Source organism: Verrucomicrobiia bacterium, assembly GCA_035765895.1.
GTDB lineage: Bacteria > Verrucomicrobiota > Verrucomicrobiia > Limisphaerales > DSYF01 > DSYF01.
Genome location: DASTWL010000073.1, coordinates 1 through 57,671, shown reverse-complemented (window position 1 = coordinate 57,671; position 57,671 = coordinate 1). Strand labels below are relative to the sequence as shown.

Below are 57,671 nucleotides of genomic sequence, written 5' to 3'. Positions count from 1 at the left end.
TTTCGGGACGTTTACCAATGCCCTGAGCCGCGGCATCTACGTCGCCAAACTGGATGGCACCACGGGTGCGCTTTCCGCACCCGAACTCGCAGCGGCCGTGCCGAATCCCAACTTCCTGGCCGTCTCACCCAATGGCCACTGGCTTTACGCGGCCACGCGGGCGGAGTCCACGAATGGCGCGGTCAGCGTGTTCGCGGTGGACCAGCACACGGGCCGGCTTACGTTGCGCGAGCAGGAATCTTCGGGCGGCGTGGGGCCGTGTCATGTGAGCGTGGATGCCGCCGGCCGGGTTGTGCTGGTGGCGAACTACAACAGCGGAAGCCTCAAATCCTTTCATGTCGCGGCGGACGGGCGATTGCGCGCGGGCACCGTGGTGCAGCATCACGGGCACAGCGTGAACGAGCGGCGACAGGCGGGGCCGCATGTGCATGCGGCGGTGACGGCGCCGGGTGGACAGTTCGTCCTCGCGTGCGATCTGGGAACGGATGAGGTGCGCGTTTACGGCATCAATGCGGCCGATGGCGCATTGACACCCAACGAACCGGCCTTCGCCGCCGTGCCGCCCGGTTCCGGTCCGCGGCACATCGCGTTCAGTCCAGACGGCAAAACCGCCTACGTCATCAACGAAATGGCCTGCACCGTGACGGTCTTTGCGTGGCAGGCGGCCACGGGAACGCTGGCACTGCGCCAGACCCTTTCCCTGCTGCCGCCCGGGGTGAAACATGCGGATGCGTTTACGGGCGCGGAAATCATCGTTCGTCCGGACGGCCGGTTTATTTACGCATCAGTGCGGGGATTGAACCGGATAGCGGTGCTGCGCGTGGCGCCGGCAGACGGGCGGCTGAGTTGGGAGACGGATGTGGACAGCGGCGGCGAGGTGCCGCGCGGCATGGGGCTCGATCCCTCCGGCCGGTGGCTGATTGTGGCGAACCAGAAATCGGCAACGGTCACGGTCTTCCGCGTTGCTGCAACTTCGGGACACCTTGAGCCGACACAGCAGGTGCGTTCCGTCGGGGCACCGGTCGATGTCAAATTTGTTCCGGCGATGTGATTCAGGCCGCGCCGGGCGAGGATTGTTCCCGGCCGGATGATTTGCCGTTGAGCTGCCATTGAATCAGCGCGAACAGCGGTCCGAACAGCAGGGGCTTTTGGAAAAAGCCCGTGGCTCCGGCGAGCGCCGCACGTTCGGAGAGGTCCTTGTCCTGGCAGCCGGTAAAAAGGATCACCGGGATGGGCCGCGGTTCGGCGCGTTGCAGCCATTCCATGAGGCGGAATCCGTCCCAGGTCATGGTTGGATCCGGCGGGAATTCGAGATCGAGCAGAATCAGGTCGGGGCGTTGGATGCGCGTGGCGGCGAGGGCGGACGGGCCGTCCTCGGCCGTGATGACGTCGTAACCTTCGGCGCGCAATTTCATTTCGGTGGTCTTGCGCACGACGGCGTCGTCATCCACCACCAGGATGCGGCGCGTGCCGGGCTGCGCGTGGGTTGAAGTTGTCGTGGTGCCACCGGCTCCGGCCAAAGTGCGGACGGCACTGGTGGTCGGAAGCGGCTTCCAACGGTTGCCGCTGACAAGATTGAGTTTGAGTTTCATAACGTCTTCCGCGTTGTTTCCAACCAGGCACGGCAAGTTACAACGCTCCCGTTGCCGTTCAATCCGGACAAACTTGAGTTTTTGGGGTCCGCTGCATTCGCGCCATTCACCCGGGGCATTTCCGGCGCGACTTGCATGTCCCCGGGGACGTGAAGAAGTGCCCGTCGCCGCACGCGCTCTTCGCGTCACCGTGGGGCATCCAGCCATTGGGCACTGCGGGAAATTCCGCCATCCTTCGCCGTCTCCCCAGCCCCTCATCCGGCCTCCGGCCACCTTTTTCATGAACCGGAGCGCCGGTCTTCAGACCGGCTTTGGACGTTCAAATTCCAGTGCCCGCCCGGTTCACGATTCCATCCAACCAACCCGGCCTTTCGTTTGGTTAAAGCCGACGTGGCCGTCGGCGCTCCGGGGGCGTGGCCACGCTCGCGATGCGATGGTGGGAGATTCCGCAATCCTGATTTTTGCGCCTTGCGCTTCTGAACTGGCGGAGCGCGGCCGTCCCCAGCCGCAGCACTCCCGAACACCGACGACCGTCCCGGAAAATCTGGATGATCTTTCTGCCTGCGACCCGTTGCGGCTGACGCTTCGCGCCCCGCGCGCTCCCATTCAGGCGGAGCGCCGGTTTCCAGACCGGCTTTGGAGGTTCAAATTACAAGATGCGCCCGGATTGTCATTTTATCCAACCAACCCGGCTGTTCGTTTGGTTAAAGCCGACGAGGACGTCGGCGCTCCGGGGACGAGGGACTGAGTTAAGTGGTAAGCCTGCAGGTTTGGTTACCGCGTCAGCGCCGGGCTTCCTGGGAGGGGGTGTTACGATAGAGCCGCCATTCGAAGGGGCCAAGGTGAAGTTGCGGAAACGAGTCGTCGGGCTTGTCCGCCTGACCGGCGATTTTTACGGGCGCATAATCTCTTTCGGCCGGCGCCTGGACCGTTGCGGTGACCGGACGGTTGGAGAAGTTGATCACCACGATGAATTGCTCGCGGCCGTCGGCGCGTTCAAAGGTGACCACGCTGGTCTCGGCGGAATTGCGGAGCCAGACCACGCGGTCGTTTTGAAACGCGGCATGGCTCCGGCGCAACTGGATGAGGCCGCGGTAAATGTCGCGCAAGGGCGGACGCTCCTTGGGCCGCCAGAAGATGGGCATCTTTTCAAACAAGGCCGGGTCGCCCGATTCGGTGGCGTCGCCGACTTCCATGCCGTTGTAGAGCAGGGGGACGCCGTCCAGCGTGAGCATGAGCACTTCGGCCGCCAGCGCGCCGCGGATGCCAAAGCGGGCCACGGCACGGGCTTCGTCGTGGTTGTCCGAGATGCGCAAGTGCAGCGCACCCGGGGGAAATTCGCGGCGGTCCTGTTCCCAGCAGGCCTCAAATTGCGACGCGGGCGCGCCCTCGATCAACACGCGGTTGAGCGTGGCGTGCAACGGCCAGGAATAATCGGCGTCGAAGGCCTTGAGCAGGAGTTCCGGCTTGCTGGCCTCGGCGAGCAGCATGATGTCGGGCTTCACCTGTTCGAGCGCGGTGCGCGCCTGTTCCCAAAAGTCCGTCGGCACCATGTAGGCCACGTCGCAGCGAAAACCATCGACGCCAAAGTCCCGCACCCAATAGGTGAGCATGCGGATCATGTATTGCCGCAGTTCGGGGCTGGCGTAGTTCAGGCCCGCCACGTCGCTCCATTCCGGCACCGGCGGCAGAATGTGGCCCTGGGCGTCCTGCTTGTAAAAGTCCCGGTGCTGCATCATCACGCTGTCCCACGCGGTGTGGTTGGCGACGAGATCCAGGATGACCTTCAGCTTGCGCCGGTGCGCTTCGGTGACCAGGCGGCGGAAGTCATTCGTGGTGCCGTAGTCGGGGTTGATGGCGTAGTAATCCTTCACCGCGTAGGGGCTGCCCAGCGTGCCTTTGCGTTGCTGTTCGCCAATTGGGTGAATGGGCATCAACCAGAGGACGTTGACGCCCAGGTCGCGCAGTTCATCGAGCCGCGCCGTGATGCCGTTGAAATCGCCGGTGGCCGAAAAGTTGCGCGGAAAAATTTCATACACGACGCCGCTGCGCAGCCAGGCGGGGGCCGGTCGGGCGGCCGGCTGCGCGAGGTTGTTCTGGCCGAGGGCGGCGATGGCCAGCAGCAACGCGGCCAGCCCAAGCGACATTTTGCGAATCATGGAATTGACGTTCACCGGTTATGGGGGAAGCGCGGCCATTAAACGGCAGCCCGCGGCGCACGGCTACCGCATCTTTGTGCGGCAGGGCGCCGGGCGGTGGCGGAACGTTGAGGCATGACCCAAATCACAAGACGTCCCGGAGCGGCGGCCTCAAGGCGGCGTGGTGGTGCGTTCCTGGAGCCAGGTCAGGTCGGACGAACTGCCGTCCTTGCGCATGCCGACCACGGGATTGTGGAGGACGCCGCTGTCGGTCCAGCGTTTGATTTCGGCGTGACCGTCGGCGAACGAAAGGCCGCCGGCGTTGTTGTGATAGGAAGCGGGAATGTCGCGCCATTGGGACGGCGTTTGCGGTCGCACCAGAAACCAGCCGTCGTTGATCGTTTCCGGATTTTCATCAATGGTCACCCAGATTTCCGATGGTTTGCGGAGGTTGGCTTGCTTGCGAAAGATGGTGTAGCTGACTCCGTCGAGCAGCCCTTCGGTGTTGAGCGGATTCATCCAGGCGTTCATGGACATGCTGCGGAGCGTGGGCTGGCCGCTGGTGCCGAGCTTGCGGTCGGCGGGGCATTTGTAAACTTCCAGCTTGTTCAGAAACGGGTAGAGCAGGCCCTTGCGAATCAGGTCCGGATTGGTGTCGGCCACGTTGCCAAGCACCCAGTTGGCCTTGGTGCCGCCCGGCTGGGCCGCGGGATCATTCGGGTCTGTCACCAGCACCTGCTGGCCGCCGGTCGAAACAATCTTGTCATCGTTGTCGCCGGAATACATGAACCAGCCGAGTTGGAGTTGTTTCAGGTTGTTGATGCAGCTGATGCCCTGCGCCTTGGCTTTGGCGCGGCCGAGGGCGGGCAGCAGCATGGCCGCCAGGATGGCGATGATGGCAATGACCACCAGGAGTTCGATGAGGGTAAAGCCGCCCCGCGGGGCGGACCGGAGTTGTTTCGCAGAATGCATATCAATTGGCAGCGGGCTCGGCTTGCCGACGCAACGTTGGGAGCAGCGGGTCTGATGCCGGCAATTAAGGTGCTGGATGATGCGACCCTAACACTCGCAACGATGCGCTGCCACCGCATGTTTGTGTGGTCGCCGGGCGCGGCGGGCGGTCACCGCACAAACGTGCGGTGGACGGTTGCGGCGGGCAATCCTAGTGTGCGCAGGTAACCCAAAGTCACCGCGCCGGTCACGTGCAGCCACCAACACCGGCAGGCGTTGATTCTTTGGTGCAGCGCAAAACTATGAAACTCACATTGACCCTGTTCGCAGCGGCCGCCGTCGTCGTTGCCTGCGTGCCCAACTCCGAGGCCCAGTCCTATTACGTGGCGGGAGATTATCAGACGCCCGCGTGGGATCCCGGTGCCAATCCAATGTCCGACAACGGGGATGGTTCCTATGTTCTGAGCATTTACGGCCACACGCCGGGCGCGGCGCATGAATGGAAAATCACGCCGGGTTCGTGGTCCTCGAGCTGGCCCGGCAGCAACGTCCGCTCTCTCTACGACACCAACGGCAATTTCACCTTCCGCTGGTTCCCGGGCGTGCGCAACGATGGCTGGAATCCCCAGAGCGACCGCGTCGGCTATGAGGACCCGGGCCATGGCTGGGACGTGATGGGCTCGTTCAACGGCTGGACGACGCCGGTGGTGACGCTGACGAATCAGGGCGCCGGCCTTTACGAGGGCGCCTACGTGGTTCCGACGGCGGGCAGCTATGATTTCAAGTTCCGGAAGGCCGGGGACTGGAATGTTGCGATCGGTCCGGGATTCGGCAAGGACGGCAATCTGTCCGTCACGACCACGAATGACAATCAACTGGTGACCTTCCGGCTGGATTTGCCGCACGGCCGCTGGCTGGCGGGCGACCCGGCTCCGGCGCCGACGAACCACGTGTTCTTCAGCGTGAACATGGAGGTGCCCATCGCCATCTTCAACGTCAGCCCGTCCGATCCCAGCAGCTTCGACCCCAGCAGTGACGAAGTGCACGTGAAGGGCACCTTCAACGGCTGGACGGTGACGCCGTCGAATCAACTGTTCCGCGTGGGCACCTCGTCCGTGTTCACCAACACGTTTGACATCGTCGGCTACCAGGGCAGCAAGGCGCAATACAAGTATTGGGCCACGTTTCCGGGGGATGAATCGCCTGCGTTCATTTGCGGCAACGCACGGGAGTTGACGCTCACGAACATGGACATGGCGGCGCCCGCGGATTACTGGGCGGACCGCACGTTGAACGATCCGACCAACCAGATCACGTTGAGCGTGGACATGTCCGTGCAGACGGCGCTCGGGCGGTTTACGCCCGGCTACGACCACGTCTATGCGCGCGGCCAGTTCAACAATTACGATCTGTCGCTGGAGCTGACCAACAATCAGGCGGCCAACACCAACATTTACAGTGGCGTGGTCAATTTGTGGTGGCCGCTGGGCGGCTGCCAGAAGTTCAAGTTCTGGAACAGCAGCGCAACCGCGCCCAACAGCGGCTGGGAAAGCCCGCTCAGCACCGGCGGCAATGACCGCCAGTTCACCGTGACGAGTCCGACGCAGACCCTTGCGGTGCTGTTCTACAACGACGTCGAACCGTGCGACATCATCGACCAGACCAACTTCGTCACCTTTTCCATCGACATGAAGGGGGCGGTGGCCACGGACGCGACGACCTACGACGGTTCGCAGACCATCTACCTGAATGGTGATTTCCTCGGCTGGTGGGGCTGGGGCAACACCAACGGCGTGGCCACAAACTACCTCATGAGCCGGGTGAGCAATTCGGACACCTACACCCTCACGTTGCCGGTTCCGGCGGGGAACAATCTCCGCCTGCAATACAAGTATTCCATGAACGGGGCCGACAACGAGGCCGCGCCAACGAAGGATCACGTGCGTTACATCCGGACGTTGCCCGGGCAGAACAGCTACACGCTGCCGCTGGACAGTTGGACGGGCACGGACCCCGTCCGGATCGCCAACCTGGCCGAACCGATGTTTGGATATTTGCGCATCAGTCCGCAGGCGCCGGGCAAGATCATCATCGACTGGCTGGGGCTCAAATGCGTCGGGCTGCAAAGCACGACGAATCTGGCGACGTGGCTGGATTACCCGGCGTCGGCCGGCACCAGTTCGACCAACTGGCCGCTCTCGGGCGACCAGATGTTCTTCCGCCTGGTGAAGCCGATGGCGACGCCTTGAAGTGGTGGCCGCTTCCTTCGGCGCCGGAGAAAACCTCCGGCGCCGATCCGTTTCCGGGAGGGGTCGCACGTTGGCGGGCCTTGGAGCGGTTTGACAAATTCTGAAGCTGTAATGGCAGCAGAAACCCCTCACCCCGTCCCTCTCCCCATCCGATGGGGAGAGGGTGGCCGCAGGCCGGGTGAGGGGTCGGCGAATATCCCGTCGGCTACGACATTATTTGAAGCGCGCTAGCCGCGCAGGTATTTGACCACCGCCTCGGTGCGCGAGTGGACGTGGAGCTTTTCGTAAACCGTCCGCACGTAGCTCCGCACCGTGTCGATGCTGATGTTCATGCGGTCGGCGATTTCCTTGTAGGCGTAACCCTTGGCCAGTTGATCCAGAAACTCCCGTTCGCCGGCGGTCAGCCGGGCCATGGTGGATTCCGTTGTGGCCGGCTGGTTGAAAAACATGACGACGCGCCGCGCCAGTTGCGGCGACATCGGCGAACCGCCGTCGTGGACGTCGCGAATGGCATCGAGCAGGCGTTCGGAGGCGGTGCGCTTGAGCAGGTAACCGCTCGCGCCCGCCTTCAACGAGTTGAACAACGAATCGCTGTCTTCATAAACCGTCAGCATGAGAAACTGGACCTGGGGCAGGGCGCCCTTGAGCTGGCGAACGCATTCCACGCCGTTCATCCCCGGCAGATTGATGTCCATCAACACCACATCCGGCCGGTGTTGGGGGATTTCCTTCACGGCGGTTTCGGCGTTCGCGTAGTCGCCCACCAATCGAAACGCGGGTTCCCGGCGGATCAACGCCGCGAGGCTGGTGCGGATGCCTTCATCATCATCCACGAGGGCCACCTTGATGGGATCGCGGTTGGGGTGGGGTGGATTGGTGGCCATGGTTTCAAACGGGCTTGGGTGGGAAGTTGACAGTGAGGCGGACCTTGGTGCCCTGGCGGTGGACGCTTTCAATCGTGAGCTGTCCGCCAATCGTCTCGGCCCGGCGGCGCATGTTGCCCAGGCCATTGCGCTTGTTCGCCGCAGGCTCCGCCTCTGAATCAAATCCGCCGCCGTCGTCCTCGACGGAAAGGGCCAGGGACGTTTCCGTAGCCTGGGCACGCACCAGAACCTCCCGGGCGTGCGCGTGTTTGAGCGCGTTGGTCAGGGCTTCCTTGACGATCAAAAAAATGTTGTGCCGCACGTCCGGCGGCAGCGCGCGATCCGGCAAATCATCCGGCAAATCCAGCCGGCACCGGGCGGTGTCCCCCTCAAACAGTTCCTTGGCGAAGTGCGCGACGTATTCGACGAGACTCTGCAGGGTGTCGCTGCGCGGCCGTAGCGCCCACACGATTTCTTCCAGCGCGCGCACGGTTTCCGTTGCGGTCTGGGAGAGCTTGGCGGCGCGGCCCTCGATGGCCTCGGGATCCTGCTTGTGCTCCTTGAGCGAGTCGCTGAGCAGGGACAACCGGGTGAGCGACGAGCCCAGTTCGTCGTGTAAATCCTGCGCGATGCGCGCCCGTTCGCGTTCGACGGCCCGTTCGCGTTCGGCCAGCCGCAGGCGGCGCTGGAACTTGCGCTTCTCGACCACCCGCACGGTGACCACGACGGCCGCCAGCAACGCCACCGCCGCCAGGGTGTTGAACCACCAGGTCGCCAGAAACGCACGATGACAAAGTCGCGGAACGAGGTGGCAATGGCCATGTCGCTGAAGATCCAGCCGTTGCCGCCGCCGTCCTGGCACAGGTGGATTTGGTCAAACGAGGCCCGTGCCTTGAAGCGCGTGGTCAGCGCGGCGGGCTGGCTGTCCTCGCTCGCCCCATGCGACAGGTCGGGATCCAGCCACACGGTGATCAAGTCGTCCCCGCCGGGAACATATTGCACCTTGAAGATGATGGTGCGCTCGTGATTCTGGCGCGGGAGTTCGTAAGGTTTGAACGTGCCCAGGCCGGCCGCCTCGGGATGGGCCGAGTTCAAATTGAATTCGCCGGGCCGTTTGTTGAGCGGGCCGGTTTCGGACGCGTTGAACGCCGAGTAGCCCCAGGCTTCGGGGGCGTTGCCCACGCCGAGGCGGGGGTCTTCGTTTTCATACAACTGGAACCCGGCGTAGTATTCCTCCGAAGCCACGTCGGAAAGCGGGTCCACATGAAACTTGAAGAACAGCGCGTCGTTGGCCGTGTCGTCCCGTTTGACCGCCCCGCCCAGAATGTCTTCGCCGACCGCCGTCTTGTGGATGACGCGGGATTCCCGGTCGCTCCAGAGAATGACGGCGCGCGCCGAAATCGGCGTGAGGCATAACAGGAGCCCCAGCAGCACCCAGGGGCCGGCCGGACAGAGCCGAAGGCGGCCTGTCGCGGAAGGCGCTGCGTGGTGGAACATGGCGCAATTATGCGGCCGGCAGGTGACCGACTCAAGCGTGCGCCGCCGGCGCGACAAAGTTGCTGCCACCAGTTGCCAAGCCGCGCTTCGTGCTCTATCAGTAGCAGGCAATTTTATGGCCGCGGCCCCCATCGTTTCCATTCGCAATCTGTCGAAGGTTTATGCCCAGGGCGAAATCCAGGTGACGGCGCTGGACAACATCTCGCTCGACATCGCGGGCGGCGAATTCCTGACCTTGATGGGGCCCTCGGGCTCCGGCAAATCCACGTTGCTGCACATCATCGCGGGCATTGACCGGCCGACCAGCGGCCAGTGTGCGGTCCAGGGCGTGGAGGTGACGCGGCTGGATGAATCGCAACTGGCGGACTGGCGCAACCAGAATGTCGGCTTCATTTTCCAAACGTTCAATTTGATCCCCGTGCTGACGGCGTTTGAAAATGTCGAGCTGCCGCTGCTCCTGACGCGGCTCGGACGCCGCGAACGCCGGCAACGTGTGGAAACGGCCCTTGGCCTCGTCGGGCTGGGCGACCGGATGCACCATCTGCCGAAGCAGCTTTCGGGCGGCCAGGAGCAGCGCGTCGCCATTGCGCGGGCGCTGGTCACCGATCCAAGCCTCGTGGTCGCCGACGAGCCCACGGGCAATCTTGATTCGCATTCGGCCCACGATGTCCTCGAAGTGCTCCGGTCGCTGAGCCGCGACGCGGGCAAAACGGTCATCATGGTGACGCACGATCCCAAGGCGGCCGCCTTCGGATCGCGCAGCATCCATCTCGAGAAGGGTGAATTGTTGAACGGCGACGGCACCCCGTCCGCGCGGGTATGAACTTCCAGACGTTCATCATCAAGAACGCGCTGCGCAACAAGCGCCGGGCGCTGCTTTCCGTCCTGAGCGTCGCCGTCAGCCTCTTCCTGCTCGTGACGCTGCTGGTGGCCCTGCGCGAGCTGACGTTGCCGGTGGAAGGGGCGGGGGCCGAATTGCGCGTGGCCGTCCGCAACAAAATCTCCATCGCCAACCTGCTGCCGGCGCGGCAGCGGCCGGTCATCGAACGTATTCCCGGTGTGGAAGCCGTCACGCCGTTCACCTGGTTCGGCGGGAAATACAAGAACGAGGAGAACATGACCTTTGCGCAGTTCGCGATGGACCCCACGAAGCTGCGCTCGGTTTTTGGCGAGGCGAAAATGAATCCCGAGGCGTATGCGGCGTTTGAGAAGGAGCGCGACGGCTGCGTCATCGGCCGCATCTCCGCCGACAAATACCATCTCAAGGTGGGCGACAAGATCACGCTCGAAAGCACGGTGTATCCGGTGACGCTCGACTTCAAAATCGTCGGGATCTACGCAGGCACGCCGGACGACCGGAACATGCTGTTTCGCCAGGATTATTTGAATGAGGCCACGGGCGACACGGGCGAGGTCGGCATGTGGTGGCTGAAGGTCAAATCGGCCGAGGACATGCCGCGCGTCCTTGCCGCCATCAACAAGGCGTTTGAGAACACGTCGGCCGAGGTGCGGGCCGAGACGGAACGCGCCTTCCAGCTCAGCTTCATTTCCATGTGGGGCAACATCAAACTGCTGGTCACGCTGATTTCGAGCGCCGTGGTGTTCACGTTGCTGCTGGTTTCAGCCAGCACGATGAGCATGGCCATTCGGGAACGGTTTCGCGAGCTGGCCATCCTGAAGGCGCTGGGCTACCGGCGGCGGGAATTGTTCGCGTTCATTCTCGCGGAAAGTTTCGGGCTGGCCATGGCGGGCGCGGTGATCGGCGTGGGCGGCGCGTATTGTCTTTACACGTTTGGCGACGTGTCGAAGCTGACCAACGGCCTTTTCCCGTATTTCGAGGTGACCGCACGCATCGTGGGGACGGGCGCGGCGGTGGCGGCGGCATTGGGCGTGGTGTCCAGCATCATGCCCGGTCTGGCCGTCGCCCGCATGAGTGTCGCGGAAGGTTTGAAAACGCTCGATTGACCCATGCACCTTTCCGCTGCCGCATTTCTCTTCCTGTTCATTGGTGTGGGCCTGGTCGGCTATCTGGCCTGGTTGGCCTACGCCGTCGTCATGTCGCCCATTCCGCTGCCTTACAACTTCAAGAGCGTGCTGGTGCGCTGGCGCGCCACGGCGGCCACCGTGCTGGGCGTGGCCCTGGTGGTGGCGGTGTTCCTGCTCATGCAGGCCATGGCGGCCGGTCTGGAAAAATCGAGCATGAACACCGGCGACCCCCACAACGTGATGATCGTGCGGAAAGGCTCCACTGCCGAATCGAGCAGCCAGGTGTCGCGCGAACAGTTGAAGATCATCCAGTATTGGCCGGAGGTGGAACGGGACGCGCAGGGCCGGCCCATCGTGTCCGCCGATCTGGCCGTGATCATCAGCCTGCCGCGCCGGGACGCCCCGGGCGAAGCGAACGTCACCATGCGCGGCATCACGTCCCAGGGCATTCAACTGCGGCCGCAGGTCAAACTGGTCGCGGGCCGCTGGTTCAACCCCGGCCATCGCGAAGCGGTCGCCAGCGTGAAGATGGCGCGGCGCTTCGCGCATTGTGACATCGGCCAGACCTTCAAGACCGGTGGCACCGAGCTGACGGTGGTGGGCTGGTTCGACGGCGGCGACACGGCCTTCGACTCGGAATTGTGGATGGACGCGGACGAGGCGCGCTCCGTGTTCGACCGCGAGAATTATTCCAGCGTCCTGGCGCGCGTGGCGAACACCAACGCCGCGGTGGCGCTGATGCGGCGGATTGAATCGGACAAGCGCATGCCGCTGCGCGCCGAACTCGAAACGAAATATTACGCGGCGCAAACCGCCACCGCGGGACCGATCAAAATGCTGGGCACGCTGCTGGCCACCGCCATGTCCATCGGCGCCGTCTTTGCGGCGATGAACACGATGTATGCTAGCGTCGGCGCGCGAACCCGTGAGATTGGCACGTTGCGCGTGCTCGGCTTCCGCCGGCGGACCATCCTGGCGAGCTTCAATCTCGAAGGGGCGATTCTGGCCGGCCTGGGCGGCGTGCTCGGCTGTCTTGCGGCGCTGCTGGCGCAGTGGTTGTGTGTGGCGTTTGGCGTCCGCTTCGGCACGCTCAGTTTCAATACCTTCAGCGAGGTCATCTTCCAGTTTCAGGTGACCCCGCCGTTGCTGGTGCAGGGGATGATTTTTGCCGTCAGCGTCGGAATCGTGGGCAGTTTTCTGCCGGCGCTGCGGGCCGCGCGGCTCCCGGTGATCGCCGCGCTCAAGTCAGTTTGAACGCGCCCGGCTTGCGGAACTCGTCCGCTTGGGCATTGTTTGGGGGTCGCTCATGAACATGGAACCGTTGGACCAACTCAAAATCGACCGCGACCAGAAACTGCGTCCGCGGCGGCCCGTGTGGGTGATTTTCTTCGTGGTGTTCGCCGTGACCGGCGCGGCCCTGTTTTTTGCCTGGCCCCGGGTCTCGGACAGCCGCCGGGTCATGAAAACCACGGAAACCACCGACGTGCTGGCCAGCGCCACGACGGATGCCGCAACCGTCCCGGCCGCGACAACGAACATGGCCAATACCACCATGGCGCCGGCTGGGGACGTTGTCCTCACGGTGAGCGGCTACATCATCAACCGCGAGCGGATCGAGCTCAGCCCGCGGTTCATGGGCGTGGTGAAATGGATCGGCGTCAAGAAGGGGGACGCAGTCACCAACGGACAGGTTGTGGTGCTCTTGGACGACACCGAATTCAAGGCGCGGTTGCAGGAGGCGGCCGGGCAGGTCAGCAGCGCGCAGGCCGGGCTGGCCAAGGCGGAACTCGATTACGAGCGCATCAGCAAACTGGCCAAAACGGACATCGAATCCCGGCAGTCGCTCGACGATGCGCGCATTGCAGTGGATTCCGCCAAGGCCACGCTGGCCATGGCCGAAGGCGCGCGCGACGTGGCCCGGGCGTATGTGGGCTGGTGCACCATCCGTTCGCCCATCAACGGCGTCATTCTCGAAAAGCTGGTGGACCCGAATGAACTCGTCACGCCGCAAAGCTTTGGCGGCACGCGCGGGCCCAGCACGGCGCTGATCGCCCTGGCCGATCCGAAGGATTTGCAGGTGGAAATCGACATGAACGAAGCCGACCTGGCCAAAATCTCGTTGAACCAAAAGTGCCGCGTCAGTCCGGAGGCCTATCCGGACCGGGTCTATGACGGCGTCGTGGCGGAGATTGCGCCGGAAGCCAACCGGGCCAAGGGCACGTTGCAAATCAAGGTGCAAATCCTGAATCCGGACAACTACCTCACGCCCGAGCTGAGCGCGAAGGTGGATTTTTTGAAGAAATGAGTGAGGCGTTGTAATGCAATTGGTCCAGCCGATCTTGTCACCGAATTATCCCAGTTATCTTGGATTGTCCCAATTTTCCGAGGGTGACACCACGCAGTATTATCTTTAAGGACAGATTGGCGGAGGGGTAATTGTGTTTTCCATCGACTTCGTGAGGGAGAACAGAACATGAATAATTCTGGAATACTAAAACGCCGTTCGTCTCTCACGTTCAAGGTGCAGGTCGCCTTGTCAGTGTCTATGTTTGCGGTTATGAGCATTTTTGCAATTTTGGACGCATTGGTGGCTCCTAGCTCACATTCTGGTTTGGTCGATTGGATTTCATACTTATATCTGAGATTGCTTGAACCTACGATAATACTAATTCAAGCGTTTGGAATGGACGATGGTGTAAGCTATTTGGGGCATAAACTTTTTGCGATACTCCTAAATCCGCTCCTCGTATTCTGTATTATTGGTGTCATCGGCAACGCGATTACTTTCATCAAGAAGAAAACCGAAGGTTGAGCTTTTTATGAAAACAACAACCGAAGAGCTTTCAAAAAACATGTTGCGGTTTCCCAATGTCAACGATTCGCTTCGCATGCCAACTTATGGCAATTGAATGGAAGATTTTGGGCTGGTCATTTGAAAATCGAAATAACAACCCGAAGTCCCATCCCGGTGAGCGCGGCTGAATTGGCGTCTAACGCTCATTCACCTACGGCGCGTCCACTTCAAAGCCCAGTTCGCGCAGGCGCTGGAGTTTGTAAACGAGCGTGCGCTCGGTGAAAACGCCCCCTCAATGCTGCACGGAGACGGCCTTTGCATGCTCGTTGAATAAAAGGGATTAGCCGTTCTGCATTCAGACCGATCAGACGTGAAAGGTGTTGACGGTTTGTTGGGGGCGCACGATAACCGTGCATATAGCCCATAGCGCCATGGGACATTCCAGCCAGGTGGAGAATTGCCGGTGGCCCTACGAATTCGATGACAGGTTGGAACCAGACATTTACACTTGGATCTGACGGAACCATGACGATTCAAAAGCTGGGGCGAAGTGTGACACGGACGATAGAGAATCAAATCTCCACCCACTAGAGCGTTATGAAAACCTTGAAGAAGGCGAATATGCTGATTGTTCTCTGGCTTGGAGGGCAAGCAAGCTTTGGGGGCACGCCAGCGGGCCAAGTAGTTGGCTGGGGAGTTAATGTGTCTGGGGAGGTGACCGGCAGTGCATCATACCCAGCCTCCAACGGGGTGGTCTTTGTCACAGACAACCCCTTCGCAACTGGCGTGGTGAGGATTGCTGGCCAAGAATTGAACAATGTTGTGTCAGTAGCTGCAGGGATGTCACACAGCGTGGCGTTATTAAGTGATGGCTCGGTCATTGGCTGGGGCGGCAACATCATCCAAGAGGCAGTTGGATATACAACACCGTTTCCGCATAGAGCAGCCGGTCCCGTGAAAATCGGAGGCCAGGTGTTAACAGACGTGACTGCCATCTCGGCGGGGTGGCAATTCAATTTGGCCCTCAAGCGTGATGGAACGGTAGTGGGTTGGGGGGATAATAAAAATGGACAGATAAATGTTCCTGTTGGATTGAGTAATCTAACGGCGATTGCCGCGGGAGAATCTCATGGCTTGGCGCTCAAAAAGGATGGCACGATCACGAGTTTCGGCAGCCGGGAGAATTCTCCGGCGGGGTTGAGTAATGTTGTCGCGATTGCCGCATCTCGGAGTTCGTTTGGGCGCGATTTGGCGCTCAAAAATGACGGCACAGTCGTCGAATGGCGATCTAATGGTGAAATGACCACGCCGATGGCGGCAACAAATATCGTGGCCGTTTCTGCGGGATATAACCACAATCTTGCACTCAAGAAAGACGGCACCGTCTTCGGCTGGGGATTTAATCGCGAGGGCCAAGCGACAGGCGTTGCGACTACAAATGAGACCCACAGTGCAAGTGGCATTGTGGCCATCGACGGTCAAGTTTTAAGCAACATAGTTGCCGTTGCTGCAGGTAATGGCTATGGCCTCGCTTTGAAGACCAACGGCACCGTCGTTGCATGGGGATGCATGAATAACGGACTTCACCCTGTGTCTGTTCCGGAAGGCCTGAGCAACGTTGTCGCCATAGCTGCGGGCGACAACTTCTGTCTGGCCATCACCACCAACCGCGCCGTTGCCGAACACTTCCGCCAATGAATCCGCCTCGCAGGGCTTTTGCCAGGATTCTGGTTGGTGGCAGGCGGGGCTTGTGGTCTGGCGTTTCCAAAACGGAGCTTCCGAAGCAGAACATCACGATGGGGGAGTTGGGGCCGTTGGGCAGTGACGGCCTGCTCTGGCGGGTGCTGCCCAACGGGGCGACCAAGGAGATTACTCCGACGGTGGCGGGCGTGGACTTTTACACGTTCCTTCCCAGGCACACGAAGTATGTGCTGACGAACATCTGTCACGCGCCGGTGCCGGCGGACCGGCAACGGACGACCGTGGGCGTGGGTGAGGAGGTGGACCTCAGCTTTCCAACCCTGCCCGCGGACATACCCGTGGCGTGGCGCACGACGGCGGGCGGGTTGTCGGCGACGAACGGCACGGGGATTACCTTCACGGCGCCGAGCAACGGCGTCCCCACCGCCACGGTTACTGCGACAGTGAAGGGGCAGGAATGCCCGATTGATTTCAGCGTGCTGGAGCCAGGCGGAGTGGATCATGCAGATGTGATTGAACGATACCGCTACGAAATTGGAGATGCGGGTGCTGGGATGCACTTGCGCCCCTACATTGGGCCGACGAATGTGTCGTTCTACCGTGTTCAAATAATGGAAGTCGGGCAGCCTGCCACAAATGCTTGGGGTTATTTCATTGCACATCCGCCCGGCGCTCACAATTACGAAGCGGGGGCGGATCATTTCGACATTCAATTGGAATACGACAATCACTGGACACCTGATTCTTACGATAGAGCAAGCTCGGCCGTGTTCGCGCAGACATGGGCGAACGGCGGGTTTACCTGGCACATTCCAGGCAAGTGGAAGATTGGCAATGGTCACACAAATGACCTCGCAAACTCTTGGGATCAGGTTTTTACGCTTTCAGAGGATGGAACCGTGAAGGTGTCAAAATTCGGCCATACGGTGACGCGTCACGTCAACGAGAACTTTGGTGTGGTGAACCCCTGATGAATGAGTATGAAAGCGCTTCACATGATTATATTGGGAATTTCACTTGCGTTATTTCAACGGAGCCTTTGGGCTGCTTTACCGCGTGGTCAAGTAGTTGGCTGGGGGCATAACATTAGCGGCCAAGCAACCGGGGTTCCGTCTCGTGAAACTTCTTTTGCCACGGGCAGAGTGACAATTGCCGGCCAGCTTTTGGATAATGCCGTGGCCATTGCCGCCGGAAGAAGTCACGGCCTTGCAATCAGAGACAACGGCGCGGTGGCAGGTTGGGGTGGGAACAGTAGCGCAGAGGCCGTGGGTTTTGAGACGGAATATCCATACAGAACTAACGGGTATGTAAGGATTGCCGGCCAGGTTTTGAGCAATGTTGTCTCCATTTCCGCAGGATGTAATTTCAGCCTTGCAGTCAAAGGTGACGGCACGGTCGTTGCATGGGGAAATGGGCCGGGAGAGAGAATTGGGAGCCAAGCCAAAGTTCCAGTTGGATTGAGCAATGTCGTCGCTGTTGCTGCTGGATTTGATTATAGTATGGCCCTCAAAAAAGACGGCACAGTATTGGGTTGGGGTGCACGGAATGTGCCGCACGGCCTTAGTAACATTGTTGCTATCGCTGCCGGGCGAGAAGCCTATGCGCCCGGTTTGGCGCTAAAAGAAAACGGAGAAGTTATAGAATGGACTACCAGCGAAGAGAGTATCCCCTTCACCCTCCGCAATATAGTCGCCATCGCGGCCGGCTCGAACCATGGTCTCGCTCTAAAATCTGACGGAACCGTCTTCGGGTGGGGAGGCAATCGTTTTGGCCAAGCCACGGGCGTGCCCGCCACGAGTTATCCGAACTCTGCGCACGGTGCGGTTGTCATTGATGGTCTTCCCTTGACTAATGTAATTGCAATCGCCGCGGGGCATGAATTCAGTCTCGCGCTCAAACGCGATGGGAAAGTAGTCGCTTGGGGATGCAATGATTTCCATACAACAGATGTGCCTCCCGGCCTGAGCGATGTCGTCGCCATTGCGGCCGGGGATGATTTCTGTCTGGCCATCACCACCAACCGTGTGGTTGCCGAAGGCTTCCAGCAATGAATCCGGCTCGGATAAACGCAATTGGGGCGCAATGAGCGCATAATCACGTTTGATATTCCAACGGTTCTGCCTACGGCGCGTCCACTTCAAAGCCCAGTTCGCGCAGGCGTTGGAGTTTGTAAACGAGTGTGCGGCGGCTGATGCCAAGCGCCTTGGCGGCTTCAGTGCGGTTGAAGTTGTGCTGTTTCAACGCGTCCACCATGGCTTCGTGTTCGATTTCCTCCAAGCGGCGGGCTTCGGCCGGTTCCACTTGCGGTGCCGGTTTCGCCGTCGCGGTTTGCACGCGAGTAGGCAGATGTTCGGGCAGCACCATTTCGCCACGGCTCAGCAGGGCGGCCCGTTCCATGGCGTTGCGGAGTTCGCGCACATTGCCCGGCCAGGCGTATCGGGCGAGGCAATCCAGCACGGCGGGTGACAGCCGGGCTTTGCCCTGGGAAAATTCGTTGATGAACAGCGTGGCCAGCGGCAGCACGTCTTCGGGACGTTCGCGCAAGGGCGGGAGGTTAAACTCAACCACGTTCAGGCGGTAGAAGAGGTCCTCGCGGAACCGGCCGGCTTTCACCTCGTCTTCGAGCTTGCGGTTGGTGGAGGCAAGAATGCGCGTGTTGGTGCGCAACTCGGCGTTGGAGCCGATGCGTTGGAAGCTGCCGTTTTGGGTCACGCGCAGCAGCTTGGCTTGCAGAGCAGGGGACATCTCGGCGATTTCGTCGAGAAAGATGGTGCCGCCGTCCGCCTGTTCAAAGCGGCCAATGCGCTGCCCGACGGCGCCGGTGAACGCGCCCTTTTCGTGGCCGAACAATTCCGCTTCCAGGAGCGTTTCGGGAATCGCGGCGCAGTTCACCTTCACAATCGGACTTGCGGCGCGCGGGCTCCAGGCGTGGATGACGTCGGCCACGACTTCTTTGCCGACGCCGCTTTCGCCGGTGATCATGACCCGGCTTTCGGAGGCGGCAATGAGCGAGACGTCCCGGAACAGCGACAGCATCTGCGGGCTGGCCGCGACGACGTGCGGGGGCAGCTCGCGTTGCGCATCGATGCGCACGGCCTGATCCCGCGCCAGCCCGGTTGCCTGCTGGACGGAGCGGAGCAGTTCATCGAGATCGATGGGCTTGCTGAGATAGTTCAGCGCGCCATCGCGCATGGCGAGCACGGCGTCGCGAATGTCGGCGTAGGCGGTGACGAGCAGCACGGGCAGGCGGGCGAATTCCTGGCGCGCCTGCCGCAGCGTTTCCAGGCCGGAAATGCCCGGCATGCGCACGTCCGAAATCATCATCGCAAAGGATTCGCTGCGGAGTGCGGCGAGCGCCTGCTCGCCCGAGGCGGCGACGCTGGTTGCAAAGCCCTGACTTTTCAGAAAGGAGTCGAGCAGGCTGCGCTGGCCCGGGTCATCATCCACAATGAGGATGCGCGGGCGTTTGGCGGCATTGTGATTGGCGGCGGCCATGGTCATGGTTTAACCACAAAACGACGTGAAAGACACGCCCAGATTGCGACCGGCGTCAGTCCGGGCGCAGCTCACCCGCCGCTGAAAACGTCAGGGCTGCGGAGCGCCGGTTTTCCAACCGGCTTTGGAATCATCGCATTCCAGAGCACGCCCGGCCTGTATTGTATTTCTGCCCGGCCAGCGCAGCTGTCCATTCCGGTTAGCGCGTTTCCCTCATTTATTTAGAGCGGTTTAAACAATGTCGTAGCCGTCGGGTTATTCGCCGGCCCCTCACCCGGCCTTCGGCCACCCTCTCCCCATCGGATGGGGAGAGGGACGGGGTGAGGGGCTGCTGCCGTCAGGACGGCTACAGTATTTATGAAACTGCTATAGCGGAGCCCGTCTCGGCTGCGAGTCAGGGCACGGTCCCGGTGCATGGAGATGCCCGGCGGCGAGACGCCGCCACCGCTCCCGGGTAGTGTCCAGACGCGCCCGTCAGCCCGCCAGACGCACATGGGTCAGGCGGAAAATGGCCCCCTTGGGTTCGTTGGGCAGGCAGCGGATTTCCCAGCCGTGCGCAGTGACAATCTGCTGCACCACGGCCAGCCCGAGGCCGGTGCCTTCGGGGTGCATGGTGACGTAGGGGCGGAAGATTTCCGTGCGCAGTTCGGGCGGCACGCCGGGGCCGTTGTCGCGGATGTCGATCTGCACCTCGTCCGGCCCCGTCTTTTCGGCCGTGACACGGATTTCGCCGCCGCGCTCGACCGCTTGAATGGCGTTGATGATCAGGTTGAAGACGGCCTGGCGGAGCAGTTGTTCATCGGCCTCGATGGTGGGCAGGTCGGCGGCCGGTTCCAGCCTGATGGCCTTGTCCTCCAGATCAGAGCCCAGCGCGCGGGCCACTTCGCCCACCACGGAGCCCAGCTTGACCGCGGTGCGGCGGACTTCGCGCGGGCGGGAATAGTTGATGAATTCATTCAACTGCGCCGTGACGCGGTCGGCCTCGTCGATGATGTTGCGCGACTTTTCGCGCACGGCGGAGGAGGCGTCCTGCTGGCGGGAGATGATCTGGGCGAGGCCGCGGATGATGTTGAGCGGATTGCGGGTTTCGTGCGCGAGGCCGGCGGCGGCCAGGTTCATTTCCTTGAGGCGGGCGTTGAGTTCGGACGCGCGGACGAGGCGGACTTCCAGATCCGAGGTGCGGGCCAGGTTGCGCCAGGCCACGCCGAAGCCGAGCACGGCAATGCCGGCGAAGGCGCTGATGATGATGCGCAGCCACATGTCCTGCTGAATGGTGGCGGTCACCGGCTGCGTGGAGAGCACCATGGCAAAGCTGTGCACGCCCTTCTTTTCGATGGCGGACTTGTATTCCTCCTCGCTCATCCAGAAGGGCCGGCCGAATTGCGGGCGCCAGTCGCGGCCGCGCCGGCGGTCGCGCTCGGGTGGCGGGGCGGTTTCCGGGCCGGGCCGTTCCGGGCCGCCGGCGAGGTGCGGTTCATTGGTTTCGCCGGGCGGCGGTTCGGGCGGCCGGCCGGGCGGGCGATTGGTCGGCGGCGCGGGAAACTCGCCGCGGGGAATGACGATGGTCGGCCGGGAACTTTCGATGTCCGCAGTCACGTTGGTGCCGAGATCAACGAGGTTCATCAGCGTGACGGTGCCGGATTCCCAATGTTCGCCCGTGTGCACGAGCCCCTTCAATTCGAGGTCGATGGGTGTGCCGGCCGAGGCGACCACGTCGCCGCGCGCGTTGAAGAGCGAGACGCCGTTCAACTCATCGGGCTTGATGAGGGCGTCCAGGGCGGATTCGAGACGATCCTGGGAAATGATGCCGAAATGCCGCTGCGACCGCAGCACGAGTCCGACCGTGCTGGAAATGTCCTTGGCACGGTTGATCAGCGCGACCCGGGCGTTGCGTTGCACGCGGCGGTGTTCCGCGATCTGCCACGCAATGACGAGCACCCAGACGGCGAGCAGGACGAGATAAACCGGGCGGGTGCGGTGGCTCATGCGGGTGGGGGCAACACGGGGCTCATGGCGCCGGGGTTATTTCTTGCCTTTCGTGTCATCGACGGCGGGCAGTTGATCGAGGTAGCGGTCCAGATCCTCCTCGCTGAACGCCTTGCCGGGCACCTGGCTCTTGCCCCGTTCGTTCGCCGTCATGTTCGCGAGTTCCGAGGGATACTTCACGATGTGCGGGGTCATGAAAATCATGAGTTCGGTCTTGCCGTTGCTGGTGACCTTGTGCCGGAACAGCAGGCCGAGCAGGGGAATGTCGCCCAGCAGCGGCACCTTCTCCTCCGAACTGAGCTTCTTGCTCTGCATCAGGCCGCCGATGACCACGGTCTGGCCGTCGGGCACCACGACCACCGTGTCGGCGGAACGCGAGTTGATGACGGGCGCGCTGACGGGGCTGGCGTTGTTGGTGCTGCCGGAGGAGATTTGCACCCACTGCGAACGGTCCGCGAGTTCCGAGGTCTGCGGCGCGACGATCATTTCCACCAGGTTGTCCGAGGTGATGAACGGCGTGACGTTCAGGATGATGCCGACGTTCTGGTAGGACACGGAATTGATCTGGTTGCCGAAGTTGTCGAACCGCGTGTTGGTGATCAACGGCACCTGCTGGCCGAGGCTGATGGTGGCGGGCTGGTTGTTGCGCGCCAGAATCGAGGGACGCGACAGGATCTCGGTCTTGCCGGCCTTGGCCAGCGCGGCGAGCGTGATTTGCAGATCCTGCCCGAGCATGGTGTAAAGGCCGCCAGTCGTGGCGAGGTCGAACGCGCTGGACGCCGTGCCCGTGCCGTTGAAGGCGCTGACCTTGCTGCCGCTGATGGTGTGGGTGTAGGTGCCATCCACGCCAATGTCGGTGTCCTTGCTGTAGGTGGCCTCGAGGAAGACACATTTGATGAGCACCTGTGGCGTGGGCCGGTCCAGGTCCTGGACGACCTCCTTGACATACTTGGCGGTTTCGTCGTCGGTGACCACAAACACGCGGCGCGTTTCGGGGTCAACCGACACCGTGGCGGTGCCCATCTGCGTGCTCGAAGGGTAGCTCGACGACGTGGAGGAGTTGCCGGAGCGGTTGTTGTTTCGGTTGAAATTGTTGCCGAAGACCCCCTGGGCGGCGAGCCGGTCGGTCGCCGTGCCCAGGCCCGCGGCCACAGCCAGCGCCAGGGTCGTGCGGCGCAAAGCCGCCAGGCCTGTCTCGTGTTTGATGTGTTTCATGAGCTTCCTAAATTGGATCTTCAGTTGCCGAAGGAACGAACGCCGCTCGAACTGGTGCCGAAGCCGGAGTTGTTGTTGTTCCGGTTGTTGTTCTGGTTCTGCTGCTGGGCGCGCGTGTTCAACTGCGTGCCCGCCTGGCCCGTCGTGTTGCGGGAGCGTGAGGACGTGGTGCTCTGGCCGCTGAACAGATCCTCCAGCGTTTGCTGCACCGTGGTCGGATCCGTGTTCTGCACTTCATAAACGAACACCTTCTTTTTCTGGGCCGGATCCGAGTCAAGCTGCGTGAGCATTTTGGCGATTTGCTCCATCGTGTCGTGGGCGGCCGTGACCACCACGGAGCGCGTGCGCGCGTCGGGCACCGCGGTCACCTTGCTTTGCTTTTTCAGGCGGTCGCTCTGCGAGCTTGCATTGTCGTTGTTGTTCCCGCCGAACGGCCCGCGGAAGAAGCCGCGGAAGCCAGCCTGCTGGTTCTGGGTGTTGCTGGAATCGGGGAAGAGGCTCGTCAGCAGGTCGGCCGTCTCCTGCGGGTCGGCATTTTTCAGCCGGAACACCCGGATCTCCGTCACGTCTTCGACATTGGTGTCCACGGAAGCCACGAGCTGTTCGATGGTGGGCATCAAATCATCCGGCGCGCTCACGACGAGCGAGTTGCTGCGGTCGTCCGAAGTGGCCACCACTTTCGACGCACCGGGCCGGCCGCTGCTGTTGGCGGTGTTGTTGTCGCCGCCGCCTTGCGGGCCAAACGGGCCGAAGCGGAACTGGCCGCGGCCGCCGCGGCCGCTATTGCTGCTCGTGTCCGAGCTGGCAAACACCTCCTTGATCATGTCGGCCACGGTCTTGGCGTCGGCGTATTTGAGCGGGAACACCCGGACGGAAGACAGGCTGGAAACCGTGGTGTCCAGGGCTTTGATGATTTCGGCAAGCCGGTGGATGTTCTGCTGCGTGTCGGTGATGACGAGCGCGTTGCCGCCTTCGTTGGCGGTCATGGTCGTTTGCGTTGGCATCAACGGCTGCAAATCCTTGGCCAGCTGCACGGCGTTGATGAAGCGCACCGGAATGATCTGCGTCACGATCTGCTGGTCCTTCGGGATGTTGGCCGGCTCGTAACCCGTCTTGACCGGGATGTCGCGCTTCTTGGCTTCGGCCTGGGTCACAATGGTGAGGGTGCGGCCGTCGCGGAGCACGGCGTAACCTTCGTTGGCGAGCACCTTGTTCAGCAGGTCAACCGCCTCGTCCTTGGTGAGCGGCTGGTTGCTCCACACGTCCACTTTGCCGTGGATGTCCGTTTCGGGAACGATGATGAACCCGGCGGCGTCGCTCAAATAATTGAGCACCATGTCGAGGGGCGCGCCGCGGAAGTTCAGGCGCAGGCCGCGTTCGCCATCCTTGACCACCTTGTCCGGCGGCGTGTTGTATTCCGGCAGCGTGTTCGCGTCCGTGGTGGACGTGCCGTTGGTGCCCCGCATCGGGGCGACGAAACGGGGCGGTGTGGTGCCTTCCTTGGAAAATGTTTCCGGCGGCGTGGGATTGGCGTTGTCCTCGTTGCTGACCGGCGGTTGCACCTCGTCGGTCGGCAGGTTGGTGAGCACGGTGTTCACCGCCTGAATCATTTCGGCGGGGTCGGGCGCCAGGGTCTCTTCCGCGGGAGGCGGGGTGGGCGGCGTGGTTTCCGGCTCTTCCGCCGGCTGGGCCGCGGCGTTCAGCGCAAGCGCGAGCGCGCCGGTCAATACAAGCTGGTTCAGGCTAAAGTCTTTCATAAATCATTCCTTTTCTCTTCTTTCCATCAGTCGTTTTAAAACATCGCTCATGGCGCCGCTGGGCGGGCCGCCGCCGTCGGAGTTGCTGCTGCTGCTGCTGCTGCTGCTGACGGTGGTTGAACTGCTGCCGTTGTGAGTTGGTTGGCTTTCACCGGAGCGGGAGCTGGCGTAGGAACCACTGGTCGCCGAGACAAACCACGCGCCGCCGTCCTCGCGCCGCAGGCTCGAACCCACGCGCAGAGCCAGCTCGGCGCCATTCTCATCGAAGCGGACGCCGGAATAAATGATCTCTTTCACCTTGAATCCCGCAATCGAGTCGCCGGCCCGGAGCACCTTGTGGTAATCCGGCTGGGTGCCATCGAAGAAGGCCAGCCAGCCCTTGCTGGAATCCATGGTGCCGACCAGCGTAAAGGCATCCACGCGCACCGTGCGCTGCAACGAGCCGCTGCGCGTGGAGGTGATCCGCTGGCCGGAGCGGTTGCCGTTGAAAATGTTGTGCTCGGCAATGACGCGGAACGCGGCGAAGTCCGTCCGGCTTGTGGTCGAGACGGGGGCGGAAGCGTGCGGCGCGGGCGCGGTCCGCTCGGGAACCCGCATCGCGTCGCCGTTGGTCTCGGCGTGAGCCGCCGAAGCAGCAATGGCGTTCGTGGCGGTCGCGTTGGTGGCCGGACCATCTGGTTGGGCGCGCAACGAAAGACTCCCGCCGACCGCCAGGGTGGCCAGAACGATCCATACGCCCCTTGCCTTACCGCTTTGCTTCATCACCAGAAGTTCGCATACGTCGGGTCGGAGTGCATTCCGGGCGGGCGTGGCACGGACCGGCGCGGGGCGCAACGACCCATGGCCGGACCAGCGGGCCAGCCAGCCTTCCAGCGCGGCGAAAACGTGCATCATGCGGAGGTTTCCCTTCGGTTTCATCGGGCGGATTTCAAAAGTTGCAGGCCGCTGATTTGCAGGCCCAGGGTGATTTGCCGTCCGTCGGTGTCCCGCGTGGCCAGATCGGCGCTGTCCACCTTCACGCCCAACGGATCGTGTTCGATTTCGTAAAGGAAGCGCGTGATGGCATTGAGGTCGCCGGCAATGTCGGCGCGGCATTCGAGGGTCATGTAATCTTCGTCGGCCCGTTTCCATTGCGGCCGGATGCCGCTGACGCTGACGCCGCTGGCATCCGCCCAACGATTGAAGGCGCGCATGACCACGCTCTCCGCCGCGGCGGTGTCGGCCGGCAGGGCGTTGGTGCGCATGTTGTCCCAGCGTGCGAGGAGCGAATCGCCGCGTTTCAGCAGCATTTCACCGTCGCCCACCTTCTTCTGCAAATCAGCCAGACGCACGGAGCGGGCTTTCCAGGCGTTCCACAACGGCGCACGCACCAGCCGGTCGCCGAGAAAGATGCCGACCACGATGGCGGCGACGAGCAGCAGGACGTGTTGACGGTTCTTGGGATCAAAGTTCATGGTGCGCCTTCGCTCCATTCGAAGTTGAAGGTGAATTCCGTGGGGGAAACTCCGCGGGTTTGTTCGGTGTGCACGTTGGCCACATTCCGGGCGGCGCCGAGCTTGTCGGTGACATGAATCAATGCGCTCTGGCTGCGGGCCGTGCCGGTGCAGGTGACCTTCAACAGCTCGCCGGGCTTGTTCGGGTCGCGCATCTCAATCTGCTTGGCGGAAACCGTGCCGTCCTCGGGGAAGCATTCGGTCAGCCGCTTCAGAATTGTCAGCTCACGGTAGGAATCGTCATACCACGGCCGGAACTCACGGATGTTGGCCTGCGTGTCTTCGAGCAGGTAAACCCGCTTCTGAATGGCGCTCCAGCGGTGGCCCCAATACCACAGCAGCACCTGCTGGCCGAAGAACAACAGCAGCACCAGCGCGGCCACGGCGCCGGCGCCGGCGCCCACGGTGACCAGCTTGGGCGAGGAATACTTCGAACTCAACTGCTGCCATGCGCTGATCTTGGGCGGCAGAAATTCCAGCGTCGCCGGGCTGCCCGCCAGACGGCGCACGGCCAGCGCCAGAGCCGGGGAGACCGGTGTGTTTGGCGGCACCTTGACTGAAAAATCGTCCGGCGCATGCACGCGGACCTGCTCCACGGCGATCCCTTGCGCCGCCAGCCGCGGACCGATCACTTCGGCCAGCTCGTCGGCGTCGTCGTTCCGGCCCAGCACCCGGACGCGTTTCACGGCGTCGCGCAGCTCGGGCGCCAACTGGCCCAGGGTGATGCGCAATTCACGCAGCACGTGGTCGGTTTGCAGTTCGCGTTCGCCGCCGGCCGGTTCAAACGCACCTTCGATGGTGCGCAGCAGGGCGATCCCGCCGCCCGCGGTGAGTTGCAGGCGGATGTTGCCTTCGCCCGGCAGCAACGTGAGCACGCCGTCCGCGCCCGCGGCATCGGCCGGTTGCAACGCCGTGATGCCGATGGAAAAACTGGCGGACCGCAACTGGGCCGCGGCCAGCACGGTTTCGAGCCGGGTCAGGTGACTGCGCGGCACGCCCATCAGGGTCGCCCAGCCTTCGCCGGCCGCCGTGCGGCAGCGCGAGGTGGCGGTCAGCAACGCGTCCTGGCCATAGGGAAAACCACGCTCGGCTTCGACCTGCAGGAAGCTGGCGAGATCCTCCTCCGGCAGCGCGGGCAGTTTGACGGAGAGCGTCAGGGCCCAGTTCAGGGGAAAGCAGACGGTGCACCAGCGCTCGCGAATGCCGTGTTCGTCGAGCACCTTGCGGATTTCCCGGCCGACCAGTTCGGGCGCGTTGGTCAGCGGATCGAGCGTGAGGGTTGCCGCAAAGGATTTGCGCAGTTCGACGCTCCCGTTCGTGCGGTGCACTTCGACGCCCTCAAGCCGGCTGCCGTCGAAGGACAGGCCGAGCAGCGTGCTGCCCGGCTGGCGTCGCCGCGGATCCAGCGCCGCGAGGTTGAAATTGAAGGAGGACTTCATGGGTTGTTTTTCGCGATTTCCAAATCTTCCCGTGCGGTTTTGCCCAAGGCCCAGCCCAGGTGCGTCAGGTCCTGCCGGTAGGCGATGCGGGGGGCACCGTCGCTGTCGTCAAAGACATACTTCACGCGGCGGTAACCCCGGCCGTAGTGACCGACGGCGGCAATGTCGGCGGTGAACTGATAACTGTGCGTGGTGACATACGGCCCGGCCTGGCGGGCCGCTTCGCTGCCGATCACGTCCACCAGCCAGGCGATGGATTGCAGGCTGGTGGCGTTGCCGAGCCGGTAGGCGACCACGGTGGAGGCGTATTGAACGCCGATGCCGGGAATGCATTGCAGCACCGCCTCGCTGGCGGTGTTGATGTTCACCAACCCCTCGACGTAGCCCGTCGTGTTCGTGGTGGCAATCAACTGGTCGGCCACCTGGTCAAATTCATTCCGGCTCATCCGGCTGGCGAGGTAGAACTCGACCAGGTTGCCGTATTGCGCGGTGCCGCCCGGGCCGCCGGGCGCCCCGCCGCCACCCAGCTGGGCCAGAATCTGGTTGGCGCGGCTGGAGCCAAGGGCGTTTTGAAGCACAGTCGCGAGCGCCTGCTGATCGTTCACGTTGGTGTGCGCGTTCACGGGCTCACGGCTCCAGACGGTGACGTATTCGAGCAGGCCCGGAGTCAGCAACCCGTTGCGATCGTCGTTTGGCGGCGAGACGTCGCCGTCATTTTCGTTCGGATCGAGGGCGCCGTTCAGGTTGGCGTCGTTGCCGAACAGCGTTTCCATGTCCATGCCGTAAACGAGCCGCAGCTCGTCGATGGATTCAAACGGCGCGTTCTTGCAATGATACGGCGGGTTGAGGCGCTGATAGATGTCGTCCTCGGCGCCGCCGTCGGACACGGTGCTGTCGGCGTCGCGCCAGTCGATGATGGCCGCGGCCAGTTCGGGGGTCATGCGGGGAAGCTCCTCCAGCATTGCGGCGGTGACGTTGTTCAGGTTGAGTTTGGACGCCTCGTCCACCAGGCCGAACGAAGGTTCATCCGTGGCCGTCTGCTCGTCGCTGCGGCCGATGAACCAGAACCGCGCATCGCCCACGGCCACGTTTTCGCGTTCGTAGGAGTTGAGGTCGGGCGGCAGGCCGGGAATTTGCAGGTTCGCCAGAATGTTGCTGGCGTAGCGGGCGGCGCCGGCAATCGCCTCGTCAGCTTGCAGGCCCGAAAGCCGGTTGTCGGCCGCGCGCATTTCGTAGCTCATGGACTGCGCGAAATAGAGCGCGATGCTCACGATGCCAAAGCAGATCCAGAGCACGATGATGAGGGCGGAACCTCGTATGCTGCGCCGGGCCTTGGGCGGCGGCCCGGCGGCGGCCCGGGCGGTGCGATCGTCGTTGTGGGAGGCGCCGGGAACGCGCGCGGCGCGGCCGGGCGCGGGGCGCGACCAGCGGGCGGACCAGGGCCGTTCGAGCCGGTGGCCGTTCAGATGTTGGGCCAGCGAGATCTTCATTCGACGCCTCCGGTGCTGGCCGTGGTGTTGGTGCCGACTTGCACGGTGATGGGAACCACCATTTCGATCGGGTTGGGCGCGATGGAGCCCAGCTTGTCCACGACGAGGGTCAGGTCCACGCGCACGCCCGTGGGCAGGCTGTTGGTGGACGCGGTGCTGGTCGTGCTGCTGGCGGAGGTGGAGGCCGAGTCCCAGGTGTCCACCCATTGCGACCCGTTGTAATACTGGAACGTGAGGGAGTCCACGTTGCTCATGAGCCGTTCGTCCGTGTATTCCTCCTGGAACACCGGCAGGAGATTGCGGGTGACCGAGCGCACGAGATCCTGCCCCGCCGAGCCGTTGGTTGACGGCATCAGGTAATACGTCACCTTGCGCATCTCCGACCACGGATCATTGTCGTTGAGGGTGCCGGCGGTGGTGTAGAGGGTCGGGCCGCATTGCTGGCCCGCGTGCGTGGCACTCATCGATGAGCCCGTGGTCAGCGTGGTTTGAAAGCTGCCCGAGAGGGTTCCGCCCGGCACGGTCACGTTCTCCAGATCGCGCCGGATGACGGTGAGGGCGTGTTGCAACGGAATCGCTTCGCTGATGGCCGCGTCCGCCTTGTTGCGGAGTTGCAGCGCGCTGTAAAAAATTGAATGAACCACCACCAGGACGATGGCCAGCACGATGAGCGCGAGCAGCACCTCGAGCAGCGTGAACGCCCTGAAATGCGCCGCGGCACCACGCCGCCGGCGGGGCGCGCCGGACAGGCGGGAAGGGGAATGAAGCGCGGCAACGTTCATGGCTGCATCACTGCGTCGTGTCCACCAGCGTGCTCAGGCGGACGTCGTAATCCTTGCCCTGGGCCGGAAAGGTCACCTTCATGGTGGCCAGCCGGAGCACATCCAGTCCCGAAGACTCCACGGTCAGGTTCCAGCCGTAGTTGATGCGGTTTTCCGTGACGGTGCCGGACAGGGCGCCCTTCTGCATCTGGCCGGTGATGAGCAGTTCGTTCAGTTTGGCTTCGGCGATGCGCGCGGCCACGGCCTTGCGCGTGCCCACTTCGCCCGCGAGGTTGGCGATGCGCAGGCCCGCCACGGCCACGGGAATGACAATGGCCATGAACAGCAACGCCGCCAGCACCTCGGCGAGCGTGAACCCGCCGTCGGCGCGCCGCGAACGTGAACGTCGCCGGTCAGCGTGGCTGGGTGTTTTGCAGTTCATAGTTCAAGCGGTTTTCCGTTTGCGCGAGCCAGACGCAGTCCGGCTCATCGTCGCGCGCCACCTTCAGGAGAATCCACGCCGGACTGGTGTCCGCGATGAAACCGTCCGGCGTGAAGCGAATGGCTGGCTGGTTCCCCGCGATCTGCGTGGTGATTTTCCACGGCGTGGTGGACAAGCCGGTGGCCGGGGCCAGTTCCAGGCTCAGGTTGGAATCGAGATGATATTCCACCGCCTTGTCGTCGGTTTCGGTGTAGGTCATCTCGGCCTCGAGGCCGTAGGTGCCTTCGTCGGGCTTGAACCACATCACCATGGGAATGCCCTCGGACACGGCGCGGCTCTGGCCGTAGCGGGTCAGGGCCAGCATGCGGCGCGCCTCGTTGTCGAGGGCGCGGCCGCGGAAGAAACGGGACAGGGCCGGGGCGGCGATGGCCACGGCCATCGCCAGCAGCGCCAGCACGAGCAGCAGTTCGAGCAGGGTGAACGCCGTCCGGCGACGGGGCCGCGGGTCAATGCCGGGGCGCACCGCGAGGGCGCGCCCCGGCTCACCAACCACCAACCGCAAAGGGCCCCACGAAGCGAGAACTGCTCGCTCCGCTTCCCTCTGCAGATTCGTCATGTGCGGGGTGGTGCGCACGAAACCTATTTCTTTTCGCCCGCAACGCTCCAGCTGGCGATGTCGTCGTCCGTGCCGGAGCGGCCATCCGGGCCGACCGAGGACAAGTCATAACCGCTGGGGTTGTGTTTGCCCGGGCATTCATAAAGGTAGGCGTTGCCCCACGGGTCCGCGGGAACGGCGTCGCTCTTCAGGTAGGGGCCTTTCCAGTTTTGCGCGTCGCGGGGTTGTTGCAAAAGGTCGTTCAGCCCGTCCTTGCCCTTGGGGTAGTAGCCGTTGTCCACTTCAAACGCATCCAGCGCGGTGCCGAAGGCGGCGATCTGCGAATGGGCGGCGGTCACGCGGGCCTGTTCGGAGCGTCCGGCCAGCTTGGGCACCACGATGGCGGCCAGGGTGCCGATGATCACGAGCACCAGCAGCATTTCAACGAGCGTGAAGGCGTGCTGATGGAGTCGAGGTTTGCGTATCTGTGTTTTCATAAACTTGGTGGTGGTTATTTGATTTGTTGTTGGAGTTCGAACACGGGCAGCAGCATCCCGATGAAAATGGTGCCGACGAAACTGGCGATCATGAACAGCATCATGGGCTCCAGCAGCGCGACGGCCGTCTTCATGTTGCGGTCCAGATCGGATTCGGTGTCGGCGGCGATGCGGACCAGTTCCTGGTCCAGGCGGCCGCTTTCCTCGGCGACGGAGATCATTTCCAACGCCGGACCGGAAAACAGCGAGCGACAATCGGACAGGCTGGGGCCGAGCGATTTGCCTTCCTTGACCCGCTCGATTGAATTCGTCACCGCATCGACGAGGATCTGGTTGCCCAGCGACCGGCGGGCGACGTTCAGGCAGTTGACCAGCGGCACGCCGGCGCCGAGCAGCGTGCCCAGCATCCGGCAGAACCGCGCCATGGCGAATTGCGACAGGAGCGGCCCGACGACGGGGGTTTTGAGAATCAAGCTTTCCCACTGACGCCGGCCCGTGGGCGACACCGCCCACGTGCGGAAGGAAATGACGGCCACGATGAGCCCCACCAGCACGAACAGGCCGTAATGCCGGATCAAATCGCTGCCGCCGATGATGAGCTTGGTGATGAGCGGCAGGTTGCCGCCGAGCCCCTGAAACACGGGCATGAACTTGGGAATGAAGAACACCAGCAGGAACACCAGCACGGCGATGGCGAGGCAGGCCAGAATCGCCGGATAAAACATCGCCGCAAATACCTTGCCCCGCAGTTCCTTTTCGCGGCCCTGAAAGTCCGCGATCTGCGAGAGCACCACATCCAGGAAGCCGCCCGTTTCGCCGGCCTCCACCATGGCCACATACACGCGCGGAAAAACATCGGGCGACTGACTCATGGCGTCGGCGAGCGACATGCCGTCCACCACGCGGTCGTGAATTTCCTTCCACTTGGCGGCGGCCACCGGGTTGGAGGCTTCCTTGTGCAGAATCACAAGTGCGCGGCTCAAGGGCACGCCGGCCGCCAGCAAACTCGACAGCAGGCGGGTGAAATTTTCCAGGGCGCGCGGGGTGATTTTTTTGCTGCCCAGCGAGAATTGCGGCGCGGCGGCGGCTTTGCCGTTGCCATTGCCGTTGCGCGATTCCACCAAATTGATGGGCCGCAGTCCCTGCGCTTCCATCTGTCGGAAGGCTTCCGGGCGGCCGGCGGCTTCAATCTGGCCGACGGCCACGCTGCCGTTTGGCTGCAAGGCTTTGTATTGGAAGGTGGGCATGAGGTCAGCTCGCGGTCGCTTCGCTGCGTTGCGTGTTGGCCACTTCCTTGGCGGTGGTGACGCTCAATACTTCCTCGACCGTGGTGATGCCCAGGCGAACCAGCCGCCAGCCGTCTTCCGCCAGCGTCTTCATGCCGGAACGATGGGCTGCCTCGCGGATGACGTCGCTCGAAGCGCTGCTCAAAATCAGCTTCCGGATCTCGTTGTCCGTGTCCATCCACTCGAAGATGGCGTGGCGGCCGAAGAAGCCGGTGTTGCGGCATTCGCGGCAGCCAACCGAGCGATAAATCACGGTGCTCGCCGGGATGCCGACCTTGGCCTTGAATGCCTCCGCGGCGGGTGAATGATCTTCCTCCTTGCAGTGTTTGCAGAGCACGCGCACGAGGCGTTGCGCGAGCACGGCTTCCAGTGAGGACGCCACGAGGTAGGGCTCGACGCCCATGTCCACGAGGCGGGTCAACGCGCCGGGTGCGTCGTTGGTGTGCAGGGTGGAGAAGACGAGGTGACCAGTGAGCGAAGCCTGCACCGCGATTTGCGCCGTCTCGGCGTCGCGGATTTCACCGATGAGCACCACGTCGGGATCGTGACGCAGGATGGAGCGCAATCCGCGGGCGAACGTCAGGCCGGCCTTTTCCGAAACCTGGATCTGGTTCACGCCCTTGAGCTGGTATTCCACCGGATCTTCGATGGTGATGATCTTGCGGACGGCGTCGTTAATGGCCGCGAGCGCGGTGTAGAGCGTTGACGTTTTGCCGCTGCCGGTGGGGCCGGTCACGAGAATGATGCCGTGGGGCAGTTGCAGCACGCGCTTGAAGCAGTCCAGCTCACGCGGCGCCATGCCCAGTTCGTTCAAACCGTGCAGGGTCGCGTTCTGGCGCAGCAGACGCATCACCACCGCTTCGCCGTGCAGCATCGGAATCACCGACACGCGGATGTCCACCTCGGCTTCGTCGATGCGGATCTTGATGCGTCCGTCCTGGGGCAGACGCTTTTCGGCGATGTTGAGATGGCTGAGAATTTTGACGCGTGAAACGATCGCGGGCTGGAAGCGTTTCAACTGCGCGGGCACGGGCACTTCCTGCAATTCGCCGTCGATGCGGTAACGGATGCGGAATTCATCCTCGAACGGTTCAAGGTGAATGTCCGAGGCGCGCAGCTCGATGGCGTCGCGCAACACCTGGTTCACGAAGCGGATGATCGACGCGTCCTCGGCGGCGTTGTCGAGGTTGGTGTCCTCTTCGCCATCTTCATCCACCACTTCGAACGGCGCCGTTTCGTCGAGTGTATCAATCGTGTCGGCGCCCACGCCGAGATGCCGTTTCATCTCGCGCTGGATGGCTTCGGTCGGGGCCAGCACGGGCTTCAAGCGGAGCCCGGTCATGGTCTTCAACGTGTCGAAGCCTTGCGTGGCGAACAGGCGGCTGGTGGCCACCTCGACGCCAGCGTCGGTGCGGCGCAAGGGGAGGAGTTCCTCCTTCAAAAGGATGCGGGCCGGAAACAGGGACAGGACCTGTTTGTCCGGCTCCACGCCTTCGAGGGTGTTGAACGGGACGTCATATTCCTGCGCCAGCCAGCGCAGGACGTCCTCCTCGGACCGGATCAGCGCGCCGGAGCCATTGCTGGCCTGCCGGGCCAGCAGCCGGGCATCCGGCTCGGACAATTGCCGGCCCGCCCGCATGCTTTCCAGCAGTTCGGGCAGGGCGGTCGTCTGGGAATCGGTTTGTGCCATGGTCAGCGCGCTGATCGGTCGTTGGTGATGCAATGCGGATTAGCTGACGAGCCCCATTTCAAGGGCCACGGCTTCCTGCTTGGTGTTGAGCACTTTCCTCAGGTTGTCCTGGGCGGCCTTGAGTTCGGCTTCCTTGGCATCGCGGGCCTTGCGGAAATCCGCCATCTTGGCCTTCAGATCATCCTTCGAGGCGTTGTTGTCGATCGCGTCCGAAAGCGCGGTTTCCGCGGCGCTCGGTTCGGGACCGAAACGCGGACGGTTGCCCTGGTCGCCCCCGCGGTTGCGGCCAAACATGGCACGCATGCCGCCGCCCATCTGGTCGCGGCGCAGGTCCATGACCTTTTGCAGGAGCGGCTGGATGGCCTGCCATTCCGTATCATCCTTGACCTCCAGACGATCCCGCAGGTTGTCCATCATGCGTTGCTGGAATTGTGCGGGGTCGAAGTTCCGGCCGCCGCGCCGGCCGCCTCCGGGTCCGTCCTGATTGCCGCCGTTGTCTTGCGCCACTGCCGTGCCGACGCTCAAGCAGAGGGCGGTCACGCTGGCCAACGCCAGCCATTGAGTGAGTTTTTTCATTGGTTCTCCGTAGCTTTGGTTTTTTGGGCAGGCGACGCACGCGTGGCGCCGCAATTTCTGCTTGGCGGATCCTTGGGCAATTGACGTGCCAAATGGCAAAATGTTCAGAATTCGTTCACTGTAACCCTGCGAACGAGCAGGAGTTGCGCAAAATCGCTGCGCAAACATTGCGCAGCCGCCGGGTCAGGCATCGTAGCCGGCCAAATCACGGGACCGCACACCCAACGGCAGGTCCAATTGCTCCGGCTCACTCAGCGCTTGGGCATCAAACCCCAGCTCCCGCAACGTGCGCGCAAAGTCGGCGGCAAATCCATGCACGGTGAACACTTTCCGGGGCGCGACGCGGCGCACGAATGCAATCAGGTCCGGAAAGTCCGCGTGATCGCTGAGCGGGAACGCGGCATCCGTGCCGGCACGATAACGGCAACCCGCATCCATGGCCCAACCGGTGACGACCGCCGTTCGCAGCGGACCTACTTCCTGCCGCAAGGCGAGGCGATCCACTTGCGGCGGTGCAATCAGCACCTTGCCCGCGGCTTTCGCCCCATGACCGCTTTCGTAGGCGGGAAACGAATGGCCGAAATGTTCGTAAATGCGCGTGAGCTTGGCCGCGTCCTTGTGAAGCGCCACGGGCAGTCTGGTCGCCCGCAGGCCGGCCAGCAGTTCCTGCGTTTTGCCCAGCGAATAGGCCAGCAACACCGGCGTGATGCCGTCGGCGAGCGCGGACTGACAAAACGCGTGCAGTTCACGCCACACGTCGGCTTCGGCCGGGAACGCGTAGCGCGGGCGGCCGAAAGTGCTTTCCATCACCAGCAGGTCCGCCGGCCGGGGCGCGCAGGCTTCGGCGGCCAGGCTGGGACGCAATTTGAAGTCGCCCGTGTAGAGCAGGGATTCGCCGCCGGCTTCGATGAATGCCATGGCGCTGCCGAGAATGTGGCCTGCGGGCAGGAGCGTGAGTTGAAAGGCGGCGTGCTCGCCCGTCAGGGAAACCGTTTCGCCAAAGCGGAAGATTCGTTCCGTCCGCCGTCCGCCCAGCCGGTGACGCATCAGCCATGCGGTGGGTTCCGTGGCGATGAAGGCGGCATGCCGGGCGATATGATCGCTGTGGGCGTGGCTGACGAACACGTGGCCGGCGCGAGCGCGCTGCGGATCGAGCCACAGGCCCAGGCGGGGCAGGTGGATGCCGCGTTGATGATATTCGAGCTGCAAGGCCGACACGCGGCCAAGTTGGCTTGAACCCGCGCCAAGTCAACGCCGCGGGCGGCGCGGCTCATCTGTGATTCGTCCAGACATTCTGGCAAACGTCCAAATGTTTGGATTGGTGCGTCCGGCCCGGACGGCGGTAGGCTGGGTGCATGAAACCAGTGAAGCTTCCGCCCAAACATGTTTATCTCGTCTCCAACGGCGACCTGCGCTTGTCCGCCAACCAAAAATGCTGGCCCGAGCAGGCCAGGATGGAGGCGGTGCTGACCCGCGCCCTCAAGGCCGAGGGCTGGAAGGTTGTCCGGGCTCATCCGTATGATGCCAAAAAGCAGCACGGCTTCATTGATTCCCAGAAAATGGGCCTCGAAGTGTTCCGGCAGCTGGACGCCACGGCGCCGCTCATTGTGGCCGAAGTGGTCTGGCAATACAGCCATCATCTACTGCCCGGGCTTTCCACGCATCAGGGGCCGATCCTCACCGTCGCCAACTGGAGCGGCACGTGGCCTGGGTTGGTCGGCATGCTGAATCTCAATGGTTCCATGACCAAGGCGGGCATCCGTTACAGCACCTTGTGGAGCGAAAAATTCACGGATGATTATTTCAAGAACGGGCTGCGCCAGTGGCTGACCGAAGGCGTCGTCACGCACGACCAGACGCACGTGAAAAGTCTGAAGCTCATTAAACTGCCGCCCGCGGATGAACAGTTGGGCCGGGCCTTCGCGCGCCGTTTCAAGCAGCGCAAGGCCATCATGGGCGTCTTTGACGAGGGGTGCATGGGCATGTTCAACGCCATCATTCCTGACGAACTGCTTAACCCCACCGGCGTGTTCAAGGAACGCCTCAGCCAGTCCACCCTATACGCGGAAATGCTGCGCGTTTCCGATGCCGAAGCGCGGGCCGTGCTCGACTGGTATTTGAAGAAGGGGATGAAATTCGCGTGGGGCAGCGACGAGGAAACCGAGCTGACCGAACGTCAGACTTTGGAGCAGTGCAAGATGTATGTCGCCGCGCTGCGCCTGGCCGACGATTTCGGCTGCGACACCATCGGCATTCAATATCAACAGGGCCTCAAGGACCTCGCGCCGGCCAGCGACCTGGTCGAGGGCACCTTGAACAACGTGGACCGGCCGCCGGTGCGCAGCGCCGATGGCCGCCGGCTGTTGTATGCCGGCGAGGCCCTGCCACATTTCAACGAAGTGGACGAGTGCGCCGGCTTCGACGGCCTTGTGACCTACAAACTGTGGCGCGAGCTGGGATTTGCACCCGAGAACACGCTGCACGACCTGCGCTGGGGCCGGCATTTCAAGGGCGACGGCGTGGACGATTACGTCTGGGTGTTTTTGATTTCCGGCGCCGCGCCGCCCGAGCATTTCATCGGCAAATGGAAGGGCACGGTGAGCGAGCGTCAGCCGGCGATGTATTTCCGGCTGGGCGGCGGCACGATGAAAGGTAACAGCAAGCCGGGCTGGATCGTTTGGAGCCGGGTGTTCGTCATGGACGGCCGGCTGCAATGCGATTTGGGTGTGGCGGAAGTGGTGCGCCTGCCCGAGGCCGAAACCGAACGCCGCTGGCGCGAAACCACGCCGCAATGGCCGATCATGCACGCCGTCACCCAAGGGGTTTCGCGCGACCAGATGATGGCCCGGCACAAGTCCAACCACATCCAGGTGGTTTATGCGCCGAACCGCGCGCAGGCGCAGCGGGCGTGCCGCATCAAGGCCGCAGCCCTTGCCGAGCTGGGGTTGGAGGTGCACCTTTGCGGCGATGTGAGTTTGGTCTAGTGGTTGCATGATCCATGCGTAGTTTAGTTTCCATACTATTCTTGGTTGCGCTTATTTCAGGCTGTGCCTCTAGGCAAGACGTGCGACCCACCCCAGCCGACGTGGCTGCTGATGTTGCACCGACTTTTCCCGAGCCGACTGTTGTTCTGGGTGGCTTGAGGCGTGAGCGTGACACTGCATTTTCACCGCAAGCGCGGCGCGCTATCGCCGCCGCGCGTCACTATTTGGAGGAGCAGAGACGTCGCGCAGTGGATGCCTACTATCGAGTGACTCATGTATCCGGCCATCATGAAGTTTATGTTCAGTTTGTGTCTGGCTATCATTTTGGCATGCCAGAGTTTACGCCGGGGAACCATTGCACCGTGCTGGTGGCAGAAGATGGGGCTGTAATTCGTGTTTTACCCGGAGCCTAGTGGTTATTGAATCATGCACTGGAAGAACAGCATCACGTTCTGGGCCGCTCTCGTTCTCCTTGTCGCAGTTGTTCTGCTTGGGTGGCAGGTGCTGACGAGCTACAGACAGACGGTCACGGCCATGTTTATTTCCCATCAATGTGAGACGACCGAGCTGGTTGCGAGGGAGTTTTCAGACCCGGAGACGATTGCGCATCGCACAGAGTTTCTCATTTGCTATTATCAGGGGCACAGCAGGACATTGGAGGGCACACCGCTCGCGCGTCTTGTCCGGCGCGATTACGAACACACGCTCACAAACGTTTTGATGGCTTATCAGCGAGTCTCCACCAACGATTTTGGCGCACAAATTAAGGCGTGGAGTCAGCAGTATGCACATTGAGCCGCGGTTAAACTTGGCGCTGTGACGGTCCGCTGGGCGGTAGTGCGATTTAGGCAATTTGTCAGCGCTCTTGCAGCCAAGCGAGGTAAAGCCGTGTTATGGTCACGCCGCTCTGCACAATCGTTTGCGGCGGAGGTCGGTGGTTGGTTGGGTTAGTGGTTGGTTGAAGGTGGGCCCGGCAGGCGCAAGTCTGCCGGGCTGCTTGTTGTTGCGGCCGGATTTGCGGTGTCGCGCCGTTCTTTACAGTGGATTTTTCCCGCCACTTGTCGCTAATTGATTTCATGCCTGAGATTGAATTGAACGGACTGCCGCGGGAAATGCGCCAGCTTTACACCAAGGGAACGGAGGCACTGCAGCGGGACAACTTCGATTACGCCATCGACCTGTTCATGCAGGTGCTGCGGCACGCGCCGGGTTGCGTGGACTGCCGCAAGGCGCTGCGCCACGCGCAGGTCGGCAAGGCCGGCAACGGCGGCGGAATGTTCAAGAAGATGTGGGGCAGCGCCAGCACCGCGCCGCTCGTGGCGAAGGGCCAGCTTGCCCTGCGCGCCAACGCCGGGGAGGCATTGCAGGTTGCCGAGCAAATTCTCAGCGCGGACCCGAACAGCACGGCGGGGCACAAGCTGGCCGCCGAAGCGGCGCTGGCCCTGGAAATGCCGCGCTCGGCCGTGCTCTCGCTCGAAGTGCTGGCCCGGCTCCACCCGCGGGACAAGGCCATCATCACTCAATACGGCACGACGCTGGCCGACATCGGCGAGGTCAACCTGGCGGAACACGCGCTCGTGGAATTGCAGCGGCAGTTGCCCAATGACCCGGAAGTTTCGCAGGCGCTGAAAAATCTCTCGGCCCGGCGCACATTGAAGGAGGGCGCCTACGAAAAAGCCGAGCAGGAGAACAGCTCCTACCGCGACATGCTCAAGAACAAGGAGGAGGCCGCGCAGTTGGAGCAGGAACAGCGCGCCGTCCGTTCCGAGGACAACGCCGAGCGGTTGATGCGGGAATACGAAACCCGGCTGGCCGGACCCGATGCGGGCAACGCGCGGTTGATGCGTTCGCTGGCCGAGCTATACACGCAGAATAAGCGTTTTGCCGAGGCGCTGAAGTATTACGAGCAGCTCAAGGCGTCCGACGCGGGCAATGATCCCACCCTGGACAAGGCCATCAGCGACACCAAGGTCAAGCAGTTGGATCATCAAATCGCTCAGCTCGATCCGACTTCGGACGAATACAGCGCCCGGCAGGCGGAGCTGGCCGCGACCAAGCAAACCATGCAACTCGAGGAATGCCGTCGTCGCGTTGAAAAGTATCCGACCGATCTGGCCATCCGCTTTGAAATGGGCGTGCTGTATTTTCAGGCGGGCAAGGTCGGCGAGGCCATTCAGGAGTTGCAAAAGGCGCAGTCCAATCCGCACAAGCGCATTTCGGCCATGGGCTATCTCGCCCAATGTTTCGCGAAGCGGAAAATGTATGATCTCGCCGCCCGCACGCTGCAAAATGCCCTGAAGGAAAAGCTCGTGCTCGACGACGAGAAGAAGGATTTGATCTACAACCTGGGCACCGTGCTCGAAGCGATGGAGAAGAAGGAGGAGGCCATCGAGCAGTTCAAACAGATTTACGAGGCGGACATCGGCTACCGCGATGTGGCAGCCAAGGTGGACGCCTATTACGCCGGCCAGTGACCGGCGCCTGCTTCACGGGGCCGCGAGGATTTCCGGACGCAGCCGGCCCACGAACTGGCTGGGCAGGTTTTGATCCAGCGAACCCGGCTCCATGCGTTCGCTGTCCACGTGGCCGTCAACCCGCCCCACGTCCGCCCGTTGCGCGTGGCGGAAATGGGCCGTGGCTTCATTGCGGTTGGTGCTGACGTAGTAAAACTCCTCCAGCATGGGATTCGCGCGGGAAGCGGGCGGCTGAAAAATGTTCACTTGCGCGGCATCGGCCAGCAGCACGATCTCGGACGGTCGCATCAGCCGGTAGATTTTCTGGGGCGGCGCGGTCTTGTTCACGGACAGGCACAGGTTGTAGCCATAACCGTAGGCGGCCCCGCTGGCCTTCAGCTTGAATTGCGCGAGGGCGTAATTGAGCGAGGGGCACAGCTCCACCCCGCGGCCCTGCAAATAGGGATACAGCGCGCCCTGGGTGGCATCGAACGGTCGCTCGCCTTCGGCCCCATTGCCCAGCCAGCCAAACCAGTAGAGCCGCCCGCCGTTGGCCACGTCGCCGCCGTAGCGGAAACAATCGCCCGCGTTTTCGTCCCAATACATCTGCGCCGCGAGCCCCAGCTGGTGCAGATTGGAAACACACTTGAGGCGGCGGGCGGCGTCCTGGCTGCGGGCGAGCGCGGGCAGCAGCAGTGCGGCGAGGATGGCGATGCAGGCAATCACCACGAGCAGCTCAATCAAGGTGAACGCCGGGGCGTGGGTCTTTTGAAAGTCGCGCACGCAGGCGCGGCAGACGCAGGCCCGTCCGCGTTGCGCAACGGGAATGCGCACCAGCAACGCGGCGGGAATCGCCTCCGCTTCGCACCAGCAGGAGGTTTGGGCCGGCGCAGAGCCGGCAACGTCGGCCGGCGCGGAATTGCGTTCGCTTGCTGACGGGCTGGTCTGGCACCGTGCGCAATGATTTGGCCGTCCGCACAATGGGCAAAGCGCCGGGTCGATCGCTGGGATCGCTCCGGGTTGAGTTGATGGGCGGACGGCCATGTCGTGCAGTTCAAGGCAGCGTTGCGTGCACGCGATAGAAAGCGGCGTCGGCCGGCGCGTTGGTGTCTTGCAGCGACAACATGCCGTTGTTGCCGGGCACAGCGGCTGCCGCGCCCGACCAATCCATCAGGTTCGTGCTGCGTTCCAGCGTGTAAAGCCAGCTCGGGTCGCTGAGCAGGGCCACCTTTCCGGCGGCGGGCGAGGTGAGGGTGCCAACCGGCAACGGCGCGGCCACGACGAGATCATCAACGGTTCCGTGCGCGAGCACCGAACCTTCGTAACCCGGGAACTGTCCCTGGTCGCTGTAACTGCTGATGGCCACGGTATCGACGGCAAAATCTCCGAAGTAGGCATCAATCGTTGCTTCTTCCAACGGGCCCACCGGCACACCGTTGCTCGTCAGGGTGGCCCGCAGGGTTTGGTCGGCGGCCGTGAACGTCATTTGCACGCGATAGTGCGTGTTGGTGGCCAGTTCGAGCGGAAACGTGAAGCCCCCGTTCCAGTAATTGGTCGTGCTCGAAATCAATGCTGTGGAAACGCTGGCACCGTAGTCATTGAAGTCGTTGGGGAAATAGTCGAACTCCACCAGATTGGGCGATTCCCCGGAGCCCCGGGCCAACGCGGTGTTGGTCACCTGCGTGTGCTGTATCAGTCCAAGGGCGATTTCAAACGAGTAGGGCTTGCCGGGATCGTTGCTCACCGTGATGTCACTCAAATTCAGGTCGAATTGAACGAGGAAGTCGTTCGTGCGCGACAGTGTCTGGCCGAGCGCGTGGTAAAAATAACTGTTGGGCTGGGAAGAATCCCACGTCACGCGCAGGTTCTCATTTGTCGCGTCCCAGGTGAAGAGATTGGTGTTGCCATAAGCCTGCCAGCCGGCGGCGGCGGGATCGGTGGCAAAGTGAGTGACAAGGGTGGCGGCGGTGAGCGGGGCGGCCGCGAGGACGGACCACAGGGCCGCCAGCCGGCGGATTACGATTTGTTTCATGGGCACTGGTTCTGACGATTCCGCGGGAGCGGAGTTTTTGGTTGCGAGGACCAGTGCGGGGGACGAAGGCAAAAAACCTTCATCCCCGCCAAATGGAAATGAAGGCATTCACATTCCGTTCCGCTCGGGCGGAAACGGGCTGGCCTCATCCTTCTCTTGGCGGAGAAGTGCGGGCGGCTGGCTGACGGTTTAGTTGAAGGTTGCTGGACTTGGGAAACTTTTGTTCCCGCCATCAACGATCAACTTTCAACCATCAACTCGTCCTCCCGACTGACGAGCACAACCAGGCCGGTATCCTGACTCCGGGTTTCAATCCTCGTTTCCGCCTTCCCGGCAAAAGCCAGTGGCCATGGAAACTCGTAACCCGTTACAGTGGCGCAACCGTCCCCGAATCACACGGGGTTCCCTGTCACCTGATTGCAAGCGGCGGAGAAATATCCGCCATTCAAAGAGCGGCGGCCTTGTTAAATCCGCGCGTCAGGTTTGCCAAGGAGAAAAACAAAAAACCAGCGGAACGCGGGCGCGTTCCGCTGGTCGTTTCGGGGCACGCTAAGGAGCTCACGGCGCGAACAAGGGCACCGGGTCGCTCCACGCACTCTGGCCGGCGGCGCCGACGGCGGCGACGCGGAACCAGTATTTGAGGCCGCTGGTCATCGTGTTTAATGAGGCCCGGCCGCGCGTGCTTGTCCCAATGACCGCCCAGTTGAGGCTGGGCTCGTCGGGGGCGCGTTCGATCACGTAGGCGCGGGCGCCGCGCACGGACTTCCACGACACGTCCGCACTGCCGGCGTGCTCGCTGGGGAGCACCTGCAGGTCGGTGGGCGCGGGCAGATCGCCCACGGGCGTTGGCGTGGCGCGCACGGCGAAACCCGCGCTCGCGATTTTTTCCGCGTCGCCTCCGCTGGCGTTGTCCACGTAGCTGGCGAGCTGGTTGACCAGCGCGTCCGTGTCCAGGGCCTGCGCGTCCTGGATGCCGGTCTTGGTTTTGGAAACCAGCCGGGCAGCCTGCGCGTCGTTGTAGGCCGCTTCCAACGCATCCGCCGCCGCCGTCAGGTCCGCCACGGCGGGGTTCGGGGTGGGGAAGTTTGGATTGCCCGTCAGCGCCGCGACGAGGCGGCGGAGGTATTGGATTTTGGCTGGCACCGTCAAACCGTCCAGCCCGACTTTGGCATAGCTCATGACTTTACCTTTCGTTTTACGGCAGAGTTGACCTCCGGGGTCGGTGTGACGCGCCCCGTTTGTTTAGAGGTTTTACCGCCATCTGATTCAGCCTGGGGCCGCGCGCCATGAAGGCCCGCAAGAACGGCTTGCGGAAGCGCGTGAACTCGAAGGCTGCGGCTGGGATTGAGCCGGAGACATGCCACGGCGGGGCAGGGCGAAACCGCGGTTCGTTAACGGAAAAGGAGTGTGCTTTTATGATTAGGAGTGCGAACAATGTCCATTAGAACATGGTCGCTGGCGCGAATCGGGACACCGAACTTGCGCGGAAAGGAGTTTTCCTTGCAAGGAAATGAGCAGTCTTTGCAAGGGAAACGATTTTCCTTACATGGAAAATGATTTTCCTTAAAAGGAAAACAGTTTTCCATGCAAGGACCGGAGCAAACCTTGCAAGGAAAATGATTTTCCATGCAAGGACTGGAGTTTTCCTTGTAAGGAAAGGAGCAAACCTTGCAAGGAACAGAGCGATCCTTGCAAGGAATACGGCACCCGGCGCAAGGTTTGGAGCGGTCTCTGTGGGGAAGACTCGGGCGGATGTCGGTGGGCTGCTTGAGGCCGCAGGTTTGCGCGTTGCTGCCCTGGCATAGACGGCGGAAGAGCCAAATCTGGTATTCTATCTCAGGCGCCGGTCTTCATTTGTCGGCCCTTTTCCGTCCGCCATTCGTCATCATAATCAGGGTGCAAAGCACGATACCTCCCGACAGCACCAAGCCAATGAGAATGGGGAAATCCGTATCGCCTTCACCCGCCCCAAACATGAACACAACATACCTGGTAATCCCCGCGACTAATGCAAGGCTGATCATGCCGGCGATCAAGGTGACAATTCTTCCCGCATTGAAGTGCCATGCGCAAAGCAATGGAACGGAAGGCAGTGCCACGGCGAAGAATAGGCAAATTAGGAGGAATGCGATCATTCGGAATTCAACGTCTTATGGTTTTAACAGCGTCTGGTTCAAGGTTTCGACTACTAGGGTTTGGATTAAGGGGTAAGGCTTGCAATCGTAACCCCCCGACCTATTGACCAATGAATTTCCCCCGGAATGCGTAGACCCACAGGCCGCTAATCACGATGTTTCCCATCGCCATGAACTCAAACACAGGATGAAAGCTTACCAGCTCTGCAAGCGTCATCAAAACCAGCGCCACCAACGAATACACGTAAGCAACACGCAACGCTTTTCCCGTGATGAGATTGAACGCGCCGCCGGCCATGCACAGGTAAGGACTGACGGGCAAAAACCAAATGGCTGTGATGAGGATAAAACCGAAGACCGCCGCTCCCGGTGAACCGCTGCTGTTGCCTGCGCCGTCCCCCACGCCGAAACCCGTGAATGAATGCCCCCATTGCCACACCTGCACCGTAAACATGGTCCACGCGATGATTCCCGCGAGCGCAAACAAAGCAACGAGGATTCGGATCGATTGCCTCATGGCTGTTTCATCGCCATCGCTCCCGCGTCGGCTTCAAAGTTGCGCGAGCCGCTCGAATTCAGTTCCCCGTGAAACTCGACCCACACGTAATCATCGGGTTGCCGATTGATCGAAATGCCAAAAATGAGCTTGCTGAAAACCTGTCCGTTGCGGCTGCGCAAATAGAACATTTGATCCAACGCTCCGTGCCAACTCTGCGTGTTCGTTGACATCGTGTAGGTGTAGCCAGACTGATAACCGCCATCCGGCAACTCGTAAACAAACCGTGCGTCCTCCGCCGAAGCTTCAATCAAACCGCCGTCCACCGCCTCAATTTGAACGCTCCAATCTTGTAATGTGCGCTCCGAAACCACGCCCGGCGAACGACGCACTGTGATTTTTATGTCCCCTCCAGTTGGAACGATTTTGCCCGCCAGCAAATCAAATCTTATCGGAGCCTCCGAAAAGTGAAACTTGTAACGCTGGTTAATCCCCGTCAACTGCTCCGCACCTTGCAGCTTCCACATTTTGATGACGGCCGGATTGTTGGGATCGGGATTGTATCTCTCCGCTTCTGACCAAAGATGCGAATATACGAATCGTGTGTCAGGCGTCGCCATCACATAGCCCTTCTTTGTCGCCCAAATTCCAAGCGCCTTACCTTGGTAACCGCTAATGGTGAAAAAACCATTGGCATCGGTGAGAAGCGTGATTTTGTCCGCACCCACCCGTGTGCCGTTGTTCACCTGGATGCTGCCGGTGATTGTGGCGTTTGCCACGGCGTTGCTGAACTGATCTATCACCCGCCCATACAAAACAACATCTTCATCGTTGAAAGCGGCTAACGCTTCTTTCATCTGCTCGCCCTTGGTTTTCGGAGGCACCGCTGTCGGCGGCGCATTGGGAACGCTCGCAGCAACGGCTCTATTTGTCTGAAGGGGTGAGCCAGATTGGTGTGTCGGCGCCGTCTCGGCATGGGCTGCTTTCGGTGAAGACGCGGCGTTAGTCTCGCCTACTGCCGGCAACGACGCTTGATCTGGTTTTCTCCCAAACCAAACAATTATCACCATCAGTGCAATGCAAATGACGGTGAACCAGAAAAGTGAACGTCTAATTTTCATTCGTCATCAATTGCCGATGTTGAAACCATATTGCGAAGAAAACAGCAGCGTGTTCCAGTAATTCCACTCCTGCCAACAATCACCTCGAAATTCTGCGCTATGGTAGAAGTGGTCGGAATAATTGTGGCCGGACGAGTCCGTTGGCCACACCGTGGTCAGATTGAGGGTTTGAGTGAGGTTGGCAACATTTGGTGTGGCACCCAAAGCTTTGGAGCGTGATTCAGCAGCATAGGAAAAGGCCTCATACAGGTCTTGCTGATTGTTGACAATATCAAGAGCCAAGGGACTCTCGCCTATGGGAACAAACTCGAAGTGATTCCAAGGGGCTGGATCATTTGTGCTGCCTGTGTAATTATAATAGCCTCCGAAGAAATTGTCGGGCTTCCACTCTTGGTTGAAACACCAAGCATCCGGCGAGAGCGCGTAGTCATTTACGTTGTAATAATTGATTCGGCGCCCCACAGAGGCGCTGTTGCCGGCAAGCCGGTCGCCGTAAATGTTTGGCGTATCCGGCCCCCAACTTGACCTTGTCAACCAAGACGGAATTTTCGGGTTCGTATGGGTAAAATCAATCAGGTTCGTGTTAGCCCCGTTATACACATGCGCCGGTATTGCAGCTTGGCTGGCGATGTAGGTGTTTACGATTTGATCATTCCCCGCCAGTCGCAACGCATTACCAGCGACGACATTGCCCATGCTGTGCGCCAGCAAATAAACGTGCCCAGGATACTCCGTGTTCAAATCTTCCAGCTTGTTCAATAACCCTTGCGCCGACCGCCACGCATAAAATTCGCTATTATCGTAATTGTGCGGATCAGTCAATGGATTGCTCCAACTTCCAAATATATCGCCAGAGAAACCATAGTCCGTCGGCCAGCGGAACACACCGAACCGCCCTTGATAGCCCTGCCAGTAGAGCCGTTTGAATGCGGACTCGGCAAAGCGGTCTTTGTCGTAGCGGTTCATGTTCCAGCCGTGAACATAGAGTATGTAGGGCGTGTTTGTGCTTGCTGACAGTCCATATTGGAACGCCGGTGTAAATGGCGGCAAATCCTCCGCCGCGGGAACGGCGTTGGTTGCCGGCGAAACGCCCGGCTGGTCACCCACGGTCCATCGTTCATACATCTGTTTGATGTCTCTGATCTGGATGCAAGCCGTCGTTTGCGCCACTGTATCGCCGTTGCCGTTTGCCACGGTCAGGGTCAATTTGCCGGTCCCGGCTTTGGCGCCGCACCAGATGAAATAGTTGCCCGCCCAGCCGTTGGTAAATTGCGCGCCCCTTAAATGAATTTGTTGGCCGGGCCCGAGCTGCCCGAGCCAGGGATTGTAGGCGGCAATGGTCTGCACCTGCGCGTCTGCGGCGTTGGTTAGATAGGCAATCCCGCCGTCAAAATCTTGAGCGACGAACAAATCGATAGCGGGATTGTTCATGTCCGGCGCGCCAACATCACCCCAGTTCAATGTGATTTGCCAGTCGGATGGCATGTCAGCCAGCAGGTTGGTGCCGAGGCCGAGAATCCACAGCCGGGCAAAGTCTTCCAAATCACGCGCACAGGGGATCACCCGGTTGCCGCTGGGGTCTCGATACTCATTATCCGGTTCGGCCACGCCGGTGTAGGGGCTCTTTGCGGATTGGTTCGCCGGTGAAAAACATCATCGTCGTAATAGGTGTTGTCGTCCTTATCAATCGTGAGGCGGTCGTAATTGTTGTTCACCCAAAACATGAAGGGATTGTTTTGTGTTGTGTTGTCTGGGCTGTTCCATGCCGTCTCCATCGTGCCGTCGTGGTTCACGTCGAGTTGCAGCTTGATGACGTTCACCACGCATTCGCCGACGTTGGTGCTGACGCCATCGGGTTTGGTGGTCAGGAAGGTCTTGCCCGGTTCGGTCGCGAGGAATTCTCCATACGGCGAGAGGAAGCCGGTTTCGTTGGTGCTGCGGGTGCCGTCCGGATTGGCCTTGTAGGCTTTGTCAAAATACTGGCCCAAGTAAGCAAATTTGTTGGTATAGCCGTTCACGATTGCCAACTTAGCATAGCCGGCTATCTCAAACCCGGGGTCGCCAACGGATGCAATTATTAGCGGAGTCGTGTTCGTGATTGTAAACACGAAGTGCCCAGGCAACGGATCACTGCCAACATGGCCGAAGTAAAATCCTGCGTTTTGGAAAATTGGCTGTTTCGTTTCTGGATAGAAGTGGGGATAGTCTTGGGCGTTCCAGTTGGTAATTGTCTTACCGGCACGCACTACGGCGGTTGTTCCAGGCCATGCCACCTGAGCGGACAGGATTTCCAAGCCAAAATAGTTTCGAGTGTTATTCGTCAGGGTGACTGTGTGTAAAATTTCATAGGCTATACCCAAAGCCCAATCGGCCCAACCTGGGCACGCCCACTGGGTTACTTCAGCGGAGAGCAGCGGCTGGAATGTTCCAAAGACGCCGACTCCGTCAAACTCATAAGCGGCCGGGGACATGAGGCTAAAGCCGCCACCTGGATTGTTAGTGAATCCGGTGGTCAGCCATCCGTTCGCGTCTAGCGCTTGAGGGTCAAAGGCCGTATTGCGCAAAGCGTAATTCTGCTCAAACGGCTGCCAGACATCGATCTCCGCAAGATTCGGCAACCATGTATCATCCGCCCAATGGTAGTCGGCGACCAGACAATCCAACGATGTTTCGCCATTCAGTGGTCCAGCTGATTCCGACAATACAAATGGTTCAACAACGGAAGCCGCACGCAAGGCATAGGCAAGATTTTGCCGCAGATGCTCGCGCCCATCCATGAAGATCTTGCCCTGGCCATCGGACGCATAAACTGGTCCTCTGATCGTGACCAATCCCGAATGGCGCAGCGCCTGGCAGTTCCAGAAATACGAATGGCTTTGCGCAACCGTTGGCAGCATGGCCAAGCCGTTGGTGAAATCTGCAACGGCCAGGGTGAGGTTGGTTGTCACGTAATCAGCGGTGGCTTCGTCAAAATAATATCCATTGAGGCGCAGGGCATCGGCATCCGCCGGGATGTTCTGAGCTGACAGCATTCCACCGGCGCTGGGCGTAGTCACCATTTGGGCGCTGACCGGATTCAAACATTCCTGCGGCCACTGCCAATCACTCCATGCCGACAGGCCGTTGGCGTATTGTGCCCGCACGCGAAATGCGGGAATGTCGGCATAGTCATATTCGCCGGAGGGAACAAGATACGTGTTGTCCACATAACTCGGTGCGATCACGGAATAATCGTTGTCCACCCCGTTGAATGACCGTTCAACCACATAGCCGGTAACGGCAGAACCCGTGCTCAACCAATCAACGGTGGCTACCGTTCCTGCGTCATTAACGTGAACCACGAGTCCCTGCGGCGCCGGTGACGTGTTGAAATTATTTGGGTCAGTCCCGTTCTGGTATTCCTGAAGGTTGGCCCAGCCATCGCCATCGGGATCGGCGTATGCGTCAACGCCGCTCTGACCGAGATACTGCTGCTCCCACCAGTCTGGAATGCCGTTGCCGTCCGCATCCGCCCAGGAGCGCGCCCACAGGAGCAACTGGTTGGTCCGCATTCCCACCGGCACCTGCGCCGGCGTCCAGTCCTGATTTTCCGCGCCGAGCCATAACGGCGCTTCGCTCTGCCAATCCGCATTGGTCAGTTGTTCCTTTGACAGCAATTCGTAAAGCGTGCCTGAAACCGTGCCGTGCAGGTTGACCAGCGCCACGCCATTGGAAACGCCGGTGATCTCCAGCCAGAGCGCATTGCTCGGATAGCTCGGGCTGGTATAAGGCGGGCCGTTCAACGTGCCGCCCCCCGAGTTGGTGTCACCGTCATCCGGGAACGGCGGCAGTTCGCTGGACGAATCCATCGTGGTCAACGTCGCGCCCGACTCCAGTTGCGCCATCTGGAATTGCAGCGCCTGCAGCTCGGCAAAGTCGGTGGGCGTGTCGGCCACGAGATATTGGCCACCCGGCAGGATGTAAAGCGGCAGCACCCCGGCGTAGGGATCGAACGGGAGCGGCGGCCAGCCGGCTTCGCCCGCGCTTTTGGAATACAACCAGAAGGTGCCGGTTTCGGGAGCGGCCTCTGGCGCGACCAACGGCAGGTCAAACACCGGCCGGGGTTCGGCAACCGGTTCGGCTGTGTAGGACTGGGCGCTCAAATCACTCTGTCCCCGCGCCCAGCATAAAATGACAACCGCGGCCACGCCGCCCACCCACCACTTGACCTTGTTCATGCGTTCCCTTCTGGAAGCCTCGTCACGGAACGAAAGCGGCGCGAACCCAGCGCACCCCGACCGAGGCACCGCGAAGCGCCTACTACGAGAGTAACGCCAAGCCGCGCCCGAGGGGCGGCCGGCGGTCTGGACGGGCAGGGAAAATTCGCGGTTTTCGAGTGAGCCCGTAGCCAAAGCTACGCAAAGTTATGTTTAGTTTTAGGGTTTACATCTGATGATTAACGAACAATACGACTTATAGGCCACGGTCGTGCTCTGACAAGATTTCTTTTTGGAAAAGGCCTTCCTTGCGGGGCTGGGGCCAAACGGCACGCCGTCGGGGAAAACCTCAACGCACGACGGTGTTCGTCTGCGGCGGTTCGAAGCGAACGACGGTTTCGCCGGGTTTGGCGTAGCCGAGTTTCTCCCGCGCGAGCCGCTCAATGGCTTTGGGGTCGGTGCGGAGGGTGTCGATGGAATCGCGCGTTTCCTTGCCCGCGGCTTCCTGCTTTTGGATTTCGCCGTCGAGCCGCAGCACTTCCTTGCGCATGCGTTCGTTTTGCCGGATGAGCGGGAGATACCAGAGGGCGAGGATCATGACGCCGGCCACGAGCAACAGACCCCAGACCACCTTGGTCAGTTTGCTCCAGATGCCCACGTCAACTTTCATTGGCCGGAGTTAACCATGCGGGTCCGACCAGGTGAAGCAGGAAGTGGCGCGTTAATGCAGTGTTTATCGGTTTCTTATCCGCTCGTCCGGGGCCTGGCGGATTGCCGTCAACCGGCCTCCACGGCGGGAATTGGCTTCACCGGTTCATGCGTTTCCAGGACATGAGCTTGCCGTCCGGGCCGAAAACCAGGTGCAAATAGACATCGGGCATCGTGGTGGTCATGGGGACAGGATAGTAACCGTAGTAACGATGCCGAAAGCCGTCGTAGTAGTAGGGATAGTAAGGGCCGTAGTAGGTTTCGGCATAGCCGCGTTGGGTGAGCCATTCGACCACCTGCGTGCCATCAGCCAGCTTCGCCTGCTTGTCCGGCGGGCCAAAATCAATGACGGCCTGATCGTAAGTGTAGGCGCCGATGCGGGCGTTCCAGTCAATCTTCGGCCCGGTTGCACAACCTGCCAGCAATGCGAGCGCCAGGCAGAGGCCGCCGAGTGCCAGGCGGCCCGGGAGGTTTTTTGTCATGGCCCAATTTAGCCGATTTGACCGCGCGTGCAATCGGCGCGCGTCGCGGATTTCGGGCGCATTAACTTGTTTCGGGCCGGCGGCAGGGATATTCATGGCGCAAGATGCTGTTACTGCTTCTCATGATGTTTGATCCGATGGGTGGCTGGAGCCGGGCGGCGGCTTCGGGGCGGAGTGTCGTGCGGATTTTTCTCATTCATTTGCTCCCTTTGCTGCTCCTTGGCTGCGTGGCCGAGGGAGCCGGCATGGTTCATTGGGGCAAATCCGTCGGGGAATTCGGCGCGCTCAAGGTTTATCCGCTGGCGGATGCGGTGCGGTATGAGGCGTGCCAGTTTGGGCTGCTGCTGCTGATCGTTCTGATCGGCGCGGTCGCGGTGAAAAATCTCGGCAACACGTTTCACGTCCGGGAACGCTATCTGCCCGCGCTGACGGTGTGCGTGTTTGGGCTCGGGCCCATTTTTTTGCTGCGCGTTCTGGATGCGTTTCCGACCATCAATCCGTGGATTTCCTACGCCATCGGCGCGGTGCTGATGGCGATGGTGTTGTATCAAGGACTGCCGCACGTGATGCGGCCCGATCCGGCGCACGCGTTTGGTTACTACGTTTCCACGGTCACCGTGCTGCTGCTGCTCACCGCGCTGGGCCGGATGCTGGTGGTGTATCGCCTGCCGCAACTGGCGCTCAAGTTCGGATGGATCAGTTGAGCCGGCGGACGGTTGCGGGCGCCGGGGGCATTGGCTAAGTTGGCCGCACCATGACGCCGTTGGAACAAGACCTGCAAAACGCGCTGCGCGACCTCGAAGGCGCCGTTCAGCAGATGGCCGCCACCAAGGTGCCCGTCGATCTGCTACCACTGTTCGGACGCATCGACGCGCTGGCGGCGCAACTCCCCCCGGGCACTGATCCGCAACTGCTCCATTTTCTCCAGCGCAAAAGTTTTGAGAAAGCCGCGCTCTGGCTGGCCAATCGCAAAAGCGAAATCACCCGCGGCATCTGCGGCAACTGAGCCGGCTTCATTCCGCCGCCCTGCACCATGTTTGACGACACCATCGCCGCCATTGCGACGCCCTTGGGAGAGGGCGGCCTGGCCGTCATCCGGGTGTCCGGTGCGAAGGCTTTTGACATCGCCGACACGTGCTTCCGTTCGTCGCGACGCGGCGGATTCAAGCCGTCCACCGCGGCCAGCCACACGCTGCATCACGGTCACATCACCCGCGAAGGCCGGGCCGTGGACGAGGTGTTGCTGGCGGTGATGCGCGCGCCGCACACCTACACCTGCGAGAACATCATTGAAATTTCCTGTCACGGCGGATTGCTTCCGGCCAAGGCCGTGCTTGATGCCGTGCTCGCCGCGGGCGCGCGGCTGGCGTTGCCGGGCGAATTCACCAAGCGTGCCTTTCTCAACGGACGGCTGGATCTGGCCCAGGCCGAGGCGGTGGCGGATCTCATTCACTCCCGCACGGAACTCGCCCTGCGCGCCGCGGGTGAACAACTTGCCGGCAAGCTTTCGCAACGCATCAACCAGCTGCGGGACCAGTTGCTCCAGACGCTGGCGCACATCGAGGCGCACATCGATTTTCCGGACGAGGACATCGCACCGGACACGCGCACCAAACTGATCGAGCGGCTGCAAGGCGGGATTGAATTCATGGACTCGTTGCTGCGCACGGCGGATGAGGGGCAATTGCTGCGGCGCGGCATCCGGGCCGCCATCGTGGGCCGGCCCAATGCCGGTAAATCCAGCCTGCTCAACCAGCTCCTGGGCCGCGACCGCGCCATTGTTTCGCCCATCCCGGGCACGACCCGCGACACCATCGAAGAAACGGCCAACATCCGTGGCGTGCCCGTCGTGTTCATCGACACCGCCGGGTTGCGGGAAGCGGGGGACGAAATCGAAGTCGAAGGCATCCGGCGCAGTCGGGAGACGCTGAGCCGGGCGGAACTCATTTTGCACGTCCTTGATGCCGGCGAGCCGTTGCATCGCGAAGACGGCCATTTCTTGCAGGAACTGGGCGGACGAAAGCGGCTGATCGTGAGGAACAAGGTGGATTTGCCGGTCAAATTGCATCTGCCTGAACTGGCCCGGCCCTCGGCCGTCATCGACGTTTCCTGTGTAACGGGGCGGGGGGTTGAGTCACTTAAAGACCACATCAAATCGCTCGTCTGGGCCGGCGAGATCAAGAGTGAGATGCTGGAAGTGATGATCAATTCGCGCCATCAGGATGCGTTGCGCCGGGCGCGTCAGGCGACGGAACGCACGCTCAACGCCATTGCTGGCGGCCTTTCGCTGGAACTGGTCGCGCTCGACCTGCACATCGCGGTCAACGCCGTCGGTGAGGTGGTCGGGCGCACGACTACCGAGGATTTGCTGGATTCCATCTTCAGCCAGTTTTGCATCGGGAAATAAAATCGGCCGCCGCGCATTTCAAACGGTTGTGGGTTGGCGAGGCTCGTGCTCTCTGGTAAATGACAGCTTATGAACAAGATTCTGATTGTGGAGGACGAGGACGCGCTGGCGCAGATGATTTCGAGCTATGTGCTCAAATTGAATCTGGAAATCACCAGCGTGGTGGATTCGGGCGAAGCGGCCGTCGAGTCCGTGGTCAAGCAGCATCCGGACCTGGCGCTGCTGGACATTCAGATTCACGGCGGCATGGACGGTTTCGGCGTGGCGGATGTGCTACGCCGCCAATACGACGTTCCCTCCATCTTCCTCACGTCACGTTCCGACGATGAAACCCTTGCCTCCGTGCGTGAATCCAGCGCCTACGGGTATTTGCTGAAGCCCTTCCGGCCGGAGGAACTGCGGGCGGCAATCGACCTTGCGTTCATCCGTTTTGCGCAGGAAACGCGCTGGAAACAGTTGGAACAATCCTTTTCAGCCGCCATTCATTCCACCAGCGACGGGGTGATCATCACCGATTCGGCCGGGCTGGTGCAGTTCATGAACCCGGCCGCTGAACGGATGACCGGCTGGATTGCGCGCATGGCCAGGGGGGAGAAGCTGGCCGGCATCTTTCAAACCCCGGCGGGCGAAGAGGCCCTCACCCGGTTGTGGCGCGCCGCCTACGCGGGCGAGCCGGTGCGGGAGGAAATCCAGGTGGGGCGACGTGGCGGGGCGGAGCGCGTGGATGCCACGTTGTCACGGGTGCAGGATGCGGCCCGCGGGCCGCAGGGCGTCGTGCTCGTTTTGCGCGACAACACCGAGCGCATCCGCACTCAAGCCGAGCTGCGCCAGACCCGGGCGCAGATTCGTTCGTTGACTGATCAATTGAACAACAACACGCCTTCGGGCGACGGCGCGCCCGCCGCATCTTAGCTTGAGTTCCTTGGATCTGGGGGGCGACGGGGTGGTGATTTACGGACCAGCAACCGGTGCTTTTTGATCTGCAATTTGCACAAACTTGCAACTTAGGTTTGCCTTTTTCGGTGCATTAGCAGTAAAAGCGTTCGCCAATAAGCTATGGGAAAAGCGCTCATCATCGCGGAAAAGCCATCGGTTGCGGCCGACATTGCCAAGGCTTTGGGCGGCGTCACCAAGGATAAATCCGGCGAATTCTTCGAGGGTGAGCAATACATCATTTCCTCGGCCGTCGGGCATTTGCTCGAACTGACGGTGCCGGCAGAGCACGACGTCAAACGCGGCAAATGGACTTTTGCCGCCCTGCCGCACATCCCGCCGCGCTTTGCGCTTCAGCCCATCGAACGCTCCGAAAAACGGCTCAAGGTGCTCGTCAAGCTCATCAAGCGGAAGGATGTCGATACGCTCATCAATGCGTGTGACGCCGGGCGCGAAGGCGAGCTGATTTTTCGCCGCATTGTGGAATTCACCGAGGCGCGACAGGCCATTCAACGGCTGTGGTTGCAGTCGATGACGCCCGCGGCGATTCGCGACGGCTTTGCCCGGCTGCGCTCGGATCAGGACCTGCGGCCGCTGGCCAACGCGGCCGAAAGCCGTGCCGAAGCCGACTGGCTGGTGGGCATCAACGGCACCCGGGCCATGACTGCGTTCAACAGCAAGTCGGGCGGGTTTTACAAAACCACCGTGGGCCGCGTGCAGACGCCGACGCTCGCCATCGTGGTGGAACGCGAGGCCCGGATCCGCAGCTTCAAGCCCCGCGATTATTGGGAGGTGATCGGCACCTTTACGGCCAAGGCTGGCAACTACCCGGGCCGTTGGTTCGACGAGAAGTTCCACAAGCCGGAAGGGAAGGACGCCGACGGAGAATTGAAGCCGGAGCGGCTGTGGGACAAGGCACAGGCCGAAGCCATCCGGGCGAAGTGCCTTGGCAAACCCGGCATCGTCACCGAGGAAAGCAAACCCACCACGCAGGTTTCGCCGTTGTTGTATGATTTAACCACGCTCCAACGCGAGGCCAACGGGCGGTTTGGCTTCAGTGCCAAAAACACGCTCGGCCTGGCGCAGGCCCTTTACGAAAAGCACAAGGTGCTGACCTACCCGCGCACCGATTCGCGCCACCTGCCGGAGGATTACCTCGACACGGTGAAGAAGACGCTCGATTCGCTCCGCGACCTCACCGGGTTCAGCGGTTTGGCGGAAAAGGTCCTGACGAACAACTGGGTCCATCCCAACAAGCGCATTTTCAACAATGCCAAGGTCAGCGACCACTTCGCCATCATCCCGACCGGCCAGCTGCCGAAAGGCTTGAGCGAGGCGGAGCAGAAATTGTTCGACATGGTGACCCGGCGGTTCCTCGCCGTGTTCTTTCCCGCCGCGGAATTTCTCGAAACCGTCCGCATCACCCGCGTCGAAGGCGAGCCGTTCAAAAGCACCGGCAAGGTGCTCGTGAAACCCGGCTGGTTGGAAGTCTATGGCAAGGAGGCGCAGGGCGAGGGCGATGCGCCGAGCCTCGTGGCGGTGGAGCCGAATGAAACCGTTGCCACGCCCGAAGTCGAAGTCAAAGGCAGCCAGACGCGGCCGCCGGCGCGCTTCACCGAAGCCACCTTGCTTGGCGCGATGGAAGGCGCGGGCAAGCTCGTCGAGGATGACGAGCTGCGTGAGGCGATGAGCGAGCGCGGGCTGGGGACGCCCGCCACGCGCGCGGCCATCATCGAGGGATTGATTCAGGAGGAATACCTGCACCGCAACGGCCGCGAATTGCAGGCCACGGCCAAGGCGTTTTCCCTGGTGCAACTGCTCGTCGGCCTCGGCGTCAATGAACTGACCAAGCCGGAAATGACCGGTGACTGGGAGTATCAGCTCAAGAAAATGGAGCGCGGCCAGCTGCCGCGGGACCAGTTCATGGGCGAAATCCGCCATTTCACCGAGGAGATCGTCCGCAAGGCCAAGCTTTACGACAAGGACACCATCCCCGGCGATTTTGGCGTGCTCAAAACGCGTTGCCCCAAATGCGGTGGCGAGGTGCACGAAAAGTTTCGCGAGTTCAAGTGCCAGAATTGCGACTTCAGCGTCCGGCGCGTCATGGGCGGGCGCATGTTTGAGGAGGAGGAAATGGAGGTGTTGCTCCGCGACAAGACGATCGGGCCATTGCAGGGCTTCCGCAGCCAGAAGGGATTCCCGTTCGCGGCCGTGGTGAAGTTGAATGAGCAGCACGAGGTGAAGTTCGACTTCGGCAACGAACCCAAGGAAGGCGAGGCGGCGGAGACCGTGGATTTCACCGGCAAGGAGCCGCTCGGCAAATGTCCGAAGTGCGGCGCGCGTGTGTTCGAGAACGGGATGAACTATTCATGCGAAAAGTCCGTGGGTCCCGACCGCACGTGCGACTTCAAGACCGGCGCGGTCATCCTGCAACAGCCGGTTGAGAAGGCGCAGGTGGTCAAACTGCTCGCCGAGGGCAAGACGGACCTGCTCAAGAATTTCGTCTCGAACAAGACGGGCCGGAAGTTTGAGGCGTTCCTCGTCGTGAAGGATGGCAAGGTTGGCTTCGAGTTTGCGCCCCGGGAGAAGAAATTCCCGGCGAAGAAAAAGGCCGACGAGCCGGTGGTGAAGCTGGATTTCACGGGCCAGGAGCCGCTGGGCAAATGCCCGAAGTGCGGCGGCAATGTCTTCGAAGGACCGGAACACTACCTGTGCGAACGGTCGCAGGCCGACACCAAACGCTGCACCTTCAAGTCCGGCAAGGTCGTGCTGCAGCAGCCGGTGGATCGTGAGCAGTTCAAGAAGCTGCTGGCGACCGGGAAAACGGACCTGCTGGAGAAGTTCATCTCGAAGGCCGGCAAGCCGTTCCCGGCGCATCTCAGGCTCGGCGCCAAGGGCAAGGTGGAATTCGAGTTTCCGGAGCGATAATGAGGCGCGACAGTTTTTTGGCGGAATGAGCCATTCCTTTGACACCTGGTCGGATAAATTCCTCACCCATCTCGCTGCGGATCGCGGGGCGTCGGTTTACACCCAGCGGAATTACCGGCAGGCGTTGACGGAATTCACGGCCTGGCATCAGCAGGAGCGCCAGTCGGCGCCCGATTGGGCAAAGCTCCAACGGGACGACTTTCGCGCCTACCTGCGCTTTCTGGGGCGGCAAAACCTCGGGCGGGCGGCAACGCAACTGCGTTTCAGCGCACTGCGGACGTTCTACAAATTTCTGGTGCGCCA

General features: G+C 61.5%; 50 protein-coding genes and 1 riboswitch (1 of these 51 running past the window's edge). Of the genes, 19 read left to right on the top strand and 31 right to left on the bottom strand.

Features of this window, described 5'->3' with window-relative positions:
* Nucleotides 1-1,051, top strand: part of the annotated coding region (locus VFV96_14655; GenBank protein ID HEU5071642.1) for a lactonase family protein (this coding region is incomplete at its 5' end). 58 nt of the annotated region lie to the left of the window's left edge; 1,051 of its 1,109 annotated nt are in view.
* 1 nt (nt 1,052) lies between these two features.
* Here VFV96_14655 and VFV96_14650 read toward each other — a convergent pair.
* From VFV96_14650 to VFV96_14640, 3 genes are all read right to left on the bottom strand, one after another.
* Entirely contained in the window at nt 1,053-1,592 is a 540-nt protein-coding gene (locus VFV96_14650; GenBank protein HEU5071641.1) for a response regulator, read from the bottom strand.
* A 782-nt stretch (nt 1,593-2,374) separates the two neighbouring features.
* Complete coding sequence (locus tag VFV96_14645; GenBank protein HEU5071640.1) at nt 2,375-3,751, bottom strand: alpha-amylase family glycosyl hydrolase; 1,377 nt, start codon at nt 3,749-3,751, stop codon at nt 2,375-2,377.
* Nucleotides 3,752-3,901: 150 nt separating this feature from the next.
* Complete coding sequence (locus tag VFV96_14640) at nt 3,902-4,702, bottom strand: prepilin-type N-terminal cleavage/methylation domain-containing protein (GenBank protein ID HEU5071639.1); 801 nt, start codon at nt 4,700-4,702, stop codon at nt 3,902-3,904.
* A 281-nt stretch (nt 4,703-4,983) separates the two neighbouring features.
* Here VFV96_14640 and VFV96_14635 point away from each other — a divergent pair, with 281 nt between their 5' ends.
* Nucleotides 4,984-6,930: a hypothetical protein gene (locus VFV96_14635; GenBank protein HEU5071638.1), complete on the top strand. Its 1,947-nt coding sequence runs from the start codon at nt 4,984-4,986 to the stop codon at nt 6,928-6,930.
* A 227-nt stretch (nt 6,931-7,157) separates the two neighbouring features.
* On the opposite strand, the gene VFV96_14630 is transcribed toward VFV96_14635, so the two are convergent.
* Both VFV96_14630 and VFV96_14625 read right to left on the bottom strand, forming a co-directional pair.
* Nucleotides 7,158-7,814 (bottom strand): response regulator transcription factor, encoded by a 657-nt coding sequence (locus VFV96_14630; GenBank protein HEU5071637.1) that lies wholly within the window; start codon nt 7,812-7,814, stop codon nt 7,158-7,160.
* Between the two features lie 4 nt (nt 7,815-7,818).
* Complete coding sequence (locus tag VFV96_14625) at nt 7,819-8,655, bottom strand: ATP-binding protein (protein HEU5071636.1); 837 nt, start codon at nt 8,653-8,655, stop codon at nt 7,819-7,821.
* A gap of 750 nt (nt 8,656-9,405) precedes the next feature.
* Here VFV96_14625 and VFV96_14620 point away from each other — a divergent pair.
* From VFV96_14620 to VFV96_14585, 8 genes are all read left to right on the top strand, one after another.
* Nucleotides 9,406-10,113: an ABC transporter ATP-binding protein gene (locus VFV96_14620; protein ID HEU5071635.1), complete on the top strand. Its 708-nt coding sequence runs from the start codon at nt 9,406-9,408 to the stop codon at nt 10,111-10,113.
* On the top strand, nt 10,110-11,255 hold the full coding sequence (locus VFV96_14615) for an ABC transporter permease (protein ID HEU5071634.1): 1,146 nt from the start codon (nt 10,110-10,112) through the stop codon (nt 11,253-11,255). The genes VFV96_14620 and VFV96_14615 overlap by 4 nt, the downstream gene beginning before the upstream one ends.
* Nucleotides 11,256-11,258: 3 nt before the next feature.
* Nucleotides 11,259-12,530, top strand: a complete 1,272-nt coding sequence (locus VFV96_14610; protein ID HEU5071633.1) for an ABC transporter permease — start codon at nt 11,259-11,261, stop codon at nt 12,528-12,530.
* Between the two features lie 58 nt (nt 12,531-12,588).
* The gene (locus tag VFV96_14605; protein ID HEU5071632.1) at nt 12,589-13,581 is read left to right on the top strand and encodes an efflux RND transporter periplasmic adaptor subunit; all 993 of its coding nucleotides are present in this window, start codon (nt 12,589-12,591) and stop codon (nt 13,579-13,581) included.
* A 168-nt stretch (nt 13,582-13,749) separates the two neighbouring features.
* Nucleotides 13,750-14,088, top strand: coding sequence for a hypothetical protein (locus VFV96_14600; protein HEU5071631.1), 339 nt, complete (start codon nt 13,750-13,752; stop codon nt 14,086-14,088).
* Nucleotides 14,089-14,667: 579 nt separating this feature from the next.
* Entirely contained in the window at nt 14,668-15,768 is a 1,101-nt protein-coding gene (locus VFV96_14595) for a hypothetical protein (protein ID HEU5071630.1), read from the top strand.
* Nucleotides 15,765-16,742: a hypothetical protein gene (locus VFV96_14590; GenBank protein ID HEU5071629.1), complete on the top strand. Its 978-nt coding sequence runs from the start codon at nt 15,765-15,767 to the stop codon at nt 16,740-16,742. The genes VFV96_14595 and VFV96_14590 overlap by 4 nt, the downstream gene beginning before the upstream one ends.
* Before the next feature lie 9 nt (nt 16,743-16,751).
* Nucleotides 16,752-17,822: a hypothetical protein gene (locus VFV96_14585; protein HEU5071628.1), complete on the top strand. Its 1,071-nt coding sequence runs from the start codon at nt 16,752-16,754 to the stop codon at nt 17,820-17,822.
* A gap of 70 nt (nt 17,823-17,892) precedes the next feature.
* Here the strand turns inward: VFV96_14585 and VFV96_14580 are convergent, their stop codons facing one another.
* The 16 genes from VFV96_14580 to VFV96_14505 form a co-directional block, all read right to left on the bottom strand.
* Nucleotides 17,893-19,266: a sigma-54 dependent transcriptional regulator gene (locus VFV96_14580; protein ID HEU5071627.1), complete on the bottom strand. Its 1,374-nt coding sequence runs from the start codon at nt 19,264-19,266 to the stop codon at nt 17,893-17,895.
* A gap of 474 nt (nt 19,267-19,740) precedes the next feature.
* Nucleotides 19,741-21,252 carry an ATP-binding protein gene (locus VFV96_14575; GenBank protein HEU5071626.1) on the bottom strand — a complete coding sequence of 504 codons (1,512 nt, stop codon included), beginning with the start codon at nt 21,250-21,252 and terminating at the stop codon, nt 19,741-19,743.
* 36 nt (nt 21,253-21,288) lie between these two features.
* Nucleotides 21,289-22,467, bottom strand: a complete 1,179-nt coding sequence (locus VFV96_14570; protein ID HEU5071625.1) for a hypothetical protein — start codon at nt 22,465-22,467, stop codon at nt 21,289-21,291.
* Nucleotides 22,468-22,487: 20 nt separating this feature from the next.
* On the bottom strand, nt 22,488-24,224 hold the full coding sequence (locus VFV96_14565; GenBank protein HEU5071624.1) for a secretin N-terminal domain-containing protein: 1,737 nt from the start codon (nt 24,222-24,224) through the stop codon (nt 22,488-22,490).
* Nucleotides 24,225-24,227: 3 nt separating this feature from the next.
* A complete protein-coding gene (locus VFV96_14560) occupies nt 24,228-25,142 on the bottom strand; it encodes a hypothetical protein (protein ID HEU5071623.1) in 915 nt (304 codons plus the stop codon).
* Nucleotides 25,139-25,678, bottom strand: a complete 540-nt coding sequence (locus VFV96_14555) for a hypothetical protein (protein HEU5071622.1) — start codon at nt 25,676-25,678, stop codon at nt 25,139-25,141. The genes VFV96_14560 and VFV96_14555 overlap by 4 nt, the downstream gene beginning before the upstream one ends.
* Nucleotides 25,675-27,156, bottom strand: a complete 1,482-nt coding sequence (locus VFV96_14550; protein HEU5071621.1) for a hypothetical protein — start codon at nt 27,154-27,156, stop codon at nt 25,675-25,677. Before VFV96_14550 ends, VFV96_14555 begins: the two co-directional genes overlap by 4 nt.
* Nucleotides 27,153-28,646 (bottom strand): helix-hairpin-helix domain-containing protein, encoded by a 1,494-nt coding sequence (locus tag VFV96_14545; protein ID HEU5071620.1) that lies wholly within the window; start codon nt 28,644-28,646, stop codon nt 27,153-27,155. Before VFV96_14545 ends, VFV96_14550 begins: the two co-directional genes overlap by 4 nt.
* A complete protein-coding gene (locus VFV96_14540; GenBank protein ID HEU5071619.1) occupies nt 28,643-29,428 on the bottom strand; it encodes a type II secretion system protein GspJ in 786 nt (261 codons plus the stop codon). Before VFV96_14540 ends, VFV96_14545 begins: the two co-directional genes overlap by 4 nt.
* 7 nt (nt 29,429-29,435) lie before the next feature.
* A complete protein-coding gene (locus VFV96_14535) occupies nt 29,436-29,849 on the bottom strand; it encodes a hypothetical protein (protein ID HEU5071618.1) in 414 nt (137 codons plus the stop codon).
* Nucleotides 29,821-30,465 carry a GspH/FimT family pseudopilin gene (locus VFV96_14530; protein HEU5071617.1) on the bottom strand — a complete coding sequence of 215 codons (645 nt, stop codon included), beginning with the start codon at nt 30,463-30,465 and terminating at the stop codon, nt 29,821-29,823. Before VFV96_14530 ends, VFV96_14535 begins: the two co-directional genes overlap by 29 nt.
* Before the next feature lie 23 nt (nt 30,466-30,488).
* Nucleotides 30,489-30,941 (bottom strand): type II secretion system major pseudopilin GspG, encoded by a 453-nt coding sequence (gspG, locus tag VFV96_14525; GenBank protein HEU5071616.1) that lies wholly within the window; start codon nt 30,939-30,941, stop codon nt 30,489-30,491.
* A 14-nt stretch (nt 30,942-30,955) separates the two neighbouring features.
* Complete coding sequence (locus VFV96_14520; protein ID HEU5071615.1) at nt 30,956-32,188, bottom strand: type II secretion system F family protein; 1,233 nt, start codon at nt 32,186-32,188, stop codon at nt 30,956-30,958.
* A 4-nt stretch (nt 32,189-32,192) separates the two neighbouring features.
* Nucleotides 32,193-33,917 carry a GspE/PulE family protein gene (locus VFV96_14515; GenBank protein ID HEU5071614.1) on the bottom strand — a complete coding sequence of 575 codons (1,725 nt, stop codon included), beginning with the start codon at nt 33,915-33,917 and terminating at the stop codon, nt 32,193-32,195.
* A gap of 39 nt (nt 33,918-33,956) precedes the next feature.
* Nucleotides 33,957-34,493, bottom strand: a complete 537-nt coding sequence (locus VFV96_14510; protein HEU5071613.1) for a hypothetical protein — start codon at nt 34,491-34,493, stop codon at nt 33,957-33,959.
* A 183-nt stretch (nt 34,494-34,676) separates the two neighbouring features.
* Nucleotides 34,677-35,711, bottom strand: a complete 1,035-nt coding sequence (locus VFV96_14505) for an MBL fold metallo-hydrolase (GenBank protein HEU5071612.1) — start codon at nt 35,709-35,711, stop codon at nt 34,677-34,679.
* Between the two features lie 137 nt (nt 35,712-35,848).
* Here VFV96_14505 and VFV96_14500 point away from each other — a divergent pair, with 137 nt between their 5' ends.
* The 3 genes from VFV96_14500 (at nt 35,849) to VFV96_14490 (ending at nt 39,951) form a co-directional block, all read left to right on the top strand.
* On the top strand, nt 35,849-37,477 hold the full coding sequence (locus VFV96_14500) for a fucose isomerase (protein ID HEU5071611.1): 1,629 nt from the start codon (nt 35,849-35,851) through the stop codon (nt 37,475-37,477).
* Nucleotides 37,478-37,903: 426 nt separating this feature from the next.
* The gene (locus VFV96_14495; protein HEU5071610.1) at nt 37,904-38,272 is read left to right on the top strand and encodes a hypothetical protein; all 369 of its coding nucleotides are present in this window, start codon (nt 37,904-37,906) and stop codon (nt 38,270-38,272) included.
* 281 nt (nt 38,273-38,553) lie between these two features.
* The gene (locus VFV96_14490; GenBank protein HEU5071609.1) at nt 38,554-39,951 is read left to right on the top strand and encodes a tetratricopeptide repeat protein; all 1,398 of its coding nucleotides are present in this window, start codon (nt 38,554-38,556) and stop codon (nt 39,949-39,951) included.
* Between the two features lie 12 nt (nt 39,952-39,963).
* Here VFV96_14490 and VFV96_14485 read toward each other — a convergent pair whose 3' ends face one another.
* The 10 genes from VFV96_14485 to VFV96_14440 form a co-directional block, all read right to left on the bottom strand.
* Nucleotides 39,964-40,974, bottom strand: coding sequence for a cysteine-rich CWC family protein (locus tag VFV96_14485; protein ID HEU5071608.1), 1,011 nt, complete (start codon nt 40,972-40,974; stop codon nt 39,964-39,966).
* Nucleotides 40,975-40,984: 10 nt separating this feature from the next.
* Nucleotides 40,985-41,962 carry a hypothetical protein gene (locus tag VFV96_14480; protein ID HEU5071607.1) on the bottom strand — a complete coding sequence of 326 codons (978 nt, stop codon included), beginning with the start codon at nt 41,960-41,962 and terminating at the stop codon, nt 40,985-40,987.
* A gap of 268 nt (nt 41,963-42,230) precedes the next feature.
* A riboswitch (cobalamin riboswitch) is annotated at nt 42,231-42,394 on the bottom strand.
* 126 nt (nt 42,395-42,520) lie between these two features.
* Nucleotides 42,521-43,141 (bottom strand): fibronectin type III domain-containing protein, encoded by a 621-nt coding sequence (locus VFV96_14475; protein HEU5071606.1) that lies wholly within the window; start codon nt 43,139-43,141, stop codon nt 42,521-42,523.
* 671 nt (nt 43,142-43,812) lie between these two features.
* Nucleotides 43,813-44,097 carry a hypothetical protein gene (locus tag VFV96_14470; GenBank protein ID HEU5071605.1) on the bottom strand — a complete coding sequence of 95 codons (285 nt, stop codon included), beginning with the start codon at nt 44,095-44,097 and terminating at the stop codon, nt 43,813-43,815.
* 100 nt (nt 44,098-44,197) lie between these two features.
* Nucleotides 44,198-44,614 carry a hypothetical protein gene (locus tag VFV96_14465; GenBank protein HEU5071604.1) on the bottom strand — a complete coding sequence of 139 codons (417 nt, stop codon included), beginning with the start codon at nt 44,612-44,614 and terminating at the stop codon, nt 44,198-44,200.
* Complete coding sequence (locus VFV96_14460) at nt 44,611-45,714, bottom strand: carboxypeptidase-like regulatory domain-containing protein (GenBank protein HEU5071603.1); 1,104 nt, start codon at nt 45,712-45,714, stop codon at nt 44,611-44,613. Before VFV96_14460 ends, VFV96_14465 begins: the two co-directional genes overlap by 4 nt.
* 6 nt (nt 45,715-45,720) lie before the next feature.
* The gene (locus VFV96_14455) at nt 45,721-47,322 is read right to left on the bottom strand and encodes an alpha/beta hydrolase (GenBank protein ID HEU5071602.1); all 1,602 of its coding nucleotides are present in this window, start codon (nt 47,320-47,322) and stop codon (nt 45,721-45,723) included.
* Nucleotides 47,274-49,856: a fibronectin type III domain-containing protein gene (locus VFV96_14450; protein ID HEU5071601.1), complete on the bottom strand. Its 2,583-nt coding sequence runs from the start codon at nt 49,854-49,856 to the stop codon at nt 47,274-47,276. Before VFV96_14450 ends, VFV96_14455 begins: the two co-directional genes overlap by 49 nt.
* A gap of 403 nt (nt 49,857-50,259) precedes the next feature.
* A complete protein-coding gene (locus tag VFV96_14445) occupies nt 50,260-50,580 on the bottom strand; it encodes a septum formation initiator family protein (protein HEU5071600.1) in 321 nt (106 codons plus the stop codon).
* A gap of 136 nt (nt 50,581-50,716) precedes the next feature.
* Nucleotides 50,717-51,100 (bottom strand): hypothetical protein, encoded by a 384-nt coding sequence (locus VFV96_14440; protein HEU5071599.1) that lies wholly within the window; start codon nt 51,098-51,100, stop codon nt 50,717-50,719.
* Nucleotides 51,101-51,204: 104 nt separating this feature from the next.
* On the opposite strand from VFV96_14440, the gene VFV96_14435 reads away from it, so the two are divergent.
* The 6 genes from VFV96_14435 to VFV96_14410 all read left to right on the top strand — a co-directional run.
* Nucleotides 51,205-51,804 (top strand): YIP1 family protein, encoded by a 600-nt coding sequence (locus VFV96_14435; protein ID HEU5071598.1) that lies wholly within the window; start codon nt 51,205-51,207, stop codon nt 51,802-51,804.
* Between the two features lie 50 nt (nt 51,805-51,854).
* Complete coding sequence (locus VFV96_14430; protein ID HEU5071597.1) at nt 51,855-52,106, top strand: hypothetical protein; 252 nt, start codon at nt 51,855-51,857, stop codon at nt 52,104-52,106.
* A 27-nt stretch (nt 52,107-52,133) separates the two neighbouring features.
* Nucleotides 52,134-53,507: a tRNA uridine-5-carboxymethylaminomethyl(34) synthesis GTPase MnmE gene (gene mnmE / locus VFV96_14425; GenBank protein ID HEU5071596.1), complete on the top strand. Its 1,374-nt coding sequence runs from the start codon at nt 52,134-52,136 to the stop codon at nt 53,505-53,507.
* A 69-nt stretch (nt 53,508-53,576) separates the two neighbouring features.
* Entirely contained in the window at nt 53,577-54,419 is an 843-nt protein-coding gene (locus VFV96_14420) for a response regulator (GenBank protein HEU5071595.1), read from the top strand.
* Between the two features lie 144 nt (nt 54,420-54,563).
* Nucleotides 54,564-57,368 carry a DNA topoisomerase III gene (locus VFV96_14415; GenBank protein ID HEU5071594.1) on the top strand — a complete coding sequence of 935 codons (2,805 nt, stop codon included), beginning with the start codon at nt 54,564-54,566 and terminating at the stop codon, nt 57,366-57,368.
* Between the two features lie 25 nt (nt 57,369-57,393).
* Nucleotides 57,394-57,671: site-specific integrase (locus VFV96_14410; GenBank protein ID HEU5071593.1), on the top strand; the 278-nt coding region annotated here is incomplete at its 3' end.

Coding starts and splice junctions, on each gene's coding strand:
- VFV96_14530 (HEU5071617.1), bottom strand. CDS start 30,465: ATGACGAATCTGCAGAGGGAAGCGGAGCGAGCAGTTCTCGCTTCGTGG.
- VFV96_14490 (HEU5071609.1), top strand. CDS start 38,554: ATGCCTGAGATTGAATTGAACGGACTGCCGCGGGAAATGCGCCAGCTT.
- VFV96_14585 (HEU5071628.1), top strand. CDS start 16,752: ATGAAAGCGCTTCACATGATTATATTGGGAATTTCACTTGCGTTATTT.
- VFV96_14440 (HEU5071599.1), bottom strand. CDS start 51,100: ATGACAAAAAACCTCCCGGGCCGCCTGGCACTCGGCGGCCTCTGCCTG.
- VFV96_14650 (HEU5071641.1), bottom strand. CDS start 1,592: ATGAAACTCAAACTCAATCTTGTCAGCGGCAACCGTTGGAAGCCGCTT.
- VFV96_14420 (HEU5071595.1), top strand. CDS start 53,577: ATGAACAAGATTCTGATTGTGGAGGACGAGGACGCGCTGGCGCAGATG.
- VFV96_14430 (HEU5071597.1), top strand. CDS start 51,855: ATGACGCCGTTGGAACAAGACCTGCAAAACGCGCTGCGCGACCTCGAA.
- VFV96_14560 (HEU5071623.1), bottom strand. CDS start 25,142: ATGAAACCGAAGGGAAACCTCCGCATGATGCACGTTTTCGCCGCGCTG.
- VFV96_14500 (HEU5071611.1), top strand. CDS start 35,849: ATGAAACCAGTGAAGCTTCCGCCCAAACATGTTTATCTCGTCTCCAAC.
- VFV96_14630 (HEU5071637.1), bottom strand. CDS start 7,814: ATGGCCACCAATCCACCCCACCCCAACCGCGATCCCATCAAGGTGGCC.
- VFV96_14535 (HEU5071618.1), bottom strand. CDS start 29,849: ATGAACTGCAAAACACCCAGCCACGCTGACCGGCGACGTTCACGTTCG.
- VFV96_14610 (HEU5071633.1), top strand. CDS start 11,259: ATGCACCTTTCCGCTGCCGCATTTCTCTTCCTGTTCATTGGTGTGGGC.
- VFV96_14590 (HEU5071629.1), top strand. CDS start 15,765: ATGAATCCGCCTCGCAGGGCTTTTGCCAGGATTCTGGTTGGTGGCAGG.
- VFV96_14520 (HEU5071615.1), bottom strand. CDS start 32,188: ATGCCCACCTTCCAATACAAAGCCTTGCAGCCAAACGGCAGCGTGGCC.
- VFV96_14600 (HEU5071631.1), top strand. CDS start 13,750: ATGAATAATTCTGGAATACTAAAACGCCGTTCGTCTCTCACGTTCAAG.
- VFV96_14645 (HEU5071640.1), bottom strand. CDS start 3,751: ATGATTCGCAAAATGTCGCTTGGGCTGGCCGCGTTGCTGCTGGCCATC.
- VFV96_14470 (HEU5071605.1), bottom strand. CDS start 44,097: ATGATCGCATTCCTCCTAATTTGCCTATTCTTCGCCGTGGCACTGCCT.
- VFV96_14620 (HEU5071635.1), top strand. CDS start 9,406: ATGGCCGCGGCCCCCATCGTTTCCATTCGCAATCTGTCGAAGGTTTAT.
- VFV96_14510 (HEU5071613.1), bottom strand. CDS start 34,493: ATGAAAAAACTCACTCAATGGCTGGCGTTGGCCAGCGTGACCGCCCTC.
- VFV96_14475 (HEU5071606.1), bottom strand. CDS start 43,141: ATGAGCTATGCCAAAGTCGGGCTGGACGGTTTGACGGTGCCAGCCAAA.
- VFV96_14605 (HEU5071632.1), top strand. CDS start 12,589: ATGGAACCGTTGGACCAACTCAAAATCGACCGCGACCAGAAACTGCGT.
- VFV96_14550 (HEU5071621.1), bottom strand. CDS start 27,156: ATGAAGTCCTCCTTCAATTTCAACCTCGCGGCGCTGGATCCGCGGCGA.
- VFV96_14575 (HEU5071626.1), bottom strand. CDS start 21,252: ATGAGCCACCGCACCCGCCCGGTTTATCTCGTCCTGCTCGCCGTCTGG.
- VFV96_14495 (HEU5071610.1), top strand. CDS start 37,904: ATGCACTGGAAGAACAGCATCACGTTCTGGGCCGCTCTCGTTCTCCTT.
- VFV96_14580 (HEU5071627.1), bottom strand. CDS start 19,266: ATGGCCGCCGCCAATCACAATGCCGCCAAACGCCCGCGCATCCTCATT.
- VFV96_14445 (HEU5071600.1), bottom strand. CDS start 50,580: ATGAAAGTTGACGTGGGCATCTGGAGCAAACTGACCAAGGTGGTCTGG.
- VFV96_14435 (HEU5071598.1), top strand. CDS start 51,205: ATGCTGTTACTGCTTCTCATGATGTTTGATCCGATGGGTGGCTGGAGC.
- VFV96_14540 (HEU5071619.1), bottom strand. CDS start 29,428: ATGAACGTTGCCGCGCTTCATTCCCCTTCCCGCCTGTCCGGCGCGCCC.
- VFV96_14570 (HEU5071625.1), bottom strand. CDS start 22,467: ATGAAACACATCAAACACGAGACAGGCCTGGCGGCTTTGCGCCGCACG.
- VFV96_14515 (HEU5071614.1), bottom strand. CDS start 33,917: ATGGCACAAACCGATTCCCAGACGACCGCCCTGCCCGAACTGCTGGAA.
- VFV96_14640 (HEU5071639.1), bottom strand. CDS start 4,702: ATGCATTCTGCGAAACAACTCCGGTCCGCCCCGCGGGGCGGCTTTACC.
- VFV96_14460 (HEU5071603.1), bottom strand. CDS start 45,714: ATGAAAATTAGACGTTCACTTTTCTGGTTCACCGTCATTTGCATTGCA.
- VFV96_14480 (HEU5071607.1), bottom strand. CDS start 41,962: ATGAAACAAATCGTAATCCGCCGGCTGGCGGCCCTGTGGTCCGTCCTC.
- VFV96_14545 (HEU5071620.1), bottom strand. CDS start 28,646: ATGAAGATCTCGCTGGCCCAACATCTGAACGGCCACCGGCTCGAACGG.
- VFV96_14565 (HEU5071624.1), bottom strand. CDS start 24,224: ATGAAAGACTTTAGCCTGAACCAGCTTGTATTGACCGGCGCGCTCGCG.
- VFV96_14635 (HEU5071638.1), top strand. CDS start 4,984: ATGAAACTCACATTGACCCTGTTCGCAGCGGCCGCCGTCGTCGTTGCC.
- gspG (HEU5071616.1), bottom strand. CDS start 30,941: ATGAAAACACAGATACGCAAACCTCGACTCCATCAGCACGCCTTCACG.
- VFV96_14415 (HEU5071594.1), top strand. CDS start 54,564: ATGGGAAAAGCGCTCATCATCGCGGAAAAGCCATCGGTTGCGGCCGAC.
- VFV96_14615 (HEU5071634.1), top strand. CDS start 10,110: ATGAACTTCCAGACGTTCATCATCAAGAACGCGCTGCGCAACAAGCGC.
- VFV96_14485 (HEU5071608.1), bottom strand. CDS start 40,974: ATGGCCGTCCGCCCATCAACTCAACCCGGAGCGATCCCAGCGATCGAC.
- VFV96_14555 (HEU5071622.1), bottom strand. CDS start 25,678: ATGAACTTTGATCCCAAGAACCGTCAACACGTCCTGCTGCTCGTCGCC.
- VFV96_14595 (HEU5071630.1), top strand. CDS start 14,668: ATGAAAACCTTGAAGAAGGCGAATATGCTGATTGTTCTCTGGCTTGGA.
- mnmE (HEU5071596.1), top strand. CDS start 52,134: ATGTTTGACGACACCATCGCCGCCATTGCGACGCCCTTGGGAGAGGGC.
- VFV96_14465 (HEU5071604.1), bottom strand. CDS start 44,614: ATGAGGCAATCGATCCGAATCCTCGTTGCTTTGTTTGCGCTCGCGGGA.